Annotated in this window: 54 protein-coding genes (1 of these 54 cut by a window edge); 29 read left to right on the plus strand and 25 right to left on the minus strand. The window is 68.7% G+C overall.

Features of this window, described 5'->3' with window-relative positions; genetic code table 11:
* The first annotated feature begins 149 nt into the window (after positions 1–149).
* From J2X41_RS21650 to def, 3 genes are all read left to right on the plus strand, one after another.
* A complete protein-coding gene (locus J2X41_RS21650; protein ID WP_310085754.1) occupies positions 150–1463 on the plus strand; it encodes a DNA recombination protein RmuC in 1314 nt (437 codons plus the stop codon).
* Positions 1464–1472: 9 nt separating this feature from the next.
* A complete protein-coding gene (locus tag J2X41_RS21655) occupies positions 1473–1742 on the plus strand; it encodes a hypothetical protein (RefSeq protein WP_028037348.1) in 270 nt (89 codons plus the stop codon).
* A 66-nt stretch (positions 1743–1808) separates the two neighbouring features.
* Positions 1809–2330: a peptide deformylase gene (gene def, locus J2X41_RS21660; RefSeq protein ID WP_310085758.1), complete on the plus strand. Its 522-nt coding sequence runs from the start codon at positions 1809–1811 to the stop codon at positions 2328–2330.
* 94 nt (positions 2331–2424) lie between these two features.
* On the opposite strand, the gene J2X41_RS21665 is transcribed toward def, so the two are convergent.
* Entirely contained in the window at positions 2425–2784 is a 360-nt protein-coding gene (locus tag J2X41_RS21665) for a cell surface protein (RefSeq protein ID WP_310085761.1), read from the minus strand.
* 124 nt (positions 2785–2908) lie between these two features.
* Here J2X41_RS21665 and fmt point away from each other — a divergent pair, with 124 nt between their 5' ends.
* Together fmt and truA are read left to right on the plus strand one after the other, a co-directional pair.
* On the plus strand, positions 2909–3835 hold the full coding sequence (gene fmt / locus J2X41_RS21670) for a methionyl-tRNA formyltransferase (RefSeq protein ID WP_310085763.1): 927 nt from the start codon (positions 2909–2911) through the stop codon (positions 3833–3835).
* Positions 3835–4584 carry a tRNA pseudouridine(38-40) synthase TruA gene (truA, locus tag J2X41_RS21675; RefSeq protein ID WP_310085765.1) on the plus strand — a complete coding sequence of 250 codons (750 nt, stop codon included), beginning with the start codon at positions 3835–3837 and terminating at the stop codon, positions 4582–4584. Before fmt ends, truA begins: the two co-directional genes overlap by 1 nt.
* A 148-nt stretch (positions 4585–4732) precedes the next feature.
* On the opposite strand, the gene J2X41_RS21680 is transcribed toward truA, so the two are convergent.
* The 4 genes from J2X41_RS21680 to hisS form a co-directional block, all read right to left on the minus strand.
* Positions 4733–5122 carry a DUF3597 domain-containing protein gene (locus J2X41_RS21680; RefSeq protein WP_310085766.1) on the minus strand — a complete coding sequence of 130 codons (390 nt, stop codon included), beginning with the start codon at positions 5120–5122 and terminating at the stop codon, positions 4733–4735.
* Between the two features lie 581 nt (positions 5123–5703).
* Positions 5704–6657: an ATP phosphoribosyltransferase gene (hisG, locus tag J2X41_RS21685; RefSeq protein WP_310085769.1), complete on the minus strand. Its 954-nt coding sequence runs from the start codon at positions 6655–6657 to the stop codon at positions 5704–5706.
* Positions 6654–7787: an ATP phosphoribosyltransferase regulatory subunit gene (locus tag J2X41_RS21690; protein ID WP_310085773.1), complete on the minus strand. Its 1134-nt coding sequence runs from the start codon at positions 7785–7787 to the stop codon at positions 6654–6656. The genes hisG and J2X41_RS21690 overlap by 4 nt, the downstream gene beginning before the upstream one ends.
* A 4-nt stretch (positions 7788–7791) precedes the next feature.
* On the minus strand, positions 7792–9291 hold the full coding sequence (gene hisS / locus J2X41_RS21695) for a histidine--tRNA ligase (RefSeq protein ID WP_310085776.1): 1500 nt from the start codon (positions 9289–9291) through the stop codon (positions 7792–7794).
* Between the two features lie 483 nt (positions 9292–9774).
* On the opposite strand from hisS, the gene J2X41_RS21700 reads away from it, so the two are divergent.
* From J2X41_RS21700 to J2X41_RS21720, 5 genes are all read left to right on the plus strand, one after another.
* Entirely contained in the window at positions 9775–10593 is an 819-nt protein-coding gene (locus tag J2X41_RS21700) for a TIGR04255 family protein (protein WP_310085780.1), read from the plus strand.
* A complete protein-coding gene (locus J2X41_RS21705) occupies positions 10590–11045 on the plus strand; it encodes a hypothetical protein (RefSeq protein ID WP_310085783.1) in 456 nt (151 codons plus the stop codon). Before J2X41_RS21700 ends, J2X41_RS21705 begins: the two co-directional genes overlap by 4 nt.
* 1 nt (position 11046) lies before the next feature.
* Positions 11047–11622, plus strand: coding sequence for a hypothetical protein (locus J2X41_RS21710; RefSeq protein ID WP_310085785.1), 576 nt, complete (start codon positions 11047–11049; stop codon positions 11620–11622).
* 788 nt (positions 11623–12410) lie between these two features.
* Positions 12411–12614: a hypothetical protein gene (locus J2X41_RS21715; RefSeq protein ID WP_310085788.1), complete on the plus strand. Its 204-nt coding sequence runs from the start codon at positions 12411–12413 to the stop codon at positions 12612–12614.
* 154 nt (positions 12615–12768) lie between these two features.
* Positions 12769–14853, plus strand: coding sequence for a TonB-dependent receptor domain-containing protein (locus J2X41_RS21720; protein ID WP_310085791.1), 2085 nt, complete (start codon positions 12769–12771; stop codon positions 14851–14853).
* A gap of 121 nt (positions 14854–14974) precedes the next feature.
* On the opposite strand, the gene pgi is transcribed toward J2X41_RS21720, so the two are convergent.
* Positions 14975–16594, minus strand: a complete 1620-nt coding sequence (gene pgi, locus J2X41_RS21725; RefSeq protein ID WP_310085794.1) for a glucose-6-phosphate isomerase — start codon at positions 16592–16594, stop codon at positions 14975–14977.
* Between the two features lie 120 nt (positions 16595–16714).
* Here pgi and J2X41_RS21730 point away from each other — a divergent pair, with 120 nt between their 5' ends.
* Positions 16715–17209 carry a hypothetical protein gene (locus tag J2X41_RS21730; RefSeq protein ID WP_310085796.1) on the plus strand — a complete coding sequence of 165 codons (495 nt, stop codon included), beginning with the start codon at positions 16715–16717 and terminating at the stop codon, positions 17207–17209.
* Positions 17210–17321: 112 nt separating this feature from the next.
* Entirely contained in the window at positions 17322–18059 is a 738-nt protein-coding gene (locus tag J2X41_RS21735; protein ID WP_310085799.1) for a DUF1353 domain-containing protein, read from the plus strand.
* Between the two features lie 117 nt (positions 18060–18176).
* On the opposite strand, the gene J2X41_RS21740 is transcribed toward J2X41_RS21735, so the two are convergent.
* Positions 18177–20357: a thioredoxin family protein gene (locus J2X41_RS21740; RefSeq protein WP_310085803.1), complete on the minus strand. Its 2181-nt coding sequence runs from the start codon at positions 20355–20357 to the stop codon at positions 18177–18179.
* Between the two features lie 132 nt (positions 20358–20489).
* Between J2X41_RS21740 and J2X41_RS21745 the strand changes: the two genes are divergently transcribed.
* Positions 20490–20882, plus strand: coding sequence for an acyl dehydratase (locus J2X41_RS21745; protein ID WP_310085805.1), 393 nt, complete (start codon positions 20490–20492; stop codon positions 20880–20882).
* A 232-nt stretch (positions 20883–21114) separates the two neighbouring features.
* Here the strand turns inward: J2X41_RS21745 and J2X41_RS21750 are convergent, their stop codons facing one another.
* The 5 genes from J2X41_RS21750 to J2X41_RS21770 all read right to left on the minus strand — a co-directional run bounded on the left by J2X41_RS21750 (position 21115) and on the right by J2X41_RS21770 (position 27435).
* On the minus strand, positions 21115–21909 hold the full coding sequence (locus J2X41_RS21750; RefSeq protein WP_310085808.1) for a SapC family protein: 795 nt from the start codon (positions 21907–21909) through the stop codon (positions 21115–21117).
* Positions 21910–22230: 321 nt separating this feature from the next.
* The gene (locus J2X41_RS21755) at positions 22231–22779 is read right to left on the minus strand and encodes a GNAT family N-acetyltransferase (protein WP_310085810.1); all 549 of its coding nucleotides are present in this window, start codon (positions 22777–22779) and stop codon (positions 22231–22233) included.
* The gene (gene aguB / locus J2X41_RS21760) at positions 22776–23654 is read right to left on the minus strand and encodes an N-carbamoylputrescine amidase (protein ID WP_310085812.1); all 879 of its coding nucleotides are present in this window, start codon (positions 23652–23654) and stop codon (positions 22776–22778) included. Before aguB ends, J2X41_RS21755 begins: the two co-directional genes overlap by 4 nt.
* The gene (locus J2X41_RS21765; protein ID WP_310085815.1) at positions 23651–24655 is read right to left on the minus strand and encodes an agmatine deiminase family protein; all 1005 of its coding nucleotides are present in this window, start codon (positions 24653–24655) and stop codon (positions 23651–23653) included. Before J2X41_RS21765 ends, aguB begins: the two co-directional genes overlap by 4 nt.
* Positions 24656–24870: 215 nt before the next feature.
* Positions 24871–27435 (minus strand): TonB-dependent receptor domain-containing protein, encoded by a 2565-nt coding sequence (locus J2X41_RS21770; protein WP_310085818.1) that lies wholly within the window; start codon positions 27433–27435, stop codon positions 24871–24873.
* Positions 27436–27631: 196 nt separating this feature from the next.
* Here J2X41_RS21770 and J2X41_RS21775 point away from each other — a divergent pair, with 196 nt between their 5' ends.
* Positions 27632–29215: a glycosyltransferase family 39 protein gene (locus J2X41_RS21775; RefSeq protein ID WP_310085821.1), complete on the plus strand. Its 1584-nt coding sequence runs from the start codon at positions 27632–27634 to the stop codon at positions 29213–29215.
* 139 nt (positions 29216–29354) lie between these two features.
* Here J2X41_RS21775 and J2X41_RS21780 read toward each other — a convergent pair whose 3' ends face one another.
* A complete protein-coding gene (locus J2X41_RS21780; RefSeq protein ID WP_310085823.1) occupies positions 29355–29996 on the minus strand; it encodes a 3-oxoacid CoA-transferase subunit B in 642 nt (213 codons plus the stop codon).
* Positions 29996–30721: a CoA transferase subunit A gene (locus J2X41_RS21785; protein ID WP_310085826.1), complete on the minus strand. Its 726-nt coding sequence runs from the start codon at positions 30719–30721 to the stop codon at positions 29996–29998. The genes J2X41_RS21780 and J2X41_RS21785 overlap by 1 nt, the downstream gene beginning before the upstream one ends.
* Before the next feature lie 96 nt (positions 30722–30817).
* Between J2X41_RS21785 and J2X41_RS21790 the strand changes: the two genes are divergently transcribed.
* Positions 30818–31429, plus strand: a complete 612-nt coding sequence (locus tag J2X41_RS21790) for an NAD(P)H-dependent oxidoreductase (RefSeq protein WP_310085828.1) — start codon at positions 30818–30820, stop codon at positions 31427–31429.
* Positions 31430–31509: 80 nt separating this feature from the next.
* Positions 31510–33432: a monovalent cation:proton antiporter-2 (CPA2) family protein gene (locus J2X41_RS21795; protein ID WP_310085831.1), complete on the plus strand. Its 1923-nt coding sequence runs from the start codon at positions 31510–31512 to the stop codon at positions 33430–33432.
* Positions 33433–33531: 99 nt separating this feature from the next.
* On the opposite strand, the gene J2X41_RS21800 is transcribed toward J2X41_RS21795, so the two are convergent.
* Positions 33532–34086 carry a GNAT family N-acetyltransferase gene (locus J2X41_RS21800; RefSeq protein ID WP_310085834.1) on the minus strand — a complete coding sequence of 185 codons (555 nt, stop codon included), beginning with the start codon at positions 34084–34086 and terminating at the stop codon, positions 33532–33534.
* An 11-nt stretch (positions 34087–34097) separates the two neighbouring features.
* Entirely contained in the window at positions 34098–34775 is a 678-nt protein-coding gene (gene mtgA, locus J2X41_RS21805; protein ID WP_310085837.1) for a monofunctional biosynthetic peptidoglycan transglycosylase, read from the minus strand.
* 103 nt (positions 34776–34878) lie between these two features.
* Between mtgA and J2X41_RS21810 the strand changes: the two genes are divergently transcribed.
* Positions 34879–35556: a nitroreductase gene (locus J2X41_RS21810; protein WP_310085840.1), complete on the plus strand. Its 678-nt coding sequence runs from the start codon at positions 34879–34881 to the stop codon at positions 35554–35556.
* Positions 35557–35627: 71 nt separating this feature from the next.
* Positions 35628–36470 (plus strand): helix-turn-helix transcriptional regulator, encoded by an 843-nt coding sequence (locus J2X41_RS21815; protein ID WP_310085842.1) that lies wholly within the window; start codon positions 35628–35630, stop codon positions 36468–36470.
* Here J2X41_RS21815 and J2X41_RS21820 read toward each other — a convergent pair.
* From J2X41_RS21820 to J2X41_RS21835, 4 genes are all read right to left on the minus strand, one after another.
* Positions 36461–36838: a nuclear transport factor 2 family protein gene (locus J2X41_RS21820; RefSeq protein ID WP_310085845.1), complete on the minus strand. Its 378-nt coding sequence runs from the start codon at positions 36836–36838 to the stop codon at positions 36461–36463. The two genes, J2X41_RS21815 and J2X41_RS21820, sit on opposite strands and share 10 nt — an antisense overlap.
* Positions 36839–36908: 70 nt before the next feature.
* Positions 36909–37757, minus strand: coding sequence for a DUF4198 domain-containing protein (locus tag J2X41_RS21825; protein WP_310085849.1), 849 nt, complete (start codon positions 37755–37757; stop codon positions 36909–36911).
* 2 nt (positions 37758–37759) lie between these two features.
* Positions 37760–38992 carry a DUF4331 family protein gene (locus tag J2X41_RS21830; protein ID WP_310085852.1) on the minus strand — a complete coding sequence of 411 codons (1233 nt, stop codon included), beginning with the start codon at positions 38990–38992 and terminating at the stop codon, positions 37760–37762.
* A gap of 100 nt (positions 38993–39092) precedes the next feature.
* On the minus strand, positions 39093–40127 hold the full coding sequence (locus J2X41_RS21835) for a N(4)-(beta-N-acetylglucosaminyl)-L-asparaginase (RefSeq protein WP_310085855.1): 1035 nt from the start codon (positions 40125–40127) through the stop codon (positions 39093–39095).
* A gap of 115 nt (positions 40128–40242) precedes the next feature.
* On the opposite strand from J2X41_RS21835, the gene J2X41_RS21840 reads away from it, so the two are divergent.
* Positions 40243–40989 (plus strand): copper homeostasis protein CutC, encoded by a 747-nt coding sequence (locus J2X41_RS21840; protein ID WP_310085858.1) that lies wholly within the window; start codon positions 40243–40245, stop codon positions 40987–40989.
* Between the two features lie 144 nt (positions 40990–41133).
* On the opposite strand, the gene J2X41_RS21845 is transcribed toward J2X41_RS21840, so the two are convergent.
* Positions 41134–42141: a WD40 repeat domain-containing protein gene (locus J2X41_RS21845; RefSeq protein ID WP_310085861.1), complete on the minus strand. Its 1008-nt coding sequence runs from the start codon at positions 42139–42141 to the stop codon at positions 41134–41136.
* Between the two features lie 235 nt (positions 42142–42376).
* Between J2X41_RS21845 and J2X41_RS21850 the strand changes: the two genes are divergently transcribed.
* Together J2X41_RS21850 and J2X41_RS21855 are read left to right on the plus strand one after the other, a co-directional pair.
* Positions 42377–42826: a biopolymer transporter ExbD gene (locus tag J2X41_RS21850; protein WP_035073825.1), complete on the plus strand. Its 450-nt coding sequence runs from the start codon at positions 42377–42379 to the stop codon at positions 42824–42826.
* Positions 42827–42983: 157 nt separating this feature from the next.
* Complete coding sequence (locus tag J2X41_RS21855) at positions 42984–43424, plus strand: biopolymer transporter ExbD (RefSeq protein ID WP_310085864.1); 441 nt, start codon at positions 42984–42986, stop codon at positions 43422–43424.
* A 153-nt stretch (positions 43425–43577) separates the two neighbouring features.
* Here the strand turns inward: J2X41_RS21855 and J2X41_RS21860 are convergent, their stop codons facing one another.
* Both J2X41_RS21860 and J2X41_RS21865 read right to left on the minus strand, forming a co-directional pair.
* A complete protein-coding gene (locus J2X41_RS21860) occupies positions 43578–44675 on the minus strand; it encodes a GTP-binding protein (protein ID WP_310085869.1) in 1098 nt (365 codons plus the stop codon).
* 52 nt (positions 44676–44727) lie between these two features.
* On the minus strand, positions 44728–45354 hold the full coding sequence (locus tag J2X41_RS21865; RefSeq protein WP_310085872.1) for a hypothetical protein: 627 nt from the start codon (positions 45352–45354) through the stop codon (positions 44728–44730).
* A gap of 186 nt (positions 45355–45540) precedes the next feature.
* Between J2X41_RS21865 and rplU the strand changes: the two genes are divergently transcribed.
* The 3 genes from rplU to J2X41_RS21880 all read left to right on the plus strand — a co-directional run bounded on the left by rplU (position 45541) and on the right by J2X41_RS21880 (position 47140).
* A complete protein-coding gene (rplU, locus tag J2X41_RS21870) occupies positions 45541–46053 on the plus strand; it encodes a 50S ribosomal protein L21 (RefSeq protein ID WP_310085875.1) in 513 nt (170 codons plus the stop codon).
* Positions 46054–46134: 81 nt separating this feature from the next.
* Positions 46135–46404, plus strand: a complete 270-nt coding sequence (gene rpmA, locus J2X41_RS21875; protein ID WP_028038841.1) for a 50S ribosomal protein L27 — start codon at positions 46135–46137, stop codon at positions 46402–46404.
* A gap of 202 nt (positions 46405–46606) precedes the next feature.
* On the plus strand, positions 46607–47140 hold the full coding sequence (locus J2X41_RS21880) for a GNAT family N-acetyltransferase (protein WP_310085878.1): 534 nt from the start codon (positions 46607–46609) through the stop codon (positions 47138–47140).
* A gap of 3 nt (positions 47141–47143) precedes the next feature.
* Here the strand turns inward: J2X41_RS21880 and J2X41_RS21885 are convergent, their stop codons facing one another.
* Positions 47144–48097 (minus strand): hypothetical protein, encoded by a 954-nt coding sequence (locus J2X41_RS21885; protein WP_310085881.1) that lies wholly within the window; start codon positions 48095–48097, stop codon positions 47144–47146.
* 211 nt (positions 48098–48308) lie between these two features.
* Here J2X41_RS21885 and obgE point away from each other — a divergent pair, with 211 nt between their 5' ends.
* From obgE to J2X41_RS21905, 4 genes are all read left to right on the plus strand, one after another.
* Entirely contained in the window at positions 48309–49373 is a 1065-nt protein-coding gene (gene obgE, locus J2X41_RS21890; protein WP_310085883.1) for a GTPase ObgE, read from the plus strand.
* Entirely contained in the window at positions 49374–50507 is a 1134-nt protein-coding gene (gene proB, locus J2X41_RS21895; RefSeq protein ID WP_310085884.1) for a glutamate 5-kinase, read from the plus strand. It abuts the gene before it with no gap.
* Positions 50508–50918 carry a DUF3574 domain-containing protein gene (locus J2X41_RS21900; RefSeq protein WP_310085887.1) on the plus strand — a complete coding sequence of 137 codons (411 nt, stop codon included), beginning with the start codon at positions 50508–50510 and terminating at the stop codon, positions 50916–50918. It begins immediately after the preceding gene.
* Between the two features lie 93 nt (positions 50919–51011).
* On the plus strand, positions 51012–51989 hold the full coding sequence (locus J2X41_RS21905) for a DUF6624 domain-containing protein (RefSeq protein WP_310085890.1): 978 nt from the start codon (positions 51012–51014) through the stop codon (positions 51987–51989).
* Here the strand turns inward: J2X41_RS21905 and J2X41_RS21910 are convergent.
* Positions 51976–54342 (minus strand): GH92 family glycosyl hydrolase, encoded by a 2367-nt coding sequence (locus J2X41_RS21910; protein ID WP_310085893.1) that lies wholly within the window; start codon positions 54340–54342, stop codon positions 51976–51978. The genes J2X41_RS21905 and J2X41_RS21910 overlap by 14 nt on opposite strands.
* A 1053-nt stretch (positions 54343–55395) precedes the next feature.
* Here J2X41_RS21910 and J2X41_RS21915 point away from each other — a divergent pair.
* Positions 55396–55552: the 5' portion of a DUF6624 domain-containing protein gene (locus J2X41_RS21915; protein ID WP_310085895.1), read on the plus strand. It continues 833 nt past the right edge of the window; 157 of the gene's 990 nt are visible here — the first part of the coding sequence; its start codon is at positions 55396–55398; its stop codon lies off the right edge, out of view.

Consider the following 55552-nt stretch of genomic DNA (forward strand, 5'->3'; position numbering starts at 1 on the left):
CCCGACACCAAGTCCATCTCACGCAAAATGAAGATCGCCTGCTGGCGGCAAGCCTTCTTCTTCGAGCTCTTTGCTCATATGCGATAGCCCTGCCCACAGGGGGAGGAGCAATGCTTCCCCGATCCTCCGACTCCGGCTAAGAACGGAGCATGAACTTCGCAGATCCGTTCCTGATCCTCGCCTTCGTCCTGCTGCTGGTGGCCGTCGCCGCCGCGGCGGTCGCCGTCTGGGCCATGGGCCGGGCCGGCCGGGCCGAGGCCCGGGCCTGGGAGCTGAACGCCAGGCTGGTCCAGGCCGACGAGCGGGCCCGGCTGCTGGAGGACCAGGCCGCCACCCAGGGCGAGCTGATCCGCGCCCAGGCCGCCCAGCAGGCGACCATGACCGCCAACACCGTGGCCGAGGCGCTGATCAAGCGCACCGAGGAGAACTTCAAGAGCCGCGAACTGCTGAGCCAGCAGCGCCTGGAGGCCCAGCTCAAGCCCGTGGCCGAGACCCTGGCCAAGTTCGAGGCCCAGGTCACCGCCGTCGAGAAGGCCCGCGCCGAGGAGACCGGCGGCCTCAAGGCCCAGATCGCCGCCCTGATGGAGGCCTCGACCGCCACCCAGTTCGAGGCCCGCAAGCTGTCGGCCGCCCTGCGGCGTGGGGCGGGGGTCCAGGGCCGCTGGGGCGAGCAGACTCTCCGTAACGTTCTCGAGGCCGCCGGCCTCAACACCCGCTTCGACTTCGAGGAGCAGTTCAGCGTCGACAGCGACGAGGGCCGCCGGCGGCCCGACGTCAAGGTCAAGATGCCGGGCGGCGGGGTCTTCGTGATCGACGCCAAGTGCTCGCTCAACGCCTTCCTCGAGGCCCAGGAGGCCACCGAGGATCACCTGAAGGAAAGCGCCCTGGCCCGCCACGCCGCCAGCGTCCGCGCCCACATGCAGGGGCTGTCCGCCAAGGCCTACTGGGACCAGTTCGCCAGCGAGGGCTCGCCGGACTTCGTGGCCATGTTCGTGCCCGGCGACGGCTTCCTGGCCGCGGCCCTGGACCGCCTGCCCGACCTGATGACCGAGGCCATGGATCGCCGGGTGCTGCTGGTCACCCCCACCACCCTGTTCGCCCTCTGCAAAGCTGTTGCCTATGGCTGGCGGGCCGAGGACCAGGCCAAGAACGCCGCCGCCATCGTCGCCGTGGGCCGCGAGCTTTACAAGCGCATCGCGGTGATGGGGGCCCATGCCGGTTCGGTGGGCAAGGCGCTGGAGGCGGCGGTCGGCCGCTACAACCAGTTCGTCGGCTCGCTGGAAAGCCAGGTCCTGACCCAGGCCCGCCGCTTCGAGGACCTGTCGGTCGACCACGAGGGCAAGGAGATCGGCGAGCTGACGCCGGTGGAGAACGCCGTGCGGCCGCTGGTCAAGCTGGCGGCGAGCGAGGCGCTGGAGTCGTCGGATGATCCTGCGATTGCGCGGCTTAAGGCTGCGCCTTAGGACAGTTGAATGATCGCCATGCTCATTCCGCCAATTGCGCTTGCAATGGTTTTTCTCTGGTTCCTTGTTTCGCAGGGCAGGGTGGTGTTCGAGGCTTGGCGCAAGGGTGTCATCGCAGGAGACTCCCTCGTGAAGGGCATGGTCCAGCGCGCTGTCGACCCGGCCGAGTTCAACAGGCTGCTGGCGGACAAGATCAGGCGAATGGCTTCGGTCGTCGTGGTGGCCATGGTCATGGGGTTTTTGATATGGCCGGTTCTCCGTTCCGCAATGTCGCACTGAAGCTCGCCCGCCGCGTCCCTCCGTCGCCTTGACCCCGGACGGCGCTGCGCTTACCTGAGCGATATCATGGCCATCCGTCGCATCCTCACCGTCGATAACCCCGCCGACCTGGCGATCCTCAAGCAGGTCTCCAAGGACGTGCCCGCCGTCACGGACGAGCTGCGCGCCCTGATGGACGACATGCTGGAGACCATGTACGACGCCCCCGGCATCGGCTTGGCGGCCGTGCAGGTCGGCGAACTGGTCAATGTCATCGTCATGGACCTGGCCCGCGAGGGCGAGGAGCCGGCCCCCCGCCACTTCGTCAATCCGAAGATCACCTGGGAGTCCGAGGAGCTGTTCTCGTACGAGGAAGGCTGCCTGTCGGTGCCCGAGGTCTATGACGCGGTCGAGCGTCCCGCTCGCGTCAAGATCAGCTATCTGAACTACCAGGGCGAGGCGGTCGAGGAAGAGGCGGAGGAGCTGTTCGCGGTCTGCATCCAGCACGAGATGGACCACCTGAAGGGCGTGCTGTTCATCGACCACCTGTCGCGCCTCAAGCGCGACCGGGCGATCAGCAAGGTCAAGAAGGCGCGGCGGGCGGCTTAAGGCGGCGCGAACGTAGGGGACACACACTCACCCCACGTTCGAGGATGCAAGGTCACGAGCCTTGCCGTGAGTGTGTGTCCCCAATCCTGCCGTCCTACCGCGTCGCCTCGTGGACTTCCTTCTTGGCGTTCGAGCCGGCCTTCTTGGCGTCGGCGTTGATGTCGGCCGCGGCTTCCTTGGTTTCCTGGCCGGCCTTGGCGCCGACTTCCTGGGCCTTGTCGACCGCTTGGCCGGCCGCGACCTTGGCGTCGGCGGCGGCTTCCTCGGTGCTTTCCTTCAGGGCCGTGCCGGCTTGCTTGACGTCGGGATCGTTCTTGATGTCGGTCGCCGCCTGCTTGATCTCGGAACCGGCCGCCTTGGCGCCTTCCTTGATCTGGGTGGCGTGCTCGTCGGAGCAGGCGGCCAGCGACAGGGCGGCCAGGCCGGCGACGGCGAACAGGGTGATGGAGCGCATGACGATTCCTCCTGGAAAGGGTCGCCCATAGAACGGCGCTCTACGGTCGAGGTTCCGACTCTGTGGCTCCGCCTTCCTGAGACCCCACCTTCCTAAGAACGGCCGGGCCGTCTAAACGTCCGCCATGCGCCTCGCCTTCCTCGGAACCCCCGATTTCTCTGTCGCCTGCCTGGCCGAACTGGTCGCCGCCGGCCACGAGATCGCCTGCGTCTATTCCCAGCCGCCCGCCCCGCGCGGCCGGGGCCAGGACCTCAAGCCCTCGCCGGTCCACGCCTTCGCCGAAAGCCTGGGCCTGCCCGTGCGCACGCCGGCCTCGATGAAGACCGCCGAGGAGATCGAGGCCTTCCGCGCCCTGGACCTGGACGCCGCCGTGGTCGTGGCCTTCGGCCAGATCCTGGTGCGCGAGGTGCTGGAGGCCCCGCGCCTGGGCTGTTTCAACCTGCACGCCAGCCTGCTGCCGCGCTGGCGGGGCGCCGCGCCGATCCAGCGGGCGATCATGGCCGGCGACCCGGTGACTGGCGTCCAGGTGATGCGGATGAGCGAGGGCCTGGACGAAGGCCCGGTGCTGATGGGCGAGACGGTGCGGATCGACGCCCTGGACACCGCCGGAACCCTGCACGACAAGCTGGCCGCGGTCGGCGCGCGGATGCTGCCCGTCGCCCTGGGGGCCATCGAGCGCGGCGCGGCCCGGGAAACGCCGCAGAGCGAGGACGGCGTCACCTACGCCAGGAAGATCAAGGCCGCCGAGGCCCGCATCGACTGGACCCGGCCGGCCGCCGAGGTCGACCGCCACATCCGCGGCCTGTCGCCGTTCCCAGGCGCGTGGTTCGAGGCGCCGAGCGACAAGGGCCCGGTGCGCGTCAAGGCCCTGCTGTCGCGGGTCGCGGATGGCGAGGGCGCGCCTGGAACGACGCTCGATGACAACCTGCTGATCGCCTGCGGAGACGGCGCCGTGCGCCTGCTCAAGGCTCAACGCGAGGGCAAGGGCGCCCAGGACGCCGAGGTCTTCGTGCGCGGCTTCCCGCTGGCGGCCGGGACGGTCCTGGCCTGATGCCCCGCTACCGCCTGACGATCGAATATGACGGCCGACCCTATAACGGCTTCCAGGCCCAGGCCGCGCAGCCGTCGGTGCAAGGGGCGATCGAGGCGGCGGTCAAGGCCTTCACCGGCCAGCAGATTCGCATCGCGGCGGCCGGCCGCACCGACACCGGCGTCCACGCCACCGCCCAGGTGGTGCAGGTCGACCTCGAGCGCGACTGGCCGGCCCAGACGGTGATGAACGCCCTGAACGCCCACCTGGTGCGCGAGGCGGTCAGCGTGCTGGACTGCGCCGTCGCGCCGGAGGGCTGGCACGCCCGGTTCTCGGCCAAGGAACGGCGCTACCTCTACCGCATCCTCAACCGCCCCGCCCCGCCGGCCCTGGACCAGGGCAAGGTCTGGCACGTGAAGAAGGCCATGGACGCGGCGGCCATGCACGCGGCCGCCCAGGCCCTGGTGGGCCTGCACGACTTCACCACCTTCCGCGACATGGCCTGCCAGTCGAAGTCGCCGGTCAAGACGCTGGACGTGGCGCGGGTGTCGCGGGTCGGCGACGAGGTCCACCTGGTGTTCGAGGCCCGCTCGTTCCTGCACCGCCAGGTGCGGTCGATGACCGGCACCCTGGCCGAGGTCGGGGTCGGTCGCTGGACCGCCGACGACGTGCGCTCGGCCCTGGAAGCGCGGGACCGCACGGCCTGCGGGCCGGTGGCGCCGGCCGACGGGCTGTACCTGACGGGCGTGGGGTATGAGGGGGAGGGTTAGGGCCTCCCCGAGACCTATTTCGATGTTGTCATCCCGGAAAGCGCGCAGCGCTTGTCCGGGATCCAGGTGAACCGCAAGGCGTCAGCCCAGTCCCCTGGGTCCCGGACAGCCTCTGCGAGGCTTCCGGGATGACAGCCGTTTTGAGTCGCTAGTCCACCAACTCCGCCGGCACCTTGCCGCCGTTCTCGGACAGCTTCTTGATCACCTGCTTGTGCAGCCAGATGTTCATCGTCGCGCTGTCGCCCTTGTCGCCGGTGTAGCCCAGCTCGTCGGCCAGTTCCTTGCGCTCGGAGAGGCTGCTCTCCATGCCGACCAGCTTCATCAGATCGACGATCGAATGGCGCCAGTCCAGCTTCTGCGGATTGCTGGCCGCCAGGTCGTCGAGGACGCCGGTGACGTCGATGACCTGCGGCGGCGGCGGCGTGGCCGGAGCGGCGGCGGGCGACGGGGTCGGAGCCGCCGCGGGCGGCGGGGCGGCCGGCGCGGCCTTGGGCTTGTGGTTGAAGATCTTGCCCATGATGTTGCTGAAGATACCCACGTCGCGCTCCTCTTGCTCCGGCGCGAGATTCCGGCCGGCTCGGACCCTAACGCCAGGTCAAGCTTCCAGGTTGCATGAAGGTTTCGATACAGCGAATGATTTACGGCGCCGAGCGGTTGGCCAGCCGGCCGGACCTGGCGGCGCGGCATCGCATCGTCGACCTTCGGATCCGGAGCGGCTTACCTGCCGCCTCATCCGGACTGGCCGCGACGGCGGATCCGAGACCGCCGAAAACGGCGCTCCGACGGAAATCGTCGTTTTTATCGATTCTGTCAAAAGATTGAGCCGAACCCGGAAAACACCAAACCCGTCGCGGGGGATAATCGCGACGGGTCCAGCTATTTCTCGATCATTCGATCTAGGTGGGCGTTTCCTCCCCGAAACGCCGAAGGAAGGGAGCTCTCTTTGGGCCCGTTTCTTCCTTGCAAGGGTTAGAAACGGCAAATCCGAGATGGTGTCAACGGCAACGATCGTGAATCCGTCGAGCCCGGCGTTATTTTTGACACAAAACCGTTAGATTGGACCGGCGGGTCAAACTTATCGCCGATCTCTCAGCATATTTTTGACAAGTCAGTCAAAACTTACGAGATCAGCCTCTGGCGAAGCTTGTCCAGCACCGCCGACCGCGACTCGAACACATAGTCCGGGCGCGAGACGGTGACCGGCTCGACTCCGGCGGCGCCCAGGGCGGCGGCGGCCTCGAACAGGTCGGCCGTGGCCAGCAGGGCGCCATTGGCCCGCCGCGCGCCCTGGCCGACGAACGGGGCCACGGCCGCCTGGCCCGCGGCGTCCTGCTCGGCCGGCCAGACCAGGGTGGCCAGCCGGGCCGCCCGGCCCTTGGCCTCGACCACGGACAAAAGCCGCGCCAGCGACTCGACCTGGCCGTCCGTCCACGGCGTGATCAGCGAGGCGGTCAGCTGGGCCTGGCTCTTGAGGATCACCCCGTCGGACAGGATCTTCAAGCCATTGGCCGCCAGGGTCGCGCCGGTGGTGGTGATATCGACCACCAGCTCGGCCGCCCCCGCCGCCGGCGCCCCCTCGGTGGCCCCGCTGCTCTCGACGATCCGGTAGTCGGCCACCCCGTGCCGGGCGAAGAAGGCCCGGGTCTGGGTGACGTACTTGGTGGCCACGCGCAGGCGCCGGCCGGTCTTGGCCAGATGGGCGTGCCCGACATCGTCGACATCGGCCATGGTGTCGACGTCCAGCCAGCTCTTGGGGGCGGTGACCACCAGGTCGGCGCGGCCAAAGCCCAGGGCCCGCAGCAGCATGACCCGCGCGTCCATGTCCTCGCCGCGCTCGCGCAGCAGGTCCTCGCCCGTGACGCCCAGGTGCAGCTCGCCGCTGTCCAGGCCCGCGGCGATGTCGCCGGCCGACAGCAGCCGCACCGACACCCCCGGCAGGCCCGACAGCTCGGCCGAATAGCCGCGCGCGCCGCCCGACATCTCCAGCTTGAAGCCGCACTCGGCCAGCCAGGCCTCGACCTGGTCCTTCAGCCGGCCCTTGGACGGGATGGCGAAGATCATCGGGGCGCTCATTCGCCGCCTCCCGCATAGGCTCGCGCCGGGCGCACCATGCAGCCCACGGCGCCGGTCTTGGTCTCCGCGCCCAACCGGGCGGGCAGGCCGTCATAGCGCCCGCCCGCCGCCACCGGCCGCTCCTCGTCCAGGGCGGCGCTGCGCACCTCGAACAGGAAGCCGTCATAATAGCCGAAGGCCCGGCCGAAGGCGGCGACCAACGTCATGCGGTCCTCCGGCGCGCCGCGCGCGACCAGGCCGGCCAGCCGCCGCCGCCAACCGTCCAGGGCCGCGTCCAGGGCGCCTCGCTGGGGACCGCCCAGGGCCGAGATGGCGTCCAGGGCCGCGCCCGGACGGTCGCTGACCGCCAGGAAGGCCCGCACCGCCTCGGCCTCGCCGGCCGACAGCTTGCCGGCCTGAACCGCCTGGGCCCGCTCGACCAGGCGGTGGGCGATCTCGGCCGGACGCCGGCCGCCGACCGGCTCGATGCCGGCCAGGGACCACAGCTCCTGCAGCACCGCCGAGGCCTCGGCCTCCGGCAGGCCGGCCAGCAGGGCGGCGATGCGGCTTTTCTCTTCGCCCAGCGCCTCGCCGCCGCCGCCCTCCAGCTCGATCTTCAGCTGGCGCGGCCGGGCGAAGGCCCGCTTCAGCCGCGCGCCCAGCGGCGGGGTCAGGCCCAGGCTGTCGACGAAGGCCCCGAACAGGCTGACATCGCCCAGCAGCAGGGTCAGGTCGTCGCGACCGCCCGCCGCCGAGGCCGCCCAGGCCAGGGCGGCGATCTCGGCGTCGGCGGCCACCGGGTCGCCGGCCTCGAAGGCCTCGACCCCGACCTGCAGGAACTCCTCGGCCCTGTCGCTGCCGCGCGGCGCCACCCGGAAGGCCTTGCCTTCATAGAAGTAGCGGCCTTGCCCCGCCGCGCCGGACAGGTGCTGGCGGGCGATGGCGACGGTGAAGTCGGGGCGCAGGCAGGCCTCCTCGCCCGCGTCGCCCGAGACCACGAACAGTCGCGAGCGCATGGCCTCGCCGGCCAGGTCCAGCAGCAGGCCCAGGGGCTGCAGCACCGGCGCGTCGGTCGGCGTGGCGCCGGCCGCCAGGAACGGGGCGCGGATGGCGTCGAGCGCCGCCGCCGGAATGGAACGCTCGAGCCTCATGCCCCTAACCCCCGATGATCTTGCGGACCGCCGCGACCAGCTCGCCGCGCGGGATCGTCTGCTGGCCCGGCCGCTCGGCCTTCCAGGCGGCGTTGTCGGCCACCCCGGCGGCCAGCTCGCGGCCCAGGTCCAGGTCCTTGATCGTCACGGTCCCCGCCGCGATCTCGTCGCCGCCCAGCATGATGGCGGCCGGCGACAGGCGGCGATCGGCGTATTTCATCTGCGGCCGCATGCCCGAGGTCCCGAGATACACCTCGGCCGGAATGCCCGCCGCGCGCAGCTCGCCGGCCACGGCGAAATAGTCGCCCATGTGGGCCTGGTCGAAATTGATGATCACCACCGGCCCCCGCGCCGCGCCGCCCGGCTCGCGCCCCGCCGCCCGCAGGGCCGCCGCCAGGCGCGAGACGCCGAACGAGAAGCCCGTGGCCGGGGTCGGCTGGCCGGTGAACCGCGCCACCAGATCGTCATAGCGCCCGCCGCCGCCGATCGAGCCGAACGACACCTTGGCGCCCTTGTCATCCGTGGTCGACAGCAGGAGCTCGGCCTCGAACACCGCGCCCGTATAATATTCCAGCCCCCGGACGATCGACGGCTCAAACAGCGCCTGGTCGTCGGCCACGCCCAGGCTCTTGAGGGCCGCGTCGATCTTGGCCAGCTCGTCCAGCCCCTCGTCGCCCTCGGCCGAGCCGCCGATGACATTGGCGATCTTGGCGAGCGTTTCCGAACGCCCCCCCGAGCCCGCCTGGACGAAGTCCAGCACCGAGTCGATCGCCTTGCCGACCAGGCCCGCACCCTTGGTGAAGGCGCCGCTCTCGTCCAGGCGCCCCTCGCCCAGCAGCAGCCGCACGCCCTCGACGCCCAGCCGGTCCAGCTTGTCGACCGCCCGCAGCACGCCCAGCTTCTGGCCCTGGGTCTCGACCCCGGCCGCGGTCAGCAGGCCGTTCAGCAGCTTGCGATTGTTGATCTTCAGCACCGCCGCCCCGCGCGGCAGGCCCGCCGCCTCCAGCCCGGCGACGGCCATGGCGATGATCTCGGCGTCGGCCTCCGGACGGGCCGAGCCGACGGTGTCGGCGTCGCACTGGATGAACTCGCGGAACCTTCCTGGCCCCGGCTTCTCGTTGCGCCACACCGGCCCGAAGGCGTAGCGGCGGAACGGCTTGGGCAGGGTCTCCCAGTTCTGGGCGGCGAAGCGGGCCAGGGGCGCGGTCAGGTCGTAGCGCAGCGCCATCCACTGGTCGTCGTCGTCCTGCAGGGCGAACACCCCCTCGTTGGGACGGTCGCTGTCGGGCAGGAACTTGCCAAGCGCGTCGGCATATTCGAACGCCCCGGTGTCCAGCGCCTCGAAGCCGTAGCGCTCATAGACCGCCGACACCGCCTCCAGGATCGCCCGCTCGGCCCGCAGGTCGCGGGCCCGCTTGTCGGCGAAGCCGCGCGGGCTCCGGGCCTCGGGACGGAAGGTCTGCTGGCTCGGCGTGTCTTCAGGAGTTTTTGGCTGGTCGGTCATGCGCGCGTCGGGTCCTGGTCGTAGGTCTCGACGGATGGCGCTTGTACGAAGCCCCATCCGCCTTGGGCGGGGCTGCGGCTGGGGTTCGCCTAGAGCGAACGGACCCGGCCGATCCCGCGAGGCGAGGTCGGATGGTGGTGGCGGCCGTGATGATGCGGCAGGCGGGTCATTGGGGCGGGGGTATAGAGGATGAGCGGGGACGGGGGAAGGGGTCGGAATGGACGAGCCATGTTCTGACTCTCTCTGACCTTGGGAATGTCGCTGGTCGGCACCTCGGCTAGGCTAGACCGCAGCTGCATCAACCTGGCTCAGACCCGATGCATCACGCTCATCACATCCGTCTCCAAGGCTTAAAACCTAACATCGGCGTTCACTGAAACGAGGGAGCATCAAACGCACAGTGCGACGGATTCAATCCCTCTGCTTGTGGTTCTCTCTTCTGTACGGCATCAGTTGGAGGTTGAGAGTGGCGGGCGAACAAGAATGAGCGAAAATCAAATCGACGACGCACCAGTTATGGAAATGGCTATCTCGGTTTCCACGGCGGGGGGTGACTTGATCGATGCATACGATGTTCGTGGGACGCACGATCATTTTCGAACGCGGTTCCCGAATGCCAGCCGTGCGCCTTCTTTCCAAGGTATCGAGCCGTTTCCTGAACCAGGCTCAATGGTCGCTCCGCAACAGGCACAATTCCTACCCTTCACTGGGACTGAACCAAATCGCTGGTGGTTCGAATCAGAGGGGCACTCGCACCTACTTCAGGTTCAAGAGAATTTCGTCGCTCGCAACTGGCGGCGGATCAATTTGCCACCAGATGCCCCAGCAGAGAAGTATCCAGGATATGAAGCCTTAAAAGCTGATTTCACAGAAAGTATAACCATTCTCCGCGATCAAGCGGAGAGAGATAATCGGGCATTTCCAACACCTTCTGCATGCGAACTTCTCTACGATAATATGATATACATTGGTGATGAGAATAGCCAGATTCGCATAAAGGACGTATTACCAATATTCCAATTCAGTGATGGATATAGGAGATACGGGATTAATACCTCATGGGTCCAGGTAGATCCTACATGGACCGGTGAAAACTCCCTTCAAATTCAGACAAATATTAGCGGCCTTGGTGCCCAAGTGGCGGGACAGATTCGTTCATTTCTGCGCGTTATGTTTGTCGCCCGCACCGCAATTGACACCTGGGACGCGGTACCCGATGCCTTCGATACCGCCCATGTGGCTGTAACAAAACTGCTCCCGTCATTGACCGGCGGGCAGGTAAGGGCCAACTGGTCACAATGAGCCTCGTGCATGCAACAGGGAGCACCCAGACTCCCGGATACCGTCCGGCTTTGCGCTTCGCGCCGATGCGCGAGGCGCCGACCACTGGATCGCCGCCGGCCGACCTTTTCAAATTGATGGAATCGAGGAGCGCAGCCCTTCGCGAATTGGCAAGCTTTGCGGCCCTGCGTGAAAACTGGGATGGCAACGGTGCGGCCTGCCCGATTCATGAGTCTCTGCAATCTGCGGCAAGTTTCCTAGAGCTCTTGTCGAAGGCGCGGGATTGGCAACCGAGCCTGCACGCCGATGGGCGAGCGGTTCTCGAACTCGACGAGCCTTCGGCCTATGTCGAAATTGTATTTGGCCCGAAACGCCAGATTTCAGTCTACGTCCAAAGGATCGGCGAGCCAGGTCGAGCAAGGCTGGCTGAATTCAACGGCAGAGCTCTGCCGTATCTAATCTCCACGATCTAAAATGCCGCTCGCTTGCGCTGACTTGCTCGAAGCCAATACCGGCGCGCTGCGTGCAGATGGTATCGATTCGCAGCGCCCGCAGTGTCGCTGCGAAGAATTTGTTCGGACAGCACTCGGGGCCGTCGATCCAAACGAACTTCTGCTGCGATTTATCGTGGCCCCCCAACACTTTAACGAGAAAAAGCAGCAGGTCCGACACCAAGCCCTTTCGCACGCTGAATCAGTGGGAATGTCCACCTTCAGAGACGCGCACACGACTGACGAGCAGATCGTGAACATGGCGACCATCGTCATCGAAAACGCCAAGCGATCGAATGTGAAAGCGGCTTTTAAAGGTGTTCTTACGTTCCGCGCAGCGAGACCAAAGGTTGAGCGTCCAGATGAGGGATGCGCCGTCTATTGCATTTACGACAGCCCACATCACGGGGTTGATGGACACGCCGAGATATTCCAGCGCGTCCACGGCGCAAGCGAAGATCTTAAACAGATGCGAAGAATGTGGCTATTTGAGACGATTGATGCAGATCTCATAGCACCCGAGCAATTTCGTGGCGGCATACTTTCTCACTTGGTGTAAATTATTGATATATAACACGTACGCCAATATTAACCTTTAGATCGTTTCCATAAATTGAATAAACAGCAACCGACGAGAGTCGCTGTGTTTAGGAGCGGACTAAGGGGCTTCAACCGGCGCAGCAGCCCCTCCATCCCCATTTCACCACGGGGACAACCCCACCTCACCTCCAACAAATTCAACGCCCTACGCCCGATCACGCCGGGCGTAGGGCCAATTTGATCCCTCACCTCCGAAACGCCCGCATAATCACTCTCGCCCCACCACCGGGGAGGCCGTCCAGCTGGCGACCTGGCGGGTGGCGGGGGCGGTCGAGCGGGGAGCGTCCGCCGGCCGGCGTCGGAGGGCCCTTCGGGTCGGTCGGCGGAGCGTGGAGGTCCTGGATGGGGCCTCGGGCGGTCCGGACCGGGCGATGGGAACATCCCCTCGGGGCCGAACGGCGAAACGCACCAGGCGCGGGCTGAAATCGCCCGCGCGGTCCGGACGGGGTACGTCGCCCCTCCGCCCGCCGGGGGCCTCCATCGGAGCGGGTTAAAAATCCGCGATCCGAAGGCTCTCGTCCACCGGCCGCGCGGAGCGCTCCGGCCCAGGCCGAAACGGTACACTCCAAATCCTACACCGGGCATGGCCCGGACGCTCCGCCGCCTCCCCAACCCTCAGCGGGTTTCCGCGTGAGATCGAGAAACCGTGCTCGCCAGCCACTTGCCCCCACCTGACCGCTTCGCGGTCTGTCCGCCCCCATGGGGGGCGGAGCCGCGTGGTCTTCCTCTTTGGACGGAGAGCCTTCCATGGCCAGACATCGCCCCCAGACCCCGGCCGATCCGGCCGCCAGGATCGACATCGACGCCGCCCTGCGCGCGGCCCACGCGGAACTGGAACGCCGCAAGGCCTATAAGCACCTGATCCACCTGGAGGGGCGGATCGCGGAGTTCCCGCCCGTGCCCGACGATCCGCCCTATGTCGAGATCTTCCCAGATCTCGCCAAGTCTTAAGACGCCTTCACCAGTGTTATCCACAGGCCGCGCCAGTCCAGCAACATGAACCCCGCGTAATCTGTCTTCGAAGTAATCCACCTTTCCGGCTTGTAACTTGAGATGACGGCCCCGGGTCGGCAGGTATCGCCTCACATCTGAGGGGATGACATCCATGACCAAGACCCTGCTGCTGGCGACCACCGCCGCCGCCCTGATCCTGACCGCCGCGGCGGGCGCCGCCCAGGCCAGCGAGACCGCCGAGGCCGCGCCGCAGGCCGCCCAGGCGCCGGTCCCCACCGGTCCGACCAGCCAGGCGCCGCTGGACGACGCGACGCAGAAGGGCGTGCTGGTCTTCACCCCCGACTTCTTCGCCGCCCAGCGGCCCAACACCGCCCTGGACATGGTCGACCGGGTGCCCGGCTTCACGGTCGACGACGGCACGGGGGCGCGCGGCTTCGAGGGGGCGGTCGGCAACATCCTGATCAACAACAACCGCCCGGCCTCGAAGAACGACGCCGGCTCGGACGTGCTGGAGCGCACCCCCGCCAGCCAGGTCGACCGCATCGAGCTGATCCGCGGCGGCGCCCCGGGCATCGACATGCAGGGCTATTCGGTGGTGGTGAACGTCATCCTGAAGACGGCCGCCAGCCGCCAGTCGATCCTGACCTGGAACAACGTGCTGTTCGACGGCGGCCACGACGTCTGGGGCGGCAGCTACCAGTTCACCGCCAAGAGCGGCGAGCGCAGCTGGAGCGTGCTGCTCAGCGACGGCGTCTCGACCAGCGACTCCAACGGCGTGGGCCGCAACATCCGCCGCGACGCGGCCGGGGCGGTGCTGCGCGACGAGGCCTTCATCAACGACGGCTGGGGCGGCAGCGACACGGCCCGGGTCAACTATTCGGGCCCGCTGGCCGGCGGCAAGGTCGAGGCCACGGCCGAGTACGGGGTCCACGACTGGAAGGAATGGCAGAGGATCAGCTCGCCCGGCGTGCTGCGGGCCAGCGACTACGCCGAGGACACCAGGTCGGGCGAGCTGGGCGTCACCTGGATCCGGCCGCTGAAGCCGAAATGGACGCTGGAGACCCGGGTCATCCACCAGTTCGAGCGCTTCGACGACGTGGCCACCGGCAGCGACAGCGAGGAAGGCCTGGACCAGCGCTTCACGGCCAAGGGCGACTCTTCGGAATCGATCGTCCGCGCCCTGGTCCGCCACGAGGCCGGCGCGGCCCTGACCATCGAGGCCGGCGGCGAGCTGGCCTACAACATGCTCGACACCCAGCAGGCCTATGTGGAGAACGGCGCGCCGGTCGCCCTGCCCTCGGCTTCGGTCAAGGTGGAGGAGCTGCGCGGCGAGGCCTTCACCAAGGCCACCTGGCGGGTGAACCCGCGGCTGACCCTGGAGGGCGGGCTGCGGCTGGAGACCTCGACGATCAAGCAGTCGGGCGACGCCTCGAACAAGGAGAGCTTCTTCTACGCCAAGCCGCGCTTCCAGGCGACCTGGACGCCCAAGGCCAACCATCAGGTGCGGGTCCGCTTCGAGCGCGAGCTGGGCCAGCTGGACTTCGACGACTTCGTGGCCTCGTCCGACTTCGACGACGGCAACGTGCACGGCGGCAATGTCGACCTGCGGCCCGAGCAGCGCTGGATCTCGGAGATCACCTTCGAGCGCCGGTTCTGGGGCGAGGGCATCGTCTCGGTCGGCTATCGCCACGACAAGATCATCGGCGTGATCGACCGCCTGCCCCTGCCCGGCGGCCTGTCGGCGACCGGCAACATCGGCGACGGCACGCTGGACCGGCTCTCGATGAACATCGTGGTCCCCACCGACAAGTGGGGGATCAAGGGCGGCCGCGTCACCTTCAAGAACGACTGGAACGAGACCCACGTCACCGATCCGACCACCCACCGCGACCGTCCGATCTCGGAGGTGCGCCCGACCCAGGCCAATATCGGCTTCCAGCAGGACATCGCCGCCTGGAAGACCCAGTGGGGGATCAACTGGCTGCCGAAGCTGGGCCGCGAGACCTTCGACCCCGACCAGACCGGCGGCTGGCGCGGCGCGGCCTATTTCGAGACCTTCGTCGAGTACAAGCCGACCCCGACCCTGTCGCTGCGCGCCCAGCTGAACATGTGGGACGACTTCGTCGTCCGCCGCACGGTCTATGCCGACCGCGACACCCGGGCGGTGGCGTTCAGCGAGGACCGCGACATCAACCCGCGCTCGTTCTGGACGCTGCGGCTGCGCAAGACGTTCTGAGGTGCGTGGCCCTCGTCCTTCGACAGGCTCAGGATGAGGGCCATGGCATGGGCCCCGGCAGTAGAAAACCTCATCCTGAGCTTGTCGAAGGACGGGGTTTTCTCTGCAGAGTCGGCAGCCGCTACACCTTCAGCCGCTCGATCAGCGCCGCGGTCGACGGATCATGCTGGCCCGCCGCGCCGCTTTCCAGCTCCGGCAGGATGCGGCCGGCCATCACCTTGCCCAGCTCCACGCCCCACTGGTCGAAGCTGTTGATGCCCCAGATCACGCCCTCGACGAAGGTCTTGTGCTCGTAGAGGGCGATCAGGGCGCCGAACGCCTGGGGCGTCAGGCGCTCCATCAGCACCAGGGTCGAGGGGCGGTTGCCGGCGAAGGTGCGCTGCGGGGCCAGGGTGGCGATCTCGGCTTCGGAGACGCCCTTGGCCTGAAGCTCCGCGACGACGTCTTCGGTGGTGCGGCCCACCATGAAGGCCTCGGCCTGGGCCAGCAGGTTGGACAGCAGCTTCTCGTGCATGCCGGCCGGGCCCTCGTCGGACTTGGCCACGCCGATCAGCTCCATCGGGGTGATGTCGGTTCCCTGGTGCATGCACTGGAAATAGGCGTGCTGGACGTTGGTGCCCTCGTCGCCGAACACCACCGTGGCCGTGCCGCGCTTGACCGGCTGGCCGTCGGGACCGACCGACTTGCCGTTGCTCTCCATCTCCAGCTGCTGGAGGAACGAGGCCAGGCGGCGCAGGCGGTGCGAATAGGGCACGACCGAGCGGGCGCGGCGGTCCAGGCCGTTGCGGTTGAAGATCTGGGCCAGGGCGATCAGCACCGGGGCGTTGGCCTCGAGAGAGGCCGTGCGGAAGTGCTCGTCCATGGCCGCAGCGCCGTCCAGGAAGCCCTGGAAGGCGTCCCAGCCGCAGGCCACGGCCACCGACAGGCTGACCGACGACCACAGCGAATAGCGCCCGCCGACCCAGTCCCAGAAGCCGAACACCCGCTCATTGGCCACCCCGAAGGCGGCGGTCTTGTCCAGGGCGGTGGAGATGGCGGCCAGGTGGGCGTTGGCGCCCGCCTCGCCCAGGGCGGCGGCCAGCCAGGCGCGGGCCGCGCCGGCGTTGGCCAGGGTCTCCTGGGTGGTGAAGGTCTTGGAGACGACGATGACCAGGGTCTGTTCCGGGTCCATGTCGGCCGTGGTCAGGGCGAACTCGGCGCCGTCGACATTGGCCACGAAGCGCAGGTCGATCTGCGGCTTCACCGGCCGCAGGGCGTCCCACAGCAGGCGGGGACCCAGGTCGCTGCCGCCGATGCCGATATGCAGGATGGCCTTGAACGGCTTGCCCGTGGCGCCCCTGATCTCGCCCGACCGAACGGCCTCGGCGAAGGCCTTCATCCGGGCGCGGACGGCCTCGACCTCGGCCATGACCGGCGCGCTGCCGGCCTTGACGTCGGCGCTGGCCGGAGCGCGCAGGGCGGTGTGCAGGACGGCTCGACCTTCCGACGAATTGATCGCCTCGCCGCCGAACATCCGGGCCCGGGCGCCTTCGACGTCGGCCGCGTGGGCCAGGTCCAGCGCGGCCTCGAGGCCGGCCTCGTCCCAGGCCTGCTTGGACAGGTCGATGTGCAGGCCGGCGACGTCCAGCGTCAGGGTCTCCAGCCGCCGGGGCTCGGCGTCGAAGAACTCGACGATGCGCTTTTCGCCGGCGGCCTTGGCGGCGGCTTCCAGGCGGGTCCAGGCGGCGTCGAGATCGGCCATGCGGCGTTCCTTCATGCGAGAGGTCACGGTTTTGGTAAATCGGCGTTTACCCGCGCGGGCTTACCAAACCCCTGCCGCCGCGTCATGAAGACCAATGACGTTTTTCGCGGGGAGAGCTCCATGTCCTGTGACGCCGTCGCCTTTTCCGCCATGCTCTGGTTCGCCTCGGGCAGCCCGGGCCTCCAGGCCGTCGACCCGGCCCCGGCCGTGATCCAGCCGGGACAGGCCCCGGCCTCGGTGGCGGGCGAGCCGCTGTTCCTCGACATCGTCGGCCGCGCCAAGCGGCTGAAGGCCCAGACCGAGGCCTACCGCACCGGCCTGCCCAAGGACCCGGCCGCCGTCGCCGCGGCCCTGAAGGGCTTCGACGTCTTCCAGGGCCAGATCGCCGAACTGGCCGCCCAGGACATGAAGGGTCACGTGACCCTGAAGGAGCGCGGGGCCGTCGACGACCTCAAATGCATCCTGCGTGGCATCAGCCAGGACCTGCCCGAGAAGCTGAAGGCCGTCGGCGAGGCCAAGACCGTCAAGGACCAGGACCTGGCCCTGCGCGACATGGTCTATCTGCTGAACGACAATGTCGAAGTGATCACCGCCCCGCCGCAACCGGCGGCGTAAGGCCCTGTTTTCGAGGCTCGCCTGGGGCCCCGCCGCACCTTCGCCATCGAGGCTTGATAAGGCGCAGCTCGCCGTCCAGAAGTCGCCTCCTCCCGAGCCCTGTCCGCCGATCATGCCGTCCAAGTTCAAGTCCGCCGCCGTCCTCGCCGCCAGTCTGGTCCTGGCCGCGTGCGCCACCGAGACCAAGACCACGGTCTTCGTGCCGGTGGTCGCCCCCACCCCGCCCAGCTCGCTGACGCCGCAGCCGGTGATGCTGTTCAACCAGACCAAGGACGGCCGCAAGCTGTTCACCCTGGACGCCGAGTTCCCCTATTGCGACGTCGAGACCGGCAAGCTGATCGTGGTGCCGCGCTGGTACGTCACCGACTTCGCTAGCGTGCCCTGGTATGGCCAGGGCTTCGTCGACCCGCAGGGGCCGACCGCGCGGGCCGCCATCGTCCACGACTGGCTCTACACGATCGGCGAGCCGGGCAAGCGCGAGGAGGCCGACGCCATCTTCCTGCGGGCGATGCTGAAATACGGCGTGCCGCCGTTCCAGGCCAACATCGCCTACAAGGCCGTACGGATCGGCGGCGAGAAGGGCTACGGCCTGCCCACCGACTGGCGGTTCACCGACCCCAAGCGCCAGGACATCTTCCAGCCCGCGCCGTTCGCCAAGCCCCGGACCGGCGCGGTGCGGATCCTGCCCCGCTGCCAGGGCTTCGGCGCCCTGATCCAGTCCGGCTGGCGGGCCTATCCGATCAAGGCCCCGGTGATCACGGCCCCGCCGCCGGTGGTGGTCACCCGCACCCCGCTGGACCAGGTGCGCGAGCGGCTGCCGTTCGGCGGCAAGGGCGATAAGAAGAAGTAGGGGGAAAGTCCCCCTCAGTCGCTTCGCGACAGCTCCCCCAGAGGGGGAGCATCGGGACGCCGCTAGATCCTCCCCCTCTGGGGGAGGTGGCCCGGAGGGCCGGAGGGGGTCTCGCCCCTACCCCTTCGCCGCCGTCTCCACCGCCTCGATCACCAGGCCCTCGGTCAGCAGCTGGGGCAGGATCACCGGCTCGCCGGCGCCCTTCGGATAGACCAGGTACAGCGGCACGCCGGCGCGACCGTGCTCGGCCAGGGCGGCGGCGATGGTCGCGTCGCGCCTGGTCCAGTCGGCGCGCAGCAGCACGGCGTCCGAGGCCTTGAAGGCGTCGACCAGGCGCTGGCCCTTCAGGGCGGTTCCCTCGTTGACCTTGCAGGTCACGCACCAGTCGGCGGTGAAGTCGACCATCACCACCTTGCCTTGAGCCTGCAGCGCCTTGACCTTCTCGGGGCTCCACGGCTCGGACGCCAGACCCGGGCCGGCGGCGGCCTCGGCCGAAGCGGCGGCGGGCGCCGAGGCGGCGGGGGCGGCGCGGACGCCGGCGACGACCAGGGCCAGGGCGGCGACCAGCGACAGGGCCGCCAGGACGAACGGGACGGCCGCGCCCTTGCCTTCGATCCGGCGAGCCTGGGCCAGGCCGTAGAGCCAGGCGGCGAAGGCGACCAGCACGCTGGCGGCCAGCAGGGCGGCCAGCGGGATCGACCCGGTCTGCTGGCTGTAGACCCAGGCCAGCCAGGCGGCGGTGGCGTACATCGGGAAGGCCAGGCCCTTCTTCAGCACGTCCATCCACGGACCGGGGCGCGGCAGGCGGGCCAGCAGGCCGGGGATGAAGGCCAGCAGCACGAACGGCGCGGCGAAGCCCAGGGCCAGGCCGAGGAACACCAGCAGTGAGGCCAGCGGCGGCTGGGTCAGGGCGAAGCCCAGGGCGCCGGCCATGAACGGCGCCGTGCAGGGCGCGGCCACGACCACGGCCAGGGCGCCGGTCAGGAAGGAGCCCCCGAGGCCCGACCCGCTCGCGTCCGACGCCACGCCCTGCACCGAGGCGCCGACCTCGAACACGCCCGACATGTTCAGCGCCACCAGCAGCATCAGCAGGGCCAGGCCCGCCACCACCGCCGGCGACTGTAGCTGGAAGCCCCAGCCCACGGCGGCTCCGCCGGCCCGCACGGCGATCAGCAGGCCGGCCAGGACCAGGAAGGTGACGACCACCCCGGCCAGGAAGGCCAGGCCCTGGACGCGGGTCCGGCCGGCGTCATGGGCGTGGGCGGTCAGGCTGGCGGCCTTCATCGACAGGATCGGGAAGACGCAGGGCATCAGGTTGAGGATCAGCCCGCCCAGGAAGGCGAAGGCCACGGCCAGGGGCAAGCCCAGGCTCGCGCCTTCGGCCGATCCGTGCGCCTTGGCCGGCGCGGCGGGCGGCGCGCCCAGGCCGCCGGCGCCGGCGGGGATCGCGCCCGGCGTGGCGGTGATCTCGTAGGCCGCGCCGTTCAGGGCCAGCACCCCGGCCAGTTCCGTGGGCTTGGCCTCGGCCTGGGTGAAATCGTACCCGGGGGTCAGCGACAGGGTCAGGCCCTCGGGGCCGCGCTCGATGGCCTGCTCGGGCGGATGCTCGATGACCTTGCCGGAATAGGGATAGAAGAACGCTCCGGACAGATCGGCGCCCTTCAGCGGCGCGCCGGTCACGGCCAGTTTCAGCACCGAGCCCTGGAGTTCGAACACCGCCTTCAGCCCGGCCGGCTTGGGGGCCTTGGCCAGGGTCTCGGCGACCTTGGTCCCCCACTTGGGGTCAGCGCCCGGTACGCCGGCCACCACGGGCAGGGTCAGGGTGACGACGGCGTCCTCGGGCACGCAGACCTGCTCGCAGACCAGGAAGGCGGCGGCCGCCCTCAGGGTGACCACCGACCCGACCTGGGCGTCGGCCGGCACGCTGATCGGCACCGGCAGCAGCACCTCGCCGGTATAGGCGAAGTCCAGCAGCGGCCCGACCCGGCTCTTCTCCGGGGTCGGCCAGACGATGTCGCCGGCGGTCCAGCCGGCCGGCAGGGTCCAGACGATGCGGGTGGCGTCGCCGGCGTCGCCCGGATTGCGCCAATAGGTGTGCCAGCCCGGCTGGATCTTCTGGCGCAGGGCCACATAGACCGTCGAGCCCGGCGCGACGCCGGCTTCCTGCGAGACCAGTTCGACCTCGATGTGCCCGGTCTGCACCGGATCGGCCTTGGCCGTTCCGCCCAGGCCCATCGCGCCGGCGCACAGGAGGATCACCAGGGCCGGCAGGACGGCGAACAATCTGCGGAGCGGCATGGACAGGTTCCGAACGCGACCAGGAAGAACAACGGCGAGGCCAAGACACATGGCTTGTCCAAGCGCTCTCGACAATGGCCAAGCCGTCGTGATCAGGTCCAGGACCCGCGTTCGTAGCAGAGTCGCCCAGCCATGCCCGCTTCCTTCGACGACATAGAGATCGGCCAGGTAGTCACGCTGGGGACCACGGTCGTCGACGGCAAGGCGCTGGACGCCTTCTGCGCGGCCTTCCAGCCGGGCTGGCCGGCGACCAGCGGCGCCCCCGACACCATGGTCTTCGCCATCTGGTCGAAGCTGGACGCCGAGGCCAGCGCCGCCTGGCCGCAGACCAAGCGGGTCGGAGTCGACGCCCTGCGCTGGCTGCGCAACCCGCCGGCCGGCGAGCTGCTGCGCGGCCGCATGACGGTGATGGGCAAGGACCCGGTCGGCGACGGCAAGGGCATCGTCATCGCCCAGCACGACCTGCTGGACGAGGCGGGGCGCCTGGTCTTCTCGTGCCTGACGCGGAGCATCTTCGCGCGGTAATCAGGGACCTTCTCCCAGAGGGAGAAGGAGGGGCCCGCGACGAAGTCGTGGGAGGATGAGGGGTTTCGCGCCCAACCGGCGTGCCGGCACGCCGTCGACCGTCCCTAACCCCTCTCCCTCCCAACCGCTGCGCGGTCGGGCCCCTCCCTCTCCCTCTGGGAGAGGGTTCAAATAGAAGAGGCGGCGGGCTCTTTCGAACCCGCCGCCTCTTCGACGCCGTGAAGCGTAAAGCCTAGTTCAGCGCGCCGTTGGCGACCTGTTGCTGCTGGCGCAGGGTGGCCAGGGCGATCAGGCGGTCCCAGCCGATCAGCGACACCAGGTGCGCATAGATCTGGGCCAGGGCGCCGCTGGTCTGCAGCTCCTTGATCTTCTCGGCCGGCAGGGCGTTCAGCTTCTCTTCCGAGACGCCGAAATATTCGGCCACCGTCTGCGGCTCGCCCGGCTGGCCGTTCTGGTCCATCGGGGTGAAGATCGCCTTCTTCAGTTCGAACAGGTCGTTGTCCTTCAGCAGCTGCACGAACGAGTCGGTGCGGCGGCGCTCGACTTCGAAGTCGTCGCAGAACTTGATGCAGTTTTGGGTGTATTCGGTCGGCTCGCCCTTGTCGTCGAACAGCGGGGTCTGGCCGCCCTCGGCCAGCAGGTCCGAGCCGCGGTCGATGCAGACGATCAGCCGGTCCTGGCTGTCGTCATTGGCCAGGACGAACGGATAGCGGCGGATATAGGCGGGGATGTAGGCGCCCGCCTCGAAGGCGCCGTCGGCCTGGATGAACAGGTTCTCGCCGGTGTTGAGGCCCATGACGGCCAGCGGCACGCGGTCCTCGCCGGCGAAGATCACCGGATAGCTGAGGGCGGCCGGGGCGAATTCGGTCACGGCCAGCGGCACGGCGGTGCCGCTCAGGGCGAAGCTGTACGGCTTGTCCTTGTGGACCAGGGCGAGCTTGGCGTGCTGCTCGCGGTTCAGCGGCTCCGGCGAGGAGTAGAAGAGGACGTTGCCGGAGATGCCGCCGGCGGGTTGGGTCGTTTCCATGAACAGCTCGACAAAAGGCTAATGAACGGACGCCTATTGCGCTCAGGCGGCCTTTAAAGGTCTGGCGCTTCTAGCCGATCCCGAGGGGCCTCGCAATCGACCCCTCCGCCGTGCGGTTCAGTGACGCTTCGGTTTCGCCCGTGGCGGGAGAACCGGCGCGAGAGGGCGCCGTTGGCGACCCTTCCACCAACCCGTTGTCATTGCCCTGCCGGCTGACGCTTGCTCCCTACGGACCGCTTCGCGGTCGTCTTCCCCCACAGGGGGAAGAGCCTCGCCGCAAAGGCTCCGCCCCCCTTTGGGGGCGGACAGACCGCGAAGCGGTCAGGTGGGGGCAAGTGGGTGAGCTCTCGGCCGCCCCACGAACACCACGTGCGGCCGCAGCGGATCCCCCTCCGCCACGCCGGGATGGTCGAAGTCCCGCGCCGGGTCGGGCGTCATGCCCAGACGCCGCATCACCGCCTGCGAGGCCAGGTTGGTGCGGGCGGTGAAGGCGACGATCTCGTCGATGCTCAGGTCAAAGCCGTAGTCCAGGGCCGCGCGGGCCGCCTCGGTGGCGTAGCCCTGGCCCCAGGCCTCGGGAACGAACCGCCAGCCGATCTCGACCTGGCCGGCCAGCGGATTGGGTTCGGGTACGTGCCAGATGCCGGTCAGGCCGATCACCTGCTTGTCGGCCTTGCGCTCCACCGCCCAGAAGCCGAAGCCGTGATCGGCGATATGGGCCAGGACGCGGTCGACGAAGGCGTCGCTCTCGGCCCGGCCGCGCGTCCCGCCCAGCCAGGCGCCGACCCTGGGATCGGCGTTGAGGGCGGCGATCGCGGCGCGGTCGGCATCGACCGGCGCGCGCAGGACCAGCCGGTCGGTGTGGATCACGCCGGCCGGCCGCTGGCCAGGGCGGTATAGAGATCCGGCCGCCGGTCGCGGAAGAAGCCCCAGGCCGCGCGGTGGGTCTGCAGGAAGTCCAGGTCGAAGGTCGCCGCGACGAGGCCCTCGTCGGCCCGGCCCAGTTCGCTGACCAGGTCGCCGCGATGGTCGGCGACGAAGGACGAGCCGTAGAAGGTCTGGCCGCCGTTCGGATAGCCGTCCCAGGGCTCGAAGCCGATGCGGTTGGCGCCGACCACCGGGATCACGTTGCTGACCGCGTGGCCCTGCATGGCCCGCCGCCACGGCAGGGCGGTGTCGAGGCTGGGGTCATGCGGCTCGCTGCCGATCGCGGTGGGGTAGAACAGGCATTCGGCCCCCATCAGCGCCATGGCGCGGGCCGCCTCGGGGTACCACTGGTCCCAGCAGATGCCGACGCCCAGCCGACCGAACCGGGTGTCCCAGACCTTGAAGCCCGTGTCGCCCGGCCGGAAGTAGTACTTTTCCATGTAGCCGGGGCCGTCGGGGATGTGGCTCTTGCGATAGAGGCCTAGCAGGCTCCCATCGGCGTCGGCCATCACCAGGCTGTTGAAATAGTGCGGGCCTTCCTTCTCGAAGATCGAGATCGGGATGACCACGCCCAGCTCGCCGGCCAGGGGGGCGATGGCCTTGACTACCGGGTGCTCGCGCCACGGATGGGCTTCGGCGAACCAGCGCTCTTCCTGGGCCACGCAGAAATAGGGCCCCTGGAACAGCTCGGACGGCAGGATCACCTGGGCGCCGTTGGCGGCGGCCTCGCGGATGAAATGTTCGGTCTTCTCGATGTTGGCCTGCAGGTCCATACCGTACGAGGTCTGGATGGCCGCGACGCTGAGGGTGCGGGTCATTCGCCGGGCTCCTGTTGGCTGATGCAGTGGAATGAGCCGCCGCCGGTCAGGATGGCGGTGGAGGACAGGCCGATCACCTCGCGCTCGGGGAACAGGCCGCTGATCACCTCGACGGCGAAGGCGCCCGACTCCTCGGCGTAGATCGGCACGATCACCGCCTCGTTGGCGATCAGGAAGTTCATGTGCGAGGCCGGGATGATCTCGCCGTCCTCGTCCAGGATGCGGCCCGGCGAGGGGATGCGCACCACCTGCAGGGGCGAGCCGCGGCTGTCGGTCATCGCGGCCAGGGCGCGGGCGGTTTCGGCATAGACCTCGGCGTTGGGGTCGTCGGTCCCGAAGGCCATCGGACAGGCCACCACGCCCGGCGCGACGAAGCGGGCCAGGTTGTCGACATGGCCGTCGGTATGGTCGTTCAGCAGGCCGTCGCCCAGCCACAGCACCTTCCTGGCGCCCAGCGCCGCGGCCAGGGCGGCGGCGGCCTTGGCCTCGTCCCAGTCGCCGTTGCGGTTGGCGTTCAGCAGGCACTGGCGGGTGGTCAGGATCGTGCCCTGGCCGTCATGGTCCAGCGCCCCGCCCTCCAGGATGAAGGCGTTGCGGGTGAGGGGCGCGCCGGACGCGGCGGCGATCTGTTCGGCGACGATGTCGTCGCCCTCCAGCTGGTACTTGCCGCCCCAGCCGTTGAACTTGAAGCCGGCCGCCACCGCGCCGCCAGCCGTCTCGGTGAAGATCGGCCCGGTGTCGCGCAGCCAGATGTCGCCGAACTGGCCGCGGACGATCTCGACCGCGGTGTCGCCCAGGCGGGCGCGGGCGGCGGCCTCGGCCTCGTCGCCGACCACCATCAGCCGCACGCGCTCGCCGCCGGGCCCGGCCAGGGCGCGGGCCAGGGCGGCCACCTCGTCCTGGGCCTGGTCGAGATCTTCCTGCCAGAGCTCGGCGTGGCTGGGGAAACCCACCCACATGGCGCGGTGCGGAGCCCACTCGGCGGGGACGGTCGGGGTCATGGCGGAAACCTGGATCGAAACGGGAGGCGCAAATGGGCCGGGACGGCCCCGGGGTCAAGCCGCCCTTCTAGAGCATTTTCAAGCGAAGTGGATTCCGGTTCGCGTGAAGGAAATGCGTCAAAGCCAAAAGCAAACGGGTGCGACAAAAGAAAAAGGGCGGCCCGTTTCCGGACCGCCCCTTCTCGGATCCCGTCGAGACGGGGCCCTGGTCTGTCTTAGAAATTGATCCGCAACGAGACCTGGGCCGTGCGCGGAGCGCCGATGTAGCCATAGGGCTGGTTGGTGATGTTGTACTGGTTGGCGGCCTTCAACACGGGGTTGGCGGTCACCTGGGTGCCCAGGCTGCCGTAGTACTCCTTGTCGAAGATGTTCCAGATGTTCACCTGGATGAAGGCGCCCTTGAGCACCGAGTCCAGGGTGTAGCGAGCGTCCAGGTCGAACACTGTGTAGCCGTCGACGGCCAGGTCGTTCAGGTCGGTGGCGTAGCGCTTGCCGGTGTACTTGCCTTGGACGGCGATCTGGAACGGACCGTCCTCGTAGTTGATCCGGCCGCCGAACATCACCTTCGGGGTTTCAACCAGCTGCTTGCCATTGATCGGGGCGAAGATGCCCGGTTGGACCTGCAGCGGGTCCTGGTACTTGGCGTCGGTGTAGGTCGCCGAGGCGGCCAGCGACAGTTCGTCGGTCAGGCGACCGCCGACTTGCCCTTCCAGGCCCTTGATGTCCACGGCGCCGACGTTGCGTTCGCGATACGAGTCGGTGTCCGGATCGTAGGTGGAGACGACGCGGTTCTTGAACTCGGTCTTGTAGGCGCTGACCGTGGCGTAATAGCCCGGCATGTTGAAGCGGTAGCCCACTTCGCCCGTCTTGGTGGCTTCGGGAGCGGCGCTCAGCGAGCCGATCGAGCCGTTGGCCTGGCGCTTGACGGTGTAGTAGCTGTCCGTCTTCAGGGCCGAGATCTGTTCCGAGTAGCTGGCGTAGAACGCGTTGTGCTCGTTCACGTCATAGGACACGCCGACGTTCGGCAGGGTCTTCTTGACCTTGGCGCTGTAGGCGAACGGCGGAATGTACTGGGTGGGGGTGGAAACACCGCCGACGGTGGTGTTTTGGCCGACGAAGGTCACGTTGCCGTTGGTCAGCGTAGCGTTGGGAGCCTGCGTGGTGCAGAGCACGGTGCTGGTGCCGTTCGAGGTGTAGCAGAGCTGGTTCAGCTCGCGGGTGAACTCCTTGTGCTGCACGCCGATGGTGACGTTCAGCTTGTCGTCCAGGAACTTGCCGCGATACTCGAGCGCGACCTGGTTCAGCTCGGCGACCGAGAAGCGGTCGCGGAAGCGCAGCAGGGCGCCGTCGGCGCCAACGATACGGTCGCCGCCCCAGGTTTCCTTGCCGCCGAACCAGTTCTGCATGAAGCCGGTGTCTTGATTGACATAGCCGGCTTCCGAGGTCTGACGGTGACGACCGCGGTCGAAGGTGTAGGCCAGACGCAGAGTGTTGGTGTCGTTCAGCTTCCAGATCAGCGAGCTGTTGACGCCGTAACGACGGGTGTTGGTGTTCGAGGGCGACATGTAACGGACCGAGTCCATGCAGTCGCCGTCGCCGTTCAGGTCGACGCCGCGGTTGGTGGCCGAGATCGCGCCCACCTTGCAGCTGGCGAAGCTGGTGGCCTTGCCGACCAGCTTGGCGTCGTATTCGTTGATCGCCACCTGCTGGGTGCCGCCGTTGGCCATCGTGTACTGGAACGACGGGTCGAACGTGAAGATCAGGTTGTCGGTCAGGCTGAAGCGCGACTTCATCCGCAGGTTGCCCGTGTTCGACGGGTTGATGCGGCCGCCCCACCAGTTCGAACCGTTCGCGTCGGTGTCACGCGAGCCAGCGACCTTGGTCGGCTTGATCCAGTCGTAGATGCCGGTCGTGGCCGTGGTGTTGTTGCGGTAGTCCCACTCCCAGCCGTACTGGGCGGTTTCCGGGATGATCGAGCCATCCGAAGTGCCGAGCTGGGCGTAGTTGTAGTTGAAGTTGCGGTTGATGTTCCAGTTGGCCGACAGGCTGACATAGTCGCCCTTCGAACCGATGTCCTGCCAGATGCGGGCGTTCAGCTGGGTCTTCTCGAGGTCGCCCTCGCCCTTGAACTTGTCGTACTTCTGGTACGAGCCCGAGACCCAGGCCTTGGTGCCCCAGGGGCCGAAGGCGCCGCTGTTGATCAAACCGAAGATGCGGCCGTAGTTGAAGCTGCCGTACGAGGCGACCACCGAGCCGCCGAAGTCCTCGGTGGGCTTCAGGGTGGTGTAGTTGATGACGCCGCCGGTGGCCGAGATGGTCGGGGTGTCGATGTCGGTCTGGCCGGTGGTGACGCTGGCCTTCTCGATCAGTTCCGGGTCCAGCTGCTGGTTCGAATACAGCGCGTAGTTGCCGGTGTCGTTGGTCGGGATGCCGTCGAAGGTCAGCGAGATGCGGGCGCCGTCGAAGCCGCGCAGACGGATGTTGCCGCCGCTGGTGCCATAGGGGTCGTTGTTGGTGAACGACAGACCCGGGACCATGTTCAGCGATTGCAGGATGGTCTGGCCGGGCGCCTGGTGGCTGATGAATTCCTGGTCGATGGTCGAACGCGACTTCGGCGCGGTCTCGGCGACCACGGCGCCGGCGATCGACTTCGCGCCGGTCGCGGTCACGACGACCTGATCGACTTCAGTCGTACCCGACGACTGGGCCATGGCGGCGGTGGCGCTGAGCAGGCAGCCGACCAGAGCGGTCGACGCCAGACAGGCGAGCTTTTTCGTCATCATCTTGATCTAGTCCCCTCGTTCAAGCCGCGACGGGGTGCATGAATCCCGCCGAGCCATATCATTGAGAGGCTCTTTAGCGACCTATTTAGAAGGTTTGGTGACGGAAAGGCCACGATCGCGGATAAACCCGCTCCAGGGGCCCGCTTGCGGAAGATTTAGTCAGCGTCCTCTTACTTATGCGGGAGAAAACAGCGTGGCCCTTGATGAAACGGCGCGGCCGCCTCAGGCGCGAATCTGGCGGCTGACGCTGATCTTGGTCGGGGTTCTGACGGTTCTGCGGGTCGTGGCCCTGTTCGTCACCCCGCTGGAGCTGTACCCGGACGAAGCCCAGTACTGGCTGTGGTCGCGCCACCTGGATTTCGGCTATTTCTCCAAGCCGCCGGTCATCGCCTGGTTGATCTGGGCGACCACGCGGATCGGCGGCGACGCCGAGGCCTGGCTGCGCATCGGCTCGCCGCTGATCAACGCCGGCACGGCCCTGGTGATCGCGCGCATCGCCACGCGGCTCTACGGCGCCGAGCGGGGCGGACGCTGGGTCGGGGCGGCGGCCGCGGCGATCTTCATCCTGATGCCGGGCATCCAGCTGTCGTCGGTGCTGATCACCACCGACACCCCGCTGCTGTTCTTCCTGGCCTTGATGATCTGGGCCTGCGTCGCCCTGCCCGACGCCTCGCCCCGGGCGCGAACCTGGCTGGCGGCCGGCATGGGCGCGGCCCTGGGCCTGGCGTTCCTGTCCAAGTACGCGGCGATCTACGCCCTGGCCAGTCTGGGCGCGCACCTGTTCCTGTCGCGCGAGGCCCGGCGGGCCTGGACGCCGGCCATGGCGGCCGCCTTCTTCGTCACTCTGTTCGCGGTCTTCGCCCCGAACATGATCTGGAACTACCAGCACCATTTCTCGACCCTGGAGCACACGGCCGCCAACGCCAACTGGAAGGCCGGCAAGCTGTTCAATCCCGGCGAGCTGGTCCAGTTCGTCGGCTCGCAGTTCGGGGTGTTCGGCCCGGTGCCGTTCGGCGTGCTGGGCGGCGGGGCCCTGCTGCTGGCGGTCCGCAGGCGGCTGGCGCCGGCCGACGTCATGCTGCTGTGCTTCGCCCTGCCGCCCCTGGTCACGGTGGCGGCCCAGGCCTTCGTGTCGCGGGCCAACGCCAACTGGGCCGGCGCGGCCTATGTCGCCGGCTCGGTGCTGGTCGCCGCCTGGCTGCTGCGCTGGGAGGCCCGGCGCTGGCTGGTCGGCGGCCTGGCCCTGCAGGCGGCGCTGGCGGCGGTGTTCCTGGCCTGGGTGATCGACCCGCGCACGGCCGAGGCCATGGGCATGGCCAACGCCTTCAAGCGGGCCCGCGGCTGGGACCAGACTGTGCAGGCGATCATCGAGCGCTCGCGCGAGGAGCAGGCCCTGCACGGCGGCCTGACCGCCGTCGCCGTCGACGACCGCTTCCTCTACAATGTCGCCGCCTATTACGGCCGCGGCTATTTCGGCACGCCGGCCGCCCCGCCGCTGCGGATGTGGGTGCACGAGATCGCCGCCCGCAACCAGGCCGAGGCCGAGTCCCCGCTGGACGCCGCCCTGGGCCGCCGGGCCTTGATCGCCAGCCTGGAAGGCACCTACCGCGCCAAGATCAAGCAGGACTTCGCCAAGACCTCGGACCTGCAGATCGTCCGTGTGCGGCTGGACAGGAAGCGCTCGCGGCGGACCGACCTGTTCATCGCCGAGGAGTTCGCGCCGGTGCCGCGGGATCCGAAGACGGGGCTGCCGCCGGATCCGGAGCCGACGCCGTAACTAAACCCTCCCCCCCGTGGGGGAGGCGGCCGAAGGCCGGTGGGGGGAGTCTTCGGATCATCGACCCGGGTTATGGTCGTCGGCCGACCACTCCCCCCTCCGTCGGCTACGCCGACACCTCCCCCACAGGGGGAGGACCCTAAACCCCCACCTCGAACGCCGCCTCGGTCTTGGCCTTGACCTCGTCCACCGTCACCTCCGGCGCCAGTTCGATCAGCCGGACCGGCGTCTTGCCGCGGTTGATCTCGAACACGCCGAGCTCGGTGATCAGCAGGTCGACCACCCCGGCCCCGGTCAGGGGCAGGCTGCAGCGGTGCAGCAGCTTGGGGGCGCCGGACTTCTCGCAGTGGTCCATGACCACCACCACCCGCTTGACGCCGGCCACCAGGTCCATGGCCCCGCCCATGCCCTTGACCATCTTGCCGGGCACCATCCAGTTGGCCAAATCGCCGTTTTGGGCCACCTGCATGCCGCCCAGGATCGAGAGGGCGATGTGGCCGCCGCGGATCATCGCGAAGCTGTCGGCCGACGAAAAGTACGAACTCGACTCCAGCTCGGTGATCGTCTGCTTGCCAGCGTTGATCAGGTCGGCGTCCTCCTCGCCCTCGTAGGGGAAGGGGCCCATGCCCAGCATGCCGTTCTCGCTCTGCAGCGTCACGGACATGCCTTGCGGGATGTAGTTGGCCACCAGGGTCGGGATGCCGATGCCGAGGTTCACATAGAAGCCGTCGCGCAGCTCCTGGGCAGCGCGCTCGGCCATCTGGTCACGTGTCCAGGCCATTACACGGTCTCCCCAGTCTTTTCTTCACGAGGAAGAGTGGTGACGCGCTCGATCCGTTTTTCGAACTTCGCGCCCTTGATCAGCCGGTCGACATAGATGCCGGGCGTATGGATGGCGTCCTTGTCGAGCGCGCCGATCGCCACGATCTCCTCGACCTCGACGATCGTGGCCTTGCCGGCCGTGGCCATCATCGGATTGAAGTTCCGCGCCGTCTTGCGGTAGACGAGATTGCCCTCAGCGTCGGCCTTCCAGGCCTTGACGATGGCCAGGTCGGCGGTCAGGCCGCGCTCCATCACGTACATCTCGCCGTCGAACTCGCGGACTTCCTTGCCCTCGGCCACCAGGGTGCCGTAGCCGGTGCGCGTGAAGAAGGCGGGGATGCCCGCCCCGCCGGCCCGGATGCGTTCGGCCAGGGTGCCCTGCGGATTGAACTCCAGCTCCAGTTCGCCGCTGAGGTAGAGCTGTTCGAACAGCTTGTTCTCGCCCACATAGGACGAGACCATCTTCTTGATCTGGCGGTTCTCCAGCAGGATCCCCAGGCCGAAGCCGTCGACGCCGCAATTGTTGGAGATGACCGTGAGGTCCTTCGTCCCCGCCTCGCGAATCGCCGCGATCAGGTTCTCGGGAATGCCGCACAGGCCAAAGCCCCCGGCCATGATGGTCATGCCATCGAATAAAAGACCCGCCAGCGCTTCGGCGGCTGTGGACTTGACCTTGTCGACCATGGTTCCTCCCGGAGCGACGTTCGCCGACTGCTCTGAGCCGCCGGCCGGAGAAATTCAACCCTTGATGAATAAAATTTCGATGCGTGGAGTAGCGGCGTGACGGATCAGGCTAACCCCACGGAAGCTAGCACCGGCCTCGTGACGCCCGCCACCTCGGGCGTGCTGCTGGCCCTGGCCCATCCGGCGCTTGAACGCTCTCGCGCCAACCGCGCCCTGGCCAAGGCGGCCAAGGGGCTGGAGGGCGTCACCTTCCACGATCTCTACGAGACCTATCCGGACTTCGCGATCGACATCGAGGCCGAGCAGGAAAAGCTGCTGGCCCACGACGTGATCGCCGTGCAGTTCCCGCTCTACTGGTACTCGACCCCGGCCCTGCTGAAGGAGTGGTTCGACCTGGTCTGGCTGCACGGCTTCGCCTACGGGATCGAGGGCAACGCCCTGGCCGGCAAGCGCCTGTTCGCCGCCTGCACCACCGGCGGGGCGGCCAAGGCCTATCACGCCCACGGCTACAACCGCTTCTCGATGGACGAATTCCTGCGGCCGCTGGAGCAGACCGCCTATCTGTGCGGCATGGTCTGGGAGACGCCTTTCGTGGTGCACGGCGCGGCGACCAAGGACGACGAGGAGCTGAAGGCCGAAGCCCAGCGCTACCGGGCGCGCATCGCCTCGCTGCTGGCCGCGCCGGCCGACGCAGAGCTGGGGGCGTAGATGACGACCGCCGGTGACCCTAACCACCGCCGTCCGCCGCTTCGGGCGGGGCGTGACGACCGTAGAATAGAGACCGACTGATGCCCTTCCTCCTGCAAGCCCTGGTCTATCTCGGCGCCGCCGTCATCTCCGTGCCGATCGCCAAGCGCCTGGGCCTGGGCTCGGTGCTTGGCTACCTGATCGCCGGGGTGGTGATCGGGCCGTTCGCCCTGTCGCTGGTCGGCGAGCAGACGGACGTGATGAAGTTCGCTGAGTTCGGCGTGGTCATCCTGCTGTTCCTGATCGGGCTGGAGGTCCAGCCCTCGACCCTGTGGGACATGCGCAAGGCGATCTTCGGTTTCGGCGGCGCCCAGGTGGTCGGCACCTCTCTGGCCATCGCCGGCGTGTCGATGCTGCTGGGCCTGCCCTGGCAGACGGCCCTGGCCGTGGGGATGGTGCTGGCCATGTCGTCCACCGCCATCGTGCTGCAGACCCTGGACGAGAAGGGCCTGAGGCAGGGGCCGGTCGGACGCGCCGCCTTCGGGATCCTGCTGCTGCAGGACCTGGCGGTGATCCCGATGTTCGCCCTGTTGCCGACCCTGGCGACCATCGCCCCGCCGGTCCACGCGGCCGCGGCCGAGGGCCATGGCGGCGGCGCCAGCCTGGTCGCCCACCTGCCGCCCTGGGCCCAGGGCCTGTCGGTGCTGGTGGCCGTGGGCGCCGTGGTCGGTGGCGGCCGCTACCTGGTGCGGCCGATCTTCCGCTTCATCGCCGAGGCCCGCCTGCGCGAGATCTTCACCGCCGCGGCCCTGCTGATCGTGGTGGGCGTGGCCAGCATCATGCAGATGGTCGGCCTGTCGCCCGCCCTTGGCGCCTTCCTGGCCGGGGTGGTGCTGGCCGAAAGCGAGTTCCGCCGCGAGCTGGAGACCGACATCGAGCCGTTCCGCGGCCTGCTGCTGGGCCTGTTCTTCATCACCGTCGGGGCCGGCATCGACCTGAAGCTGGTGGCCAGCCAGCCCCTGGTGCTGGTCGGCCTGGTCCTGGGGCTGATGGGGCTGAAGTTCCTGGTGCTGTTCGGCCTGGCGCGGCTGTTCGGGGCGCCGGCCCGGGGCGCGGCCGCCGTGGCCGCCGCCCTGGCCCAGGGCGGGGAATTCGCCTTCGTGCTGCTGAGCTTCACGGTCGGGGCCGGCGTGATCGGCGCGACCCTGGCGGCCCTGCTGACCGCCGCCGTCGCCGTCTCGATGGCCCTGACCCCGGTGGCGATGATCCTCTACGAGCGGATCGCCGCGATGATGGACGCCGCCATCCCCAAGCAGGTCCCCGACACCGGCGACTTCGAGGACGGCGAGCCGGACATCATCATCGCCGGCTTCGGCCGCTTCGGACAGATCACCGGCCGCCTGCTGACCGCCAACGGCTTCCGCTCGACCGTGCTGGACAGCGACATCGAGCAGATCGACCTGCTGCGCCGCTTCGGCCGCCGGGTGCACTATGGCGACGCCACGCGCATGGACCTGCTGCGGGCCGCCGGCATCGAGCGGGCCCGGATGCTGATCGTCGCCCTGGACGACCGCGAAAAGACCGTCGAACTGGTCGAGACCGCCCGCAAGGCCTTCCCCGACCTGGTGATCCTGGCCCGGGCCTGGGACCGCCGCCACGCCTACGACCTGCTGGCCAACGGCGCCGACGCGGTCGAGCGCGAGACCTTCGAGGCCGCCCTGGCCCTGGGGACCACCGCCCTGCAGAAGCTGGGCTACCGCGCCCACCGGGCCCACCGCGCCGCCGGCATCTTCCGCCGCCACGACCGCAAGTCGTTCGAGGACCTGCGTCCCGTCTGGGGCCAGGAAGAGGCCTATATCCTGGCCTCGCGCGACGCTGCCCGGACCATGGACAAGCTGCTCAACGCCGACCTGGCGCGCCTGCGCCCCGGCGACGCCGCCGGCTCGTGGGACACCGCCAGCCTCGACGAGGAGCTGAAGGAACGGGCCGAACGCGAGGGCGCGCGCCGGGAGGGAGCGAACTAGAGCATCGCGCGGAAAAGTGGATGCCGGTTTTCCGCAAAAGCGATGCGAAGAACAAAAGTCTAGAGCAAGCCGCGCGATTCCTATATCGCGCGGCTTGCTCTAGGTGTGCCTGGCCCGCCGCGCCCGCCACGCGTCCGCGCTCTGCCCCCAAAGCTCCAGCGTCTTCTCGTGATAGGGTTCGGGCAGGCGGCCCATCCGCAGCAGGCGCGAGCCCAGGCGTTCGGCCACCCGCTTGGAGGCATGGTTCTCAGGGTCGATCGAATGGATCACCTCGTCCCAGCCCAGGTGGTCGACGGTCCAGTCCATGGCCGCGCCAGCCGCCTCGACCGCATAGCCCTTGCCGTGGAAGGCCGGGTGCAGCCCCCAGGCCAGTTCGCCGCCGGGCCAGGCTTCGGGCCGCCAGGGACCGACCCGACCGACCCAGCGACCGCTGGCCTTCTCGACCACCGAGAACATGCCGAAACCCTGCAAGGCCCAGGATCCGGTGACGGCGGCCATCATTCGCCAGGCGGGACTGCGAGCCATCCGGCCGCCGATGAACCGTGCCGCCTCGGGATCGCCCATCAGCTGCGCCCAGCCGTCGAGATCGGCCGCGACCGGCGGGCGCAGGATCAGACGCTCGGTCTCCAGGGTCGGTCCCAGAACGACGGTCATGACGCTTCCCCCTAGGCCACGCAGGCGGCCAGGCCGCCGCGGCGCACCGCGCCCGAGGCCTTGCCGATCCGGCTGGAGCGCTTCTTGACGTAGCGGCCCGGATTGACCGCCTTCCATTTCAGCGGGCTGGGCAGGATCGCCGCCAGCCGCGCCGCCTGGAGCGGGGTCAGCTTGTCGGCTCCGACCTTGAAATAGGTCCGCGAGGCGGCTTCGGCGCCATAGATGCCCGGGCCATATTCGATGGAGTTCAGATAGACCTCCATGATCCGCTTCTTGCCCCACAGCGTCTCGATCAGCACCGTGAAATAGGCCTCCAGCCCCTTGCGCACATAGGAACGGCCTGGCCACAGGAAGACGTTCTTGGCGGTCTGCTGGCTGATGGTCGAGCCGCCGCGGATCTTCTTGCCCTTCTCATTGTTCTCGTAGGCCTTCTGCAGGGCGTCGAGGTCGAAGCCGTGGTGGTCGCAGAACCGGGCGTCCTCGGCGGCGATCAGGGCGCGCGGCAGGGCGGGCGAGACCTCGTCGATCGGCCGCCAGCGGTGGTTCCAGCCCTTGCCCTCGGCCAGGCGGATGACCATCAGCGGCGTCGCCGGCGGCGGCACGAAGCGGTAGACGATCACTGTCAGCACCGGCCCTGCGACCAGCACGATGAACAGCGCCACCAGGATGTTCCGCACCAGCACCTTCACCGATCGCCCCCTCGTCTTTCGCCGCGCTTGCGTTGACCCTGCGGCCGGATGCTAGCCAAGCCTGTGTCGCGGGGATAGCCGCCCACCCGTTAGCGAGGCCTTGATGACCCAGTTCCAGACCGTTTCCGAGGCCGTCGAGCGCCGGATGTCGGTCCGCGCCTTCAAGCCGGACCCCGTGCCCGGAACCGTCGTGCGCGGACTGCTGGAGGCGGCCGCCCGCGCTCCGTCCGGAGGCAACCTCCAGCCGTGGGTGGTGCACGCCCTCTCCGGCGAACCCCTGAAAGAGTTCAAGGCCCTGGTCGCCTCGCGGCTGATGGACCGCGACGAGCCGGAATACCACGTCTATCCGCCCAACCTCTGGGAGCCGCTGCGCACCCGCCGCTACCAGGTCGGCGAGGACCTCTATGCGTCGCTCGGCATTCCCCGCGAGGACAAGCTGGGCCGCCTTCAGCAGTTCGCGCGCAACGCCGAGTTCTTCGGCGCGCCGGTCGCCCTGTTCTTCTCAGTCAATCGCAACTGCGGCCCGCCGCAGTGGTCGGACATCGGCATGTACATGCAGACCCTGATGCTGCTGGCCGTCGAGCGGGGCCTGGACACCTGCGCCCAGGAGTTCTGGTCGGCCTATGGCAGGCTGACGGGCGCCTTTCTGGACCTGCCCGCCGATCACATGCTGTTCTGCGGCATGGCCCTGGGCTATCGCGACGAGACGGCGGCCGTGAACAGCTGGCGCTCGCGGCGGGAGCCGTTCGACGAGTGGGGGGTGATGCGGGGGTTCGACTAAGGGCTCCCGTCGAGCCGCCATAACCTCCCAGGTCATTGCCTCCGTAACCCCGTCCGCCGATAGCGGACGCCATGAACGAACTCAGCGTCACCCTGCTGCTGCAAACCCCGACGGTCGGCGTCCGCGACGTGGCCTGCAACGGCGCCTGCCGGCACAGGAGCGCCAGCGAATGCGCCGAGGCGACCCACCTGGTCTTCCCCTATCGCGGCGCCTACGTGCGCCACGTCGGCCGCCAGGATACCGTGGCCGAGGCCAATCAGCTGGTGTTCTTCAATCAAGGCCAGGAATACGCCATCAGCCATCCGATCGGCGGCGGCGACGCCTGCCTGTCGGTGTCGCTCGACGAGGCGCTGCTGACGGAGCTGTCGCCCGCCGAACAGCTGGAGGACGGCGAGGTGGCGGTGTTCCGGCGGCCGACGCGAGGCGTCGATCCGGCGGTCCAGGCCCTGGCCGCCCGGCTGCGGCGCGGCCTGGCGCGCGGCGCTCTCGAGCCGCTGCAGGCCGAGACCCTGACCCTGGACCTGGTCCGCCGCGCCCTGGGCGAGCGCGCCTCCCCCGCCCGAGCGGCCAGCTACGGCCGCCGCAAGCTGGCGGACCGCGCCAAGCTGGTGCTGGCCTCCGATCCGGCCCGCCGCTGGACCCTGGGCGAGGTGGCCGCCGAAGTCGGCGTCTCGCCGGTCTACCTGACCCAGGTCTTCGCCAAGGCGGAAGGCCAGCCGCTCTATCGCTACCAGTTGCGGCTGCGGCTGGCCCGGGCCCTGGACCGGCTGGACGATTGCGAGGATCTGACCGACCTCGCCCTGGACCTCGGCTTCTCCAGCCACAGCCATTTCAGCGCGGCGTTTCGCCAACACTACGGCCAGAGCCCGGGCGACTTCCGAGGCGCCGTCGCGCCGCCGCGCCGCTATGCCTGATCGACAAACCCGCCAGCCGGGGCGGGATGGGGCAGCGACCAACCGAAATAGACCTCGACCTCCACGACCTGCTCACCGCGCAGGGTGAAGATCTCAGTGTTGCGGAACCGCTTCCCGCCCGCCACGCGTCCCTCGTAGGTCACCGCGACCTGGTCGTCGGCCGTCACCAAGCGGACGAAATCAAAGCCCTCGATCCCTCCGCTGTTGGGCCAGCACCGCTCGAAATAGGTCGCGCGATCGAGACGATTGTCGAGCGGGCTGGTGAAATGAAAGTCCGGCGCGATCAATCGCTCGATGGCGGCGCGATCCTTGGCGGCATAGGCCGCGAACACCGCGCGGACGATCGCATCGCCGTCTCTGCCTGCCATGAGTCCGTCTCCTGTTGGCGTGGGCCCCGCTGATTGTCGAACGCGCCGCCGGTCGTTCGGGTAACGAGCCTCAGCGCGTTTGAGTGGGAAAGCCGAAGCTGAGGCTGGAGAATACGGTCTCGAAGTCGACGCCGTCGTCGGTCAGCGGTTTGGTCCAGACCACGTCCATCATCCAGGCCCCGCCGCTGGGCATGGCGAAGCTCGCGCGGCCCTCGTTGTCAGTGCGATGCCGCTCCAGCGGCATGGCGTCGTCGGCCAGGTCGGTCAGCTTGACCAACGCGCCCGCCAGGGGCCGGCCCTCGTAGAGCACCAGGACCGGCAGCCTCGTGGAACGCGGCAGGACGTAGGGGCTGACCTCCGGCACGATTTCCAGGGCCAGGCCCACGGGCCGGGTGACCGCCTCCTGGGCGCCGCCGTCGCCGACCTGGATCAACGCCTTGGTCTGCCGGCTGTAACGTTCGGAGGCGTCAATGGCTTGCAGACCCTTTGCGGCGCGGGTTTCCAGAGCCGGGGTCAAGCCCTCTTCCTCCGCATAGGCGTTGAACCTGGCGGCCGACTGGTGGCTCAGGGCGTTGGCGTCGCTGCGCAGCGTCACGACATAGGCGCCGGGCCGCGCGAAGCTCAGGGCGCCATCGGCGTCCGGCGCGCCCAGGGTCAGGGCCGGGCGCAGGTCCTGAGGCTCGCCGTCCGACGCCGTGGCGTCGAACCGCAGCACACGGCGCGACGGCAGTTGCGAGCGCTGGCGCTCAGTCCCCGTGCCGACCTGCAGGGTCATCGGCGTGGGCGTCCCGACCGGAAGCCAAAAGCGCTCGGGCTGGATCCAGAACTCGTGCGCGACGGCCCCTTGCGGCCCGCAGGCCAAGACGAGGACACCGGCGGCGGGCAGGAGGCGGCGAAGACCAGCGATGAAACGGGTCATGGTCAGGGCTCCTTGCGCGCGACATAGGCCGGGCCGTCGGGCGCGGCCAGGAACGGGAACTCGGTGTCGGAATGGACGTGGTCATCATGGTCGACGCCGTCGTCGACGCCCGTCAGGCGGCCCGTCGCGAGCAGCGAGCGGTAGACGTCGACGGCGTCGTAGTTCGGCGTGCGGCCGCCGCAGTCGCCGGCCAGGTCGCGGCGGCCGGCCAGGGCGGCCAGCTCCACCGCGAACAGCGTCGCGCACCGCGTGCCGGCGCCGTCGATCCACAGCCGGTCGTCGGCCAGCAGGATCGCCAGGTTCAGGTAGCGCGATGCTCCGGCCGGGCGGTCGGCGATCATCGCGTTGCCGCACTCGCCGTCGAAGGCGTCGTAGAGACCCAGCGTCTTCTCGATCTCGGGGATGAAGGCGTCCGAGGTCGCGGGGGTGGCGTGATTGTAGGCCTCCTTCAGGGCGTCGCTGACGGTTTCGGGCTCCAGCGTGGCCAGCAAGGCGTTGCCGGTCAGCGGCCGGCCCATGCGGTCGATGCGGCCCTTGGGACCGACCGTCTCGCCCCAGACCGCCAGCATCCTGCCGCCGCGCGACACCGCGGGCAGGTCGATCGACACGACCAGCGAGGCCGGCGTCCAGCCCGCCAGCAGGTTCTGGGCCGGTCCGCCGCGCGTGTGGCGCCAGCGGTCCAGGATCCCGGCCGAGGTCGCCTTGTCGAAGGCCGGGCAACCGGCCTCGTCCAGCGACGCGCCCGCCTTCAGGGCGGCCGCGGCGAAGTCGTAGGCCTCGCGGGTGCCCTTGACGTTGTTGAAGAACGGATCGTCGCGCAGGCCGGCGAAGACCCGGAAGCGATGGCGGCTCGACACCAGCCCCTCTGGACGGTTCGCATCGCCCCGGGCCTCGTCCCCGCCCGCCTCGCAGCGGATCTCGGAACCGGCGAACCGGCACGAGATCGTCGTCGTCGCGGTCGTCTTGCCGAACCGCGCGCCGCTGTCGACGTGGAAGACATAGGCCAGATCCTTGGAGAACCCGTGGCCGACGATCGCCATCACCAGGTTCAGCTTGCGCTTATCCGGCGAATTCCAGGCGAAGATGTCGCCGATATCGGCCCGGGGATCGGCGATGACGCTGGGTGTGTCGAGGTGGTCGGACGCCCGTGCCGGACCGGCGGCGGCCAGCAGCAACGCCGCCGTGCTCGCAAGTCCGGCCGCCAGGGCGCGGCGGTTGTTGATGGTCCAGGGCATGGCATGGCTCCACAAGATTGGAGCCGCAGAAGGCCTCGGAAGCGCGGTCGGCCGCTGTCGAAATCTTTAGCGATCTGGGAGCACGCCCTGATCGCCCCGCTCAGTAGAAGCTCTCCCCCGCCACCAGCCGGTCCTGCTTCGCCCCGTCGCACAGCGCGTAGGTGAAGCCCTTCTGGATGGCCCAGGCGCCGACCTGGCCCTGCTTGTTGACGGCCAGGAAGCCCACCTGGATGTCCTTGGCCTGGGGCTTCTTCTTCAGGATCCGGGCGACGGCCTCCTTGCAGGCGTCCTGGGGCGAGCGGCCCTGGCGCATCAGTTCGACGACCAGGAAGCTGCCGACGTTGCGGATCACCTCCTCGCCGACCCCGGTCGAGGTGGCCGCGCCGACATCGTTGTCGACATAGAGCCCCGCCCCGACGATGGGCGAATCGCCGACCCGGCCGCGCAGCTTCCAGGCCATGCCGCTGGTGGTGCAGGCGCCCGACAGGTTGCCCTTGGCGTCAAGGGCCAGCATGCCGATCGTGTCGTGGTTGCCCGCCCCGCCCGGCGTGCCGAGTTGGCCCGAGGTCTTGCCGTAGTCGCCGACCTCGCTGTTGGCCTTGGGGGCGTACTTGGCGTCCTTCTTCCACGCCTCCCAGGCGGCGCGGGATTCGGGGGTCAGCAGCTCCTCGCGCGGGAAGCCCTGCTCCTGGGCGAACTGCAGGGCGCCGGCCCCGACCAGCAGGACGTGCGGGGTCTTCTCCATCACCGCCCGGGCCACCGAGATCGGGTGGGCGATGTGCTCCAGGGCCGCCACGGCGCCGCAGTTGCCCTGCTCGTCCATGATGCTGGCGTCCAGCGACACGTGGCCGTCGCGGTCGGGATAGCCGGCGCGGCCGACGCTGTGGTTCTTCAGGTCCTGCTCGGGGATGCGGGCCCCGGCCTCGACGGCGTCCAGCGCGCGGCCGCCCTGGCTCAGGACCGCCCAGGCCGCCTGGTTGGCCGGCACGCCGAAGTCCCAGGTGGAGATCACGCAGGGCCGGGTCAGCTGGATCCCCGTCCCGCCCCCGGCCGGTTCGGCGGCGGCCGCGGCGCGGACCCCGACCAGGGCCGGTCCGGCCAGGGAGGCGCCGATTAGGCCTCTGCGATTCAGCATGGGTGTGCTCCAAGACGTGCGTTTTGCGAATCCTAGAGCGTGGCGGCCGAAAGTAGATACCGGTTTCGGCCTTCGCCGCGCGTCTATCTCAAGCCTGAGCATCGGAGAGGCGAAGATGTCCGACCGCGTGATCCTGGAAGTCTGTGTCGATACGCCCGCGGGCCTGGCGGCGGCGATCGAGGGCGGGGCGGACCGGATCGAGCTGTGCTCGGCCCTGGCCCTGCAGGGCCTGACCCCCGCGCCCGGGCTGATAGCCCTGGCGGCGGAAGCCAGCATCCCGATCTATCCGATGATCCGGCCGCGCAACGGCGACTTCGTCTATGACGCCGGCGACCTGGACGCCATCTTCCGCGACATCGACGCCGTGCGCGAGGCGGGCCTGGCCGGGGTGGTGGTCGGCGCCAACCGGTCCACCGGAGAGCTGGATGTCGACGCCCTGTCGATGCTGGTCGCCCATGCCGAGGGCCTGGGCGTGACCCTGCACCGGGCCTTCGACCTGACGCCCGATCCCCTCGCGGCGCTGGAAACCGCCATCGACCTGGGCTTCGAGCGGATCCTGACCTCCGGCTGCGCCCTGAACGCCATGGCTGGGGCCGAGACGATCGCGGCGCTGGTCGAGCGGGCCGCCGGCCGCATCGCCATCCTGGCCGGCGGCGGGGTCAATCCGTCGAACGTGGCCGAGCTGGTGGCGCGGACCGGCGTGCGCGAGGTGCACGGCTCGTGCAGCGGGCCGATGGCGTATGGCCAGGGCCAGGGCCACGAGGACCGGGCCTACAAGCTGGGCTTCGTGCAGGATGGGCTGAGGGATACGGACCGGGAGACGGTGGCGGCGGTTGTGAAGGTGTTGCGAGAGCTGAGCTAAAGCGAAACCCTCCCCCTGTGGGGGAGGCGATCGCGTAGCGATCGGTGGGGGGAGTTTTAGCGTCGCCGATCTTGGGTCTGACCGCCTGCCGATCACGCCCCCCACCGTCGGCTGGGCCGACACCTCCCCCACAGGGGGAGGATTTTAGAACCGCGTGTCCATCGCCGGGATCGCGATGATCCCCGCCTCGCCGTCCTCGTCGCCCCAGGCCAGCCGGCTCCCGTCCGCCGAAACCGACAGGGCGCTGATCGCCGCGCCCTTCTCGGCCTTGAGCGTCTCGATCCGGCCCGAGCGCATGTGGGCGCCCCAGATCTTGCCGTTGTCCTGGCCGGCGATCGCCACCGGCAGGGCCTCGACGCCGGCCACCCGCACGACCATCGAGTCGCGCGAGAAGCCGATCTCGGCGGCCTCCTTGCCCATCGGGCCGTTGGCGCCGGCGAACGGCCAGACCACCGCGCCGTTGGCGCCGGCGGTGACCATCAGATTGCCCTTGTCGAAGAAGGCCAGGCTCTTGATCTTGGCCGGATAGCCGCCCATCCGCATGTCCTTGGCGTCCGACAGCCGCCAGCCATGCAGCTGGTTCTCCTGCATCGACGAGACCAGGAACTTGCCGTCGGGGCTGAACACGGCGGCGATGTGGCTGCCGGCCCACTTCATGACCTGCGGCTTCTGGCCCTCGATCTTGGCCCACCACAGCGAGACGCCGCCATAGCCGGCCGTGGCCAGGCGCCGACCCTTCGGGTCGAAGGCCAGGCCCGAGACGGTCCGCTCGTGCGGGAAGACGCGCAGGAACTTCGGATCGGCCGAGTCGCGGACGTGGGCCTCCTTGCCGGCGGTGAAGGCGATCAGGCCCGAGGCGGCGCTGGCGGCGACGTGCTCGATCCAGCGGCCCTTGACCTCGGCCACCAAGGTGGCGGCCACCTCGTCGCCCTCGACCCGGCTCCAGACCACCTTGCCGTCGTCGCCGCCGGTGATGATCCCCCGGCCCGACGGATGGACCGCGGCGGCCAGGACGGCGCCGGCATGGGCTTCCACGGTGACGAAACCGCCTTCGTTTTCGAATCGGACGGTGCCGTCGCCGAGGGCGAAGGCGGCGCGGCCGGCGCGGTCGAACAGGGCGGCGGTGACATAGGCGTCGAACGAATAGATCATCCGCGCGCCATACCGCGCCCCGATGCGGGCGCCTAGTCGCGCGTCAATGCGCGCGGGGCGCGAGCGAGGTGCGGAGAACCCGCCATTTGAACGGCGTTCCGCCAAAAAGACTCACAAAAGGGGTTGCCATCGCGCCGCGTCGTCGGGCTTTACTTCCGCGCCCGTCTGCGCCAGACGTGGCGATCTAACATTTTCGGGACCGCGACAGACGCGGCCCTTGGGAGACAGTCAGGCTATGGCGGCTAAACTTGCTGGCGGTGGGGGCGGTCGTTATTCGCTCGGCCAGAACTCCGAAATCAACGTCACGCCCTTCGTCGACATCCTGCTGGTGCTGCTGATCATCTTCATGGTCGCCGTGCCGATGGCGACCGTGGCGATCAAGGTGGACCTGCCGCCGGCGACCCCGCCGCCGCCGAACGCGCCCAAGCCGAAGGAGCCGGTGTTCATCTCGATCCAGAAGTCGGGCGCGCTGTACGTCGCTGAAAAGCAGACCAGCCTGGACAATCTGCAATTCGACCTGGACGCCAAGTTCGCTGCGACCGGCCAAGCCGGCCCGAAGGACGACCAGCGCGTCATGGTCCGCGCCGACGCCGACGTGACCTATGCCGACTTCATGGGCGTGCTGAACGCCCTGCAGACCGCCGGCTGGTACAAGGTCGGCCTGATCAACGAAGACATCCACTAGGTCTTCGCCGATCGGCGAAAAATCAGGGGCCGGACACCAAGCGTCCGGCCCCTTTTTCATGCCCGCCGCACAGACGCTTTACAAATGTAAGAATGAGGAGAAACTACGCCTGTAACTTCAATCGACCCGCAAACCGGGCAAGGGAAGGAAACAGGTCATGGCGGCGAAACTCGCGGGCGGCGGCGGCGGGGCCTATACGATCCGGCAGAACGCAGACATCAACGTCACGCCGTTCGTGGACATCCTGCTGGTGCTGCTGATCATCTTCATGGTCGCCGTGCCGATGGCGACGACCTCGATCAAGCTGGACATGCCGCCGGCCAAGGACACCGCCGTCCCGCCCAAGCCGCCGGTGCTGATCGCCATCCAGAATTCAGGCGCTCTCTATCTGGCGGGGCGACCCACCAGCCTGGGGGCCCTGTCCCAGGACCTGAGCGCCAGCTTCGCCGCGACCGGCCAGCAGGGCCCGCGCAAGGACCAGCGCCTGATGGTCAGCGCCCAGGCCGACGTGCCCTATGAAGCGCTGATGGGGGTGATCGACCGGGTCCACACCGAAGGCTGGACGCAGATCGGGATCATCAACGAGGACCTGCATTAGGACGTTTTGGATCCTCCCCCGGTGGGGGAGGTGTCGGCGAAGCCGACGGAGGGGGGGAGTGATCGGTAGGGGTCAGACTCCGATCGACGATCCTGAAACTCCCCCCACCGATCGCTGCGCGATCGCCTCCCCCACAGGGGGAGGGTCTTGTTTTTAAGCCGCCGTCGCCTCGAAGCCCGCCTTCAGTTCGGCCTCGTCCAGGTCGCGGCCGATGAACACCATGCGGCTGTAGCGCTTGTCCTTGTCGGTCCACGGCCGCTGGAAGTCGCCCTCCAGGATCATGTGCACGGCCTGAAACACCAGGCGGCGCTCCTCGCCCCGGACGTCGATGATGCCCTTGGCGCGCAGGATGTCCGGGCCGCGGCGGGCCAGCAGCTCGTTGAGCCAGGTGGTGATCTTCTGGCCGTCGACGGGCTTGTCCAGCGTCAGGGAGATTCCCTTCACGCCGTCGTCGTGGATGTCGCTCTTGGCGTCGTGGTGATGGTGGTCGTGGCCATGATGATGATGGTCATGGTCGTGATGATGGTCGTGGCCGCAGTGCTCGTCGTGCACGTGGCCAGCCTCGCCGTGACCCGGGTTCAGGAATTCCGGCTCCAGCTCGGTGATCCGCTCCAGGTCGAAGCTGTGCTTGCCGATGATGGCCTCCAGCGGCACGCTCGAGCGCTGGGCGCGGTGGATCGGGGCCAGCGGGTTGATGCGCTTGATGCGGGCCTCGACGTGCCGCAGGTCGTCTTCCGAGACCAGGTCGGTCTTGTTGAGCACGATCTGGTCGGCGAAGGCGATCTGCTCGACGGCTTCCTTGCTGTCGCCCAGCCGCAGCAGGATGTGCTTGGCGTCGACCACGGCGGTGACCGAGTCCAGATAGGTGCGGGCCTTGACGTCGTCGTCGACGAAAAAGGTCTGAGCCACCGGGCCCGGATCGGCCAAGCCCGTGGTCTCGACCACGATGGCGTCGAAGCCGCGCCCCCCTTGTGCTTTCTGGCGCTTCATCAGGCCCTGCAGCACCCGGATCAGGTCGCCGCGCACCGTGCAGCAGACGCAGCCGTTGTTCATTTCGAACACTTCCTCGTCGGCCCCGACCACCAGGTCGTTGTCGATGCCGACCTCGCCGAACTCGTTGACGATCACGGCGTAGCGCTTGCCATGCTCCTCGGTGAGGATGCGGTTGAGCAGGGTGGTCTTGCCGGCGCCGAGATAGCCGGTCAGCACGGTGACGGGGATCTTGCCGGAGGTCGCGGTGTCTTGGGTCATGCGCGCTATTTAGGGGTGATGCGCGGCTTGCGAAAGCACCCCCTGAACGCCGTCAGGTCTTGAGGAAGGCCACGGCCGCGCCGATCACGATCAGGGCGACACCGAGGATGATCTCCTCGTACTGCTCCAGACGCTCCAGGCCCAGGCGGTTGAAGCCCGCCAGACTGAGGCCGGTGAACACCAGCATGCCCGCCGCCGTGGCGGCCATCAGCACCGCGCTCAGCACGACGAAACCGATCACGCCGTGCTCCATCCCCGCCAGGTAATAGGGCAGGAAGGCCTCGCACGGCGACAGGGTCAGCAGCACGACCAGGGCGGTGATCGCCGCCCTGTCCGAGGCGAACTTGCGAGTTCCGTCCATCGTCGCGTGCCGGTGACGGCCGCGCACCAGATAGAAGACGCCGATCGCCGCCATCAGCCCGCCGACGATCCAGTGGAAGGCGCCGCCCAGGTGCGGCTCGGCCACCAGACCGGCGGCCACCACCGCTAGGCCCAGCACGATGGTCAGGCCCACATGGCCCAGGCCCGCCAGCAGGGTGACCCCCAGGGTGCGGCCGGTCGTCCACTTCTGGGCGCGGCCGACCAGCACGAACGGCAGCCAGTGCGTGGGCAGGGCGGCGTGCAGGAAGGCCACGGCGAAACCGGTGGCGGCGACGGAGGCGAAGAAGGTCGTGTTCACGCCCCGACCTTTAGTATGTTACATTGTAACATGCCAGCCCTGATATGACTCGCGAAGGTTGCCGGAAAGCCGCATCCGGCCGTTGACTCACCGGGCTTGGCCTGTATAAGTCCGCCCCCTCGCCCGCTGGGTTTCCTCGCGGGCGTTCCCTATTTTGCGAACGCACGTTTCTTAAGGCGCTAACCTATGTACGCGGTGATCAAAACCGGCGGCAAGCAGTACCGGGTCCAAGCCGGCGACCTGCTGGTTGTCGAAAAGCTCGACGGTGAACCGGGCTCGGAAGTCGCTTTCGGCGAAGTCCTGATGCTTGGCGAAGGCGAGGCCGTGACGGTCGGCGCCCCCCTGGTGGACGGCGCTGTCGTCTCCGGCACGCTTCTCGAAACCCGCAAGGGCGAGAAGGTGAAGATCTTCAAGAAGATCCGCCGCCAGGGCTATCGCCGCACCCGCGGCCACCGCCAGACCGAGTCGGTCATCCGCGTGACCTCGGTCGCCGGCGGCGGCAAGGAAGCCAAGTGGGAAGGCGTCATCGACCTGACCCCCAAGGTCATCCTCAACGCCCGCGCCCGCGGCCTGGGTGACGCCGCCGTCCCGGCGACGATCCCGACCGCTCCGGTGAAGGCCGAAGCCGCCGCTGCTCCGAAGAAGAAGGCCGCGCCGAAGAAGGCCGCCGCCGAGACCACTCCGGAAGCCGAAGCCTGAGACCCTCGCGGGGCTCATTGAACGATTAGCTTGATCCAGGTCTCTAAAGAGAAACCGGACCAAAGGAACTAGGAGGCCGCTATGGCTCACAAGAAATCTGGTGGTTCGTCCAGCAACGGCCGCGACTCGGCTGGCCGTCGTCTTGGCGTGAAGAAGTTCGGTGGCCAGAAGGTCGCCGCCGGCAACATCATCATCCGTCAACGCGGCACCAAGTTCTATCCGGGCGCCAATGTCGGCATGGGCAAGGACCATACCCTCTTCGCACTTATCGAGGGCGCGGTGGGCTTTGTCACCAAGCGCAACAACCGTACCTACGTGAACGTAGCTGCTCCGGCCCAGGCCGCCGAATAGCGCGAACTGCGTAGAAACCGGGTCGCGCTTTCCAAAAGAAAGACGATCCGGACAGACGAAACCCAAGCGGGGAGTCCGGACGCCGGGCTCCCCGCTTTTGTTTTGTCCGCGCTTGAAATTTCTTGGCCGCAAAAGGACCTCAGGCCTGAAATCCGAGCGTCACGGTCCCCACCTAGAAGGACCGAGAACGGGAGGCGCGCCTATGTGCGTGATCGACAAGGCTCCGATCATCGAGACGCGGCGGCTGACGCTGCGGGCTCCCCGGATCGACGATGCGTCGCGGATCGCGGCGCTGTGCGGCGACTACGCGATCGCCAAGATGACCACCCGCATGCCCTGGCCCTACAGCCAGAGCGACGCCGACGGCTTCGTGGCCCGCTGCCAGGTCCAGGACCGGCGCAAGGACGCCACCTTCGTGATCGACCTCGAGGACGAGGGCGTGGTCGGCGTGCTGGGCTTCTTCACCCCGCAGGTCGGCCATCTGGAGGTCGGCTACTGGATCGGCCGCCCCTACTGGGGTCGCGGCCTGGCGACAGAGGCCGTCCAGGGCGCCCTGGCCTGGGCCCGGCAGGACTGGCGCAAGAAGCTGGTCGTCGCCGGCCACTTCGCCGACAACCCGGCTTCGGGCCAGGTGCTGGTCAAGGCCGGCTTCCTGTACACGGGCGTCGTCGAGCACAAGCCGTCCGTCGCGCGGGGCGAGCCGGCGCCAACGCGGATGATGGTCTGGCTGGCGTGAGCCCTAAGCGGCCCGGTGCGTCGCCACGACCTTCTGCGGGCCTTCGCGGAAGCGCTTCTCGGCGACCACGATCCGCTCGCACAGGGCGTCCAGGTCGCTGAGCAGCGAATAGGTGGCGTAGATCGGGATCTCCATCATCGCCACCTGGGCCCGCGGCATGAACTCGCAGTACTTCTTCCAGGCGACGTGGCTGTCTCGGGCGTTCATGGCCCGCTGGCCCAGCGGGTTCCAAAGGTTCAGGCCCATCAGCTCGTCCCGGCACTCCTTCATCACCGGCAGGGCGATGTAGAGGAACAGGAAGGTCGGGGTGGCGGCGCGGGCGAACTGCGGCTGGACCTGCATGTGCCAGATCCGGAAGGCCTCGAAGAAGTTGGCCTTGCGGGTCGGGTCCGGCGGCAGCCACTGCAGATCCGGATTGATCAGCTCCTGGGCCGAGCCCGAGCGCTTGACCAGGTCGTCGGCCGTGCGGCCGTCGGCCATCGTCTTGTTCAGCGCGTTGATCGGGATCGCCAGGCGCTTGGCGACCTCGGTATAGGCCACCTGGCGGCCGGCCATCGGCGTCCACTGGCCGAAGTTCGGGGCGTTGGGAGCGCCGGCCCGCTTCATCGCCGCGGCCTGGTGCACCAGCTGATGGGCCTCGCGGCTCTTGGCGGCCTGCTGGCGGTCGAACGCCTCCTCGTGGACGGCCTGTTCGTCCGGCGTCATCCACCGCGCCCGTCCGGGGCCGTAGGTGCGTTCGTTGCGATTGAGCAGGATGAAGTTGTGCGCGTCGCTCGGGCGACGGCCGACGGCGATCAGGAAGGCGCGGAAATCGCGCCATTCGGGCGCCAGGCCCGTGCCCCGGCTCATCAGCATGTTGCGATGGAGCGAGGCCTCGTGGGTGTACTTGCGACACAGGGTCGGCAGCGTCAGTTCCTGGAGATCATGCGCAAACTCGGCGTCCGAAATCGTCGTCAACGCCAGCCCTCCCCGCGCAATAGTCCTGCCGCCGTGTTCATAGGACCGTTTGTCGCATGATCAGTTTTAACATTTCGTCACGATGGCGAACGCGGTTCGGCGCGGCAAAGCGACGCTTCGAGGCCTGAATCGACCGTTCAAGGGCCATCCAGGCTTGGCCGTAGGCGGGTTTCGGCTCGACGCGAAAGCCGCCTTGGGACAAAAGACGCTCATGAAATTCTTGGACCAGTGCAAAATCTATGTCCGCTCCGGCAACGGCGGCGGCGGCGCGGTCTCGTTCCGACGCGAGAAGTACATCGAATACGGCGGCCCCGACGGCGGGGACGGCGGACGCGGCGGCGACGTGTGGATCGAGGCGGTCGAGGGCCTCAACACCCTGATCGACTACCGCTACCAGCAACACTTCAAGGCCGGGACGGGCGTCCACGGCATGGGCCGAGCGCGTCACGGCGCGGCCGGCGAGGACGTGATCCTGAAGGTCCCTGTCGGCACCCAGGTGCTGGAGGAGGACAAGGAGACCCTGATCGCCGACCTCGACACCGCCGGCATGACCCTGCGCCTCGCCAAGGGCGGCAACGGCGGCTGGGGCAACCTGCACTTCAAGGGCCCGGTCAACCAGGCGCCGAAGTACGCCAATCCCGGACAGGAGGGCGAGGAGCTGTGGGTCTGGCTGCGGCTGAAGCTGATCGCCGACGTCGGCCTGGTCGGCCTGCCCAACGCCGGCAAGTCGACCTTCCTGGCCGCCGCCAGCGCCGCCAAGCCGAAGATCGCCGACTATCCGTTCACCACCCTGACCCCCAACCTCGGCATGGTGGACCTTTCCACCAGCGAGCGCTTCGTGATGGCCGACATCCCCGGCCTGATCGAGGGCGCCAGCGAGGGCGCGGGCCTGGGCACCCGGTTCCTGGGCCACGTCGAACGCTCGGCCGTGCTGATCCACCTGGTCGACGCCACCCAGGACGACATTGCCGACGCCTGGACGACGATCCGCGGCGAGCTGGAAGCCTATGGCGACGAGCTGGCCGACAAGTCGGAGATCCTGGCCCTGAACAAGGTCGACGCCCTGGACGACGAGACGCGGCGCGCCAAGGCCGCCGAGCTCGAGGCCATCGCCGGCGTGAAGCCGATGCTGGTCTCCGGCGTCTCGGGCGAGGGCGTCACCGAGCTGCTGCGCGCCGCCTTCACCCAGGTGCGCATCCGCCGGGGCGACGCGATCGAGGAGATCGAGGACGACGAGGATCACGTCGAGGAGACCCCCGGGGGCTGGCAGCCGTAAATGAGCGCGTCCGGGGGAGCGCTCAGCCGCGCCAAACGCATCGTCTTCAAGGTCGGCTCGGCCCTGCTGGTCGACGCCGCCAGCGGGGCGGCCGACCGCGCCTGGCTGGACGCCTTCTGCGCCGACCTGGCGCGGCTGCGCAAGCGCGGCCAGCAGGTGGTGGTGGTGTCGTCCGGCGCGGTGGCCCTGGGCCGCCGGCGCCTGGGCCTGACGGGACGCAAGTCCCTGACCCTGCCCGAGAAGCAGGCCGCCGCCGCCGCCGGCCAGTCGGTGCTGATGCGGGCCTGGGAGGAGGCGCTGGAGCCGCACGGGATCGGGGCCGCCCAGATCCTGCTGACCCGCGACGACACCGAGACCCGCCGCCGCTGGCTGAACGCCCGCGCCACGGCCGAGACCCTGATCGCCTTGAACGTCGTGCCCGTGGTCAACGAGAACGACACGGTGGTGACCGAGGAGATCCGCTACGGCGACAACGACCGCCTGGCCGCCCGCGTGGCCCAGATGGTCGGGGCCGACCTGCTGGTGCTGCTGTCCGACATCGACGGCCTCTACACCGCCGACCCGCGCCGCGACCCGACCGCCACCCACATCGCCCGGGTCAGCGAGATCACGCCGCAGATCGCCGGCATGGCCGAGGGGGCCAACGCCTCGGCCGGGGTCGGCACCGGCGGCATGGCCACCAAGATCGCCGCCGCCCGCATCGCCCGGGCCGCCGGCTGCGCCACCCTGATCACCCTGGGCTCTCGCCCCGCGCCGCTGCAGGCCATCGAGGACGGGGCCCTGGCCACGGTGATCGAGGCCGGAGCCTCGCCCGCCGCCGCGTACAAGGCCTGGATCGCCGGGTCGCTGGCCCCCCAGGGCTGGCTGACCGTCGACGCCGGGGCCGCCGCCGCCCTGGCCAGCGGCAAGAGCCTGCTCTGCGCCGGGGTCCGCGCCGTCGAGGGCCCGTTCGACAAGGGCGACGCCGTCCGCGTCCGCGACGAGACCGGCCGCGAGGTGGCCCGGGGCCTGGTCCGCTACGACAGCGCCGACGCCCACCGCATCGCCGGCCTGCGCTCGGACGCCATCGAGGCCGAGCTGGGCTTCACCGAAGGCCCGATGATCCACGCCGACGACCTGGCGGTGGGGGGCTAGATGCGGACCGCGCTGGCGCCCCTGCTGGCCGGCGCGACGTTGCTTTCCGGCTGCGCCAGCCTGGCGCCGGCGGCCTGCCCGGCCGGCCAGAGCCCCGGCCGCACCGCCCAGCTGTTCTTCGGTCGCGACATCGGCGACAAGGTCGGCGTCTCGGACGCCGACTTCGCCCGCTTCGTCGACGCGGAACTGACCCCGCGCTTCCCCGATGGCCTGACCGTGCTGGACGCCACTGGCCAGTGGCGCTCCAAGGCCGGGCCGATCGTCCGCGAGCCGTCGAAGGTGGTGATCCTGGCCCTGCCCGACCGCGCTGGCGGCGAGGACAGGCTGGACGCCGTGCGGGCGGCGTACAAGGCTCGCTTCTCCCAGGAGGCGGTGATGATCGTCACCCAGCCGGCCTGCCTGGGGTTCTAAGCCTCGCCCCCGCGCCCGCCGAGCGAAGCTTGACCTGGATCGCGCCATGAAGGAGCTTGCCACCGAAAGTTGATCATGGGTGAGGGCGTGACCGTGACTCCGTTTCTTCGTCTGGCCGGCGCGGTCGGCGCCCTGGCCCTGGTCGCGGCGACCGCGGCCCCTTCGCCGGTGGCGTCCCTGCTGGAGGACCCCGCCGCGGCCCGCGCCTTCGACTACGCCGCCCTGCGCGAGCGGTTGGGCGACCAACAGGTCGTTGCCCTGGCCCAGGCGCTGGAAGAGACGGTCGCGGCGCGCCTGGCCGCCGCGCCCAACGCCTGCGAGACCGAGGCCGAAGCCTTCGTGCGCCAGGGCTTGGCCAGCGCCCTCCAGGCCCGCGACGCCGCCGCCTGGCGCGCCGACTGGAAGGCCGCCAACGACCAGCGCGACCAGCTCTACGCCCGCGTCGCCAGGGTCCTGAACGGCGAGGACGTCGGCCAGTCCGTCTATGACGGGGCGCGGACCGCCGCCGTCGCCGCCCGGGCGGAGACCGATCCGCGCCACCGCCAGCTCTACGCCCGCGTCGCCGAGGACCAGGCGTTGCGCTACGCCACGCACGACATCTGGGCCCTGCCGCAGGGCGCCTTGCGGGAGATGGTCCAGCGGCCCTTCCAGGCCAGGCTGTGCGGCGTCGACGCGGCCAACACCGCCTGGCTGAAGACCGAATGGCGCACGTCCGGCTGGTTCACGGCGGCGCGCGACGGCCAGGCCGCCAGCGGCAGGGCCTGGCTGCTGCTGCAGCACGCGGACCGCGATCCGGACTTCCAGCGCGCCGTCCTGCCGATCCTGGCTCGGGAGACTGGCCCGCAGGGGCGGATCGACTACGCCTACCTCGCCGACCGCGTGGCCACGAACGCCCATCAGCCCCAGATCTTCGGCACCCAAGGCCGCTGCGTGGGCCCCGGCGCGTGGGAACCGAACCCGGTGGCCGCGCCGGAGGGACTCGAGGCGCGCCGGGCCGAGGTCGGCCTGCCGCCGATCGCCGAGTACAAGACCCAGTTCAAGACGATCTGCGCCAACTTCAGGGCGCCGTGATTCCCGACTTCCCATAGCCCGTCCCATAACCCGTCATGCTCATCGGCCGGTCCTTGACGCCTGTCGCCCAGGCCCTGTTCGGCGTGGCGCTCATGGTGAAGACCAGCTCGCCGCCGGCCCGGATCTCGGCGTCGCGCAGGAAGCTCCTCGCCAGCGGCCTGCCGTTCAGGGTGACCGCGGCGACATAGGGCGCGGCGTCCGACAGCCCCGCGGCCCGCACCGTGAACCGCTTGCCGTTCGGCAGGTTCAGCACCGCCCGCTCCACGAACGGCCGGCCGATGACGTATTCGTTCGAACCCGGCGCCACCGGGTAGAAGCCCAGGCTCGTGAACACCAGCCAGGCCGACATCTGCCCCAGGTCGTCATTGCCCGACAGGCCGTCCGGCGTGGGCTTGTACTGCGACTTCACGATCTGGGTCAGCCGGGCCTGGGTGCGCCACGGGGCGCCGGCGTAGTCGTACAGATAGGCTACATGGTGGCTGGGCTCGTTGCCGTGGATGTACTGGCCGATCAGGCCGGCGATGTCCTCGGCGTGCGAGTAGTCGAGCTTGGAATTGTCGAAGTCGAACATGGCGTCCAGCTTCCGGACGGTCGCCGCGTCGCCGCCCATCAGCCCCACCAGCCCGCCCAGGTCCTGGGGCGCGAACCAGGAATATTGCCAGGCGTTGCCCTCGGTATAGTCCGAGCCATAGTTGATCGCCGTCGGGTCGAACGGCGTACGGAAGCTCCCGTCGCTCTTGCGAGCCCGCAGGAAGCCGGTCTTGGCGTCGAAGCTGTTTCGCCAGTTACCCGCCCGCTTCTCGAAGGTCGCGGCGACGTCATCGCGGCCCATGGCCCTGGCCATCCGGGCGATGGTCCAGTCGTCATAGGCGTATTCGACGGTCTTGGAGGCGGCCTCCGGCTCCTTGTCGATCGGCACATAGCCCAGCCGCATGTAGTCGCCCAGGCCGCCATAGGGCGCGTAGGTGGCGCTCTTGACCATGGCGTCCAGGGCGGCCTTCTCGTCGAAGCCGCGGATCCCCTTCAGCCAGGCGTCGGCGATCACGGGCACGGCGTGGTAGCCGATCATCGTCCAGGTCTCCTGGCCGTGGAACTGCCAGACCGGCAGGATCCCGTAGGGGCTCTCCTGCTGCGAGGCGATCAGCGAATTGACCACGTCGCTGGTGCGCCGCTCCGGCTGGACCAGGGTCAGCAGCGGGTGCTCGGCGCGGAAGGTGTCCCACAGCGAGAAGGTCGAGTGGAAGGTGAAGCCCTTTCCATCCGAGGTCCGGGCCTCATGCACTTCGTTGTCGGGCCCGCGATAGCGGCCGTCGGCGTCGCTGAACACGCTGGGGGCCAGCAGGGCGTGGTAGAGGGCGGTGTAGACATTGGTCCGCGTGGCGGCCGGGGCGGCGATCTCGACCGCGCCCAGGGCCTTTTCCCACTCGGCCTTGGTCCGGGCCCGCAGGCCGTCGAAGTCGAAGCCCTTCTCGTCGCTGGAAAGGTTCAGCACGGCGTTGGCCTCGCTGACCGACGAGATCGCCACCTTGGCCACCAGCGGCCCGTCGATCGTCCCGAAGTCGAAGACCCCGACCAGGGCCCGGCCCTCCACCTGGGCGCGGTCGCCCGGCGTGCGGCCCGGCTGGGCGAAGCCCTTGTAGGGGACGTCGGCTTCCCTGTTGTACAGCGCCTTGCCGACCAGCGGCTTGCTGAAGCGGATCGCGAAATAGAGCTGGCGGCCGGGCGCCCAGCCGCGGGTCTCGCGCATTCCCGTCACCGTGCCGTCCTCGGCCACCCGGATCCGCGACCAGCTGACCTTGCCTGGGTAATTGTAGATCGAGGTGCGCAGGTCCAGCAGCACCTGGGCCCGCGCGCCCTTCTGGAAGGTGTAGCGGTGCAGGCCGGTGCGCGGGCCGGCCGTCAGCTCGGCCCGCACCTGGCTGTCGGTCAGGGTCACGGCGTAGTAGCCGGGCTGGGCGACCTCGCCGTCGTGGGTGAAGCGCGAGCGGTAGCCCGAGCCGGGCTTGTCGGCCTCGCCGGGCTCCAGCTTCGCCTCGCCGCCGACCGGGGCCAGCAGGACGTCGCCGAGGTCGGAATGGCCCGAGCCGGAGAAGTGGGTGTGCGAGAAGCCCAGGATCGTCGGGTCGCTGTAGCGATAGCCGGCGGCGCGGGCGTAGCTCTGCTTGAACGGCAGGATGTCGGTGTCGGGGCTGAGCTGGACCATGCCGAACGGGGCGACCGCGCCGGGGAAGGTATGGCCGTCGCCGCCCGTGCCGATGAACGGATCGACGGCGTCGTAGGCGGACTTGTCCTGGGCGAAGGCCGAAGAGGCGGCGAGGGCGGCGACCACGGCCAGCACCAGTCCAGGACGCATGGGATTCTCCTTCAGGGGCGCGGCGACCCTAGCCGCTGGAAAGGCGGGACGTCATCCGATTTGGGAGGATGGGTGGAGTTGAGGCCGTGCGGCGAACGCTTGCCCCCTACAGACCGCTTCGCGGTCGTCTTCCCCCAGAGGGGGAAGAGCGCTCGGTGAAGGCTCCGCCCCCTCTGGGGGCGGACAGACCGCGCAGCGGTCAGGTGGGGGCAAGTGTTCGCCGCCTCACGCGATCTCTCGCTGAGCTATCGGAAAGGGACGCGGAGCGCCGGACATCGTCCGGAGTGTTTGAGTTTGTGTACCGTTTTCGACGAAGCCAGACGCTCCGCGCGGTCGTTATCCGGAAGCCCGCGGCGCTGAGCCCTGTTCGGGCCTCGCCGCCTTGAAGCCTCCGACGGGCGGGCCAGGTCAACGAACCCCGGTCCCGGACCGCGAGCGCGTCACCGCCCGCCTGTTGCTTCGCCAGCCCTCGCGCCACGCCGTTTTAGTGTTCCATGCCCGGCCGGCCCTGGAGACGCGAGGTTTGGTCCCAAGGGACCGCCGACGGAGCTTCCCGCTCGATCGCCCCTCGCCGCCGCATCGGTCGCTGGCCATGCGCCCTTTCCCTGCGTCGAGGTGGGTACAGGATAAGGGCGGTCTGGGAGGGGGAGGACAAAAACGGGTCGAGAAAGTTCAGGGCGTTGGAATCGCGGGAGTTTGTTGGCTGAACGCCGAGCATAGAGCCCTTCCCTCCCCTTTATGGGGAGGGTGGCCCTGGCAGCGCCAGGGTCGGGTGGGGCCTGCTGAGTCAGCGGTCCAGCCCCGTCCAACACCCTGCACCGATCCCCCACCCGACCCGCTACGCGGGCCACCCTCCCCACAAGGGGGAGGGAAGATCGTTTGCCGAACACGCCCCGCCGCCCTCCGCCAGCGGCGAGGCCGCGCCTTGAAACCTTGATGGCGCGGCCCCGTCCAGGGCGAATGGGGGCTCCACATTTTTAACGTGGCCCGACGAAGCCTTTAACTGTACGAGAAACAAACTCTACCTTGGGTGTTCACCTTCTGGAGCGCAACGTGCGGCGTTTAGCGATGCGATGGCTTGTCCTGCCCGGCGCGTTTCTGTTAGGCGGCGCCGCGCCCGCCGAGTTCCCGCTGCAACACCTGCTGAACGATGCCAAGGCGGCCCAGGTTTTCGACTATCCCAGCCTGCGCGGTCATCAAGACGCACAAA

Source organism: Caulobacter sp. BE254 (genome assembly GCF_031457295.1).
Lineage (GTDB): Bacteria > Pseudomonadota > Alphaproteobacteria > Caulobacterales > Caulobacteraceae > Caulobacter.

Coding starts and splice junctions, on each gene's coding strand:
- J2X41_RS21750 (WP_310085808.1), bottom strand. CDS start 21,909: ATGGAAACGACCCAACCCGCCGGCGGCATCTCCGGCAACGTCCTCTTC.
- hisG (WP_310085769.1), bottom strand. CDS start 6,657: ATGAGCGCCCCGATGATCTTCGCCATCCCGTCCAAGGGCCGGCTGAAG.
- J2X41_RS21900 (WP_310085887.1), top strand. CDS start 50,508: ATGCGGACCGCGCTGGCGCCCCTGCTGGCCGGCGCGACGTTGCTTTCC.
- J2X41_RS21780 (WP_310085823.1), bottom strand. CDS start 29,996: ATGGCCTGGACACGTGACCAGATGGCCGAGCGCGCTGCCCAGGAGCTG.
- def (WP_310085758.1), top strand. CDS start 1,809: ATGGCCATCCGTCGCATCCTCACCGTCGATAACCCCGCCGACCTGGCG.
- J2X41_RS21715 (WP_310085788.1), top strand. CDS start 12,411: ATGGCCAGACATCGCCCCCAGACCCCGGCCGATCCGGCCGCCAGGATC.
- J2X41_RS21800 (WP_310085834.1), bottom strand. CDS start 34,086: ATGACCGTCGTTCTGGGACCGACCCTGGAGACCGAGCGTCTGATCCTG.
- pgi (WP_310085794.1), bottom strand. CDS start 16,594: ATGGCCGATCTCGACGCCGCCTGGACCCGCCTGGAAGCCGCCGCCAAG.
- J2X41_RS21700 (WP_310085780.1), top strand. CDS start 9,775: ATGAGCGAAAATCAAATCGACGACGCACCAGTTATGGAAATGGCTATC.
- truA (WP_310085765.1), top strand. CDS start 3,835: ATGCCCCGCTACCGCCTGACGATCGAATATGACGGCCGACCCTATAAC.
- J2X41_RS21795 (WP_310085831.1), top strand. CDS start 31,510: ATGCCCTTCCTCCTGCAAGCCCTGGTCTATCTCGGCGCCGCCGTCATC.
- J2X41_RS21810 (WP_310085840.1), top strand. CDS start 34,879: ATGACCCAGTTCCAGACCGTTTCCGAGGCCGTCGAGCGCCGGATGTCG.
- J2X41_RS21690 (WP_310085773.1), bottom strand. CDS start 7,787: ATGAGGCTCGAGCGTTCCATTCCGGCGGCGGCGCTCGACGCCATCCGC.
- J2X41_RS21735 (WP_310085799.1), top strand. CDS start 17,322: ATGCCGTCCAAGTTCAAGTCCGCCGCCGTCCTCGCCGCCAGTCTGGTC.
- J2X41_RS21830 (WP_310085852.1), bottom strand. CDS start 38,992: ATGCCCTGGACCATCAACAACCGCCGCGCCCTGGCGGCCGGACTTGCG.
- J2X41_RS21825 (WP_310085849.1), bottom strand. CDS start 37,757: ATGACCCGTTTCATCGCTGGTCTTCGCCGCCTCCTGCCCGCCGCCGGT.
- J2X41_RS21850 (WP_035073825.1), top strand. CDS start 42,377: ATGGCGGCTAAACTTGCTGGCGGTGGGGGCGGTCGTTATTCGCTCGGC.
- aguB (WP_310085812.1), bottom strand. CDS start 23,654: ATGACCCGCACCCTCAGCGTCGCGGCCATCCAGACCTCGTACGGTATG.
- rplU (WP_310085875.1), top strand. CDS start 45,541: ATGTACGCGGTGATCAAAACCGGCGGCAAGCAGTACCGGGTCCAAGCC.
- hisS (WP_310085776.1), bottom strand. CDS start 9,291: ATGACCGACCAGCCAAAAACTCCTGAAGACACGCCGAGCCAGCAGACC.
- J2X41_RS21705 (WP_310085783.1), top strand. CDS start 10,590: ATGAGCCTCGTGCATGCAACAGGGAGCACCCAGACTCCCGGATACCGT.
- proB (WP_310085884.1), top strand. CDS start 49,374: ATGAGCGCGTCCGGGGGAGCGCTCAGCCGCGCCAAACGCATCGTCTTC.
- J2X41_RS21910 (WP_310085893.1), bottom strand. CDS start 54,342: ATGCGTCCTGGACTGGTGCTGGCCGTGGTCGCCGCCCTCGCCGCCTCT.
- obgE (WP_310085883.1), top strand. CDS start 48,309: ATGAAATTCTTGGACCAGTGCAAAATCTATGTCCGCTCCGGCAACGGC.
- J2X41_RS21720 (WP_310085791.1), top strand. CDS start 12,769: ATGACCAAGACCCTGCTGCTGGCGACCACCGCCGCCGCCCTGATCCTG.
- J2X41_RS21650 (WP_310085754.1), top strand. CDS start 150: ATGAACTTCGCAGATCCGTTCCTGATCCTCGCCTTCGTCCTGCTGCTG.
- J2X41_RS21765 (WP_310085815.1), bottom strand. CDS start 24,655: ATGACCCCGACCGTCCCCGCCGAGTGGGCTCCGCACCGCGCCATGTGG.
- J2X41_RS21820 (WP_310085845.1), bottom strand. CDS start 36,838: ATGGCAGGCAGAGACGGCGATGCGATCGTCCGCGCGGTGTTCGCGGCC.
- J2X41_RS21815 (WP_310085842.1), top strand. CDS start 35,628: ATGAACGAACTCAGCGTCACCCTGCTGCTGCAAACCCCGACGGTCGGC.
- J2X41_RS21840 (WP_310085858.1), top strand. CDS start 40,243: ATGTCCGACCGCGTGATCCTGGAAGTCTGTGTCGATACGCCCGCGGGC.
- fmt (WP_310085763.1), top strand. CDS start 2,909: ATGCGCCTCGCCTTCCTCGGAACCCCCGATTTCTCTGTCGCCTGCCTG.
- J2X41_RS21730 (WP_310085796.1), top strand. CDS start 16,715: ATGTCCTGTGACGCCGTCGCCTTTTCCGCCATGCTCTGGTTCGCCTCG.
- J2X41_RS21835 (WP_310085855.1), bottom strand. CDS start 40,127: ATGCTGAATCGCAGAGGCCTAATCGGCGCCTCCCTGGCCGGACCGGCC.
- J2X41_RS21860 (WP_310085869.1), bottom strand. CDS start 44,675: ATGACCCAAGACACCGCGACCTCCGGCAAGATCCCCGTCACCGTGCTG.
- J2X41_RS21785 (WP_310085826.1), bottom strand. CDS start 30,721: ATGGTCGACAAGGTCAAGTCCACAGCCGCCGAAGCGCTGGCGGGTCTT.
- J2X41_RS21710 (WP_310085785.1), top strand. CDS start 11,047: ATGCCGCTCGCTTGCGCTGACTTGCTCGAAGCCAATACCGGCGCGCTG.
- J2X41_RS21740 (WP_310085803.1), bottom strand. CDS start 20,357: ATGCCGCTCCGCAGATTGTTCGCCGTCCTGCCGGCCCTGGTGATCCTC.
- rpmA (WP_028038841.1), top strand. CDS start 46,135: ATGGCTCACAAGAAATCTGGTGGTTCGTCCAGCAACGGCCGCGACTCG.
- J2X41_RS21880 (WP_310085878.1), top strand. CDS start 46,607: ATGTGCGTGATCGACAAGGCTCCGATCATCGAGACGCGGCGGCTGACG.
- J2X41_RS21845 (WP_310085861.1), bottom strand. CDS start 42,141: ATGATCTATTCGTTCGACGCCTATGTCACCGCCGCCCTGTTCGACCGC.
- J2X41_RS21770 (WP_310085818.1), bottom strand. CDS start 27,435: ATGACGAAAAAGCTCGCCTGTCTGGCGTCGACCGCTCTGGTCGGCTGC.
- J2X41_RS21745 (WP_310085805.1), top strand. CDS start 20,490: ATGCCCGCTTCCTTCGACGACATAGAGATCGGCCAGGTAGTCACGCTG.
- J2X41_RS21655 (WP_028037348.1), top strand. CDS start 1,473: ATGATCGCCATGCTCATTCCGCCAATTGCGCTTGCAATGGTTTTTCTC.
- J2X41_RS21855 (WP_310085864.1), top strand. CDS start 42,984: ATGGCGGCGAAACTCGCGGGCGGCGGCGGCGGGGCCTATACGATCCGG.
- J2X41_RS21665 (WP_310085761.1), bottom strand. CDS start 2,784: ATGCGCTCCATCACCCTGTTCGCCGTCGCCGGCCTGGCCGCCCTGTCG.